This is a genomic window from Pseudomonas sp. GW821-FHT09C08, from assembly GCF_059418125.1.
On record NZ_JBWKPG010000002.1, the window covers coordinates 1 to 57,671 of the forward strand.

Annotated in this window: 50 protein-coding genes and 1 pseudogene (1 of these 51 running past the window's edge); 21 read left to right on the forward strand and 30 right to left on the reverse strand. The window is 60.9% G+C overall.

Annotation, left to right across the window (positions count from 1 at the left end; all coding sequences use genetic code 11):
* Positions 1-226: 226 nt before the first annotated feature.
* Both AC07OJ_RS06635 and AC07OJ_RS06640 read right to left on the reverse strand, forming a co-directional pair.
* Entirely contained in the window at positions 227-634 is a 408-nt protein-coding gene (locus AC07OJ_RS06635) for a DUF4440 domain-containing protein (protein ID WP_201143558.1), read from the reverse strand.
* Positions 627-1,814, reverse strand: a complete 1,188-nt coding sequence (locus AC07OJ_RS06640; protein WP_065907087.1) for an MFS transporter — start codon at positions 1,812-1,814, stop codon at positions 627-629. Before AC07OJ_RS06640 ends, AC07OJ_RS06635 begins: the two co-directional genes overlap by 8 nt.
* Before the next feature lie 112 nt (positions 1,815-1,926).
* Here AC07OJ_RS06640 and AC07OJ_RS06645 point away from each other — a divergent pair, with 112 nt between their 5' ends.
* Entirely contained in the window at positions 1,927-2,784 is an 858-nt protein-coding gene (locus AC07OJ_RS06645) for a LysR family transcriptional regulator (RefSeq protein ID WP_495094274.1), read from the forward strand.
* Here the strand turns inward: AC07OJ_RS06645 and AC07OJ_RS06650 are convergent.
* From AC07OJ_RS06650 to yaaA, 16 genes and pseudogenes are all read right to left on the reverse strand, one after another.
* Positions 2,781-3,593 carry an SDR family oxidoreductase gene (locus AC07OJ_RS06650; RefSeq protein WP_065907083.1) on the reverse strand — a complete coding sequence of 271 codons (813 nt, stop codon included), beginning with the start codon at positions 3,591-3,593 and terminating at the stop codon, positions 2,781-2,783. The genes AC07OJ_RS06645 and AC07OJ_RS06650 overlap by 4 nt on opposite strands.
* A gap of 14 nt (positions 3,594-3,607) precedes the next feature.
* Positions 3,608-4,072, reverse strand: a complete 465-nt coding sequence (locus AC07OJ_RS06655) for a multidrug transporter (RefSeq protein WP_065907081.1) — start codon at positions 4,070-4,072, stop codon at positions 3,608-3,610.
* Positions 4,073-4,314: 242 nt separating this feature from the next.
* Positions 4,315-5,766 carry a mannose-1-phosphate guanylyltransferase/mannose-6-phosphate isomerase gene (locus AC07OJ_RS06660; RefSeq protein ID WP_065907077.1) on the reverse strand — a complete coding sequence of 484 codons (1,452 nt, stop codon included), beginning with the start codon at positions 5,764-5,766 and terminating at the stop codon, positions 4,315-4,317.
* Positions 5,767-5,890: 124 nt separating this feature from the next.
* Positions 5,891-6,547, reverse strand: a complete 657-nt coding sequence (locus AC07OJ_RS06665; protein ID WP_065907075.1) for an alginate O-acetyltransferase AlgF — start codon at positions 6,545-6,547, stop codon at positions 5,891-5,893.
* A gap of 16 nt (positions 6,548-6,563) precedes the next feature.
* On the reverse strand, positions 6,564-7,748 hold the full coding sequence (locus AC07OJ_RS06670; RefSeq protein ID WP_106805104.1) for an alginate O-acetyltransferase: 1,185 nt from the start codon (positions 7,746-7,748) through the stop codon (positions 6,564-6,566).
* A gap of 11 nt (positions 7,749-7,759) precedes the next feature.
* Entirely contained in the window at positions 7,760-9,292 is a 1,533-nt protein-coding gene (locus AC07OJ_RS06675) for an MBOAT family O-acyltransferase (protein WP_065907070.1), read from the reverse strand.
* 109 nt (positions 9,293-9,401) lie between these two features.
* Positions 9,402-9,512: pseudogene (locus AC07OJ_RS06680) on the reverse strand (metal ABC transporter ATP-binding protein); the annotation flags it as partial.
* Positions 9,509-10,618 (reverse strand): mannuronate-specific alginate lyase, encoded by a 1,110-nt coding sequence (locus AC07OJ_RS06685; protein ID WP_083221459.1) that lies wholly within the window; start codon positions 10,616-10,618, stop codon positions 9,509-9,511. The pseudogene AC07OJ_RS06680 and the gene AC07OJ_RS06685, both read right to left, overlap by 4 nt.
* 8 nt (positions 10,619-10,626) lie before the next feature.
* Positions 10,627-12,075 (reverse strand): alginate O-acetyltransferase, encoded by a 1,449-nt coding sequence (locus AC07OJ_RS06690; protein ID WP_065907096.1) that lies wholly within the window; start codon positions 12,073-12,075, stop codon positions 10,627-10,629.
* 11 nt (positions 12,076-12,086) lie between these two features.
* Positions 12,087-13,661 (reverse strand): mannuronan 5-epimerase AlgG, encoded by a 1,575-nt coding sequence (gene algG / locus AC07OJ_RS06695; RefSeq protein ID WP_106805103.1) that lies wholly within the window; start codon positions 13,659-13,661, stop codon positions 12,087-12,089.
* Positions 13,661-15,148, reverse strand: coding sequence for an alginate export family protein (locus AC07OJ_RS06700; RefSeq protein ID WP_065907050.1), 1,488 nt, complete (start codon positions 15,146-15,148; stop codon positions 13,661-13,663). The genes algG and AC07OJ_RS06700 overlap by 1 nt, the downstream gene beginning before the upstream one ends.
* Complete coding sequence (gene algK, locus AC07OJ_RS06705; RefSeq protein WP_495094275.1) at positions 15,145-16,524, reverse strand: alginate biosynthesis TPR repeat lipoprotein AlgK; 1,380 nt, start codon at positions 16,522-16,524, stop codon at positions 15,145-15,147. Before algK ends, AC07OJ_RS06700 begins: the two co-directional genes overlap by 4 nt.
* A gap of 135 nt (positions 16,525-16,659) precedes the next feature.
* Positions 16,660-17,826 carry an alginate biosynthesis protein Alg44 gene (locus tag AC07OJ_RS06710; protein WP_065907047.1) on the reverse strand — a complete coding sequence of 389 codons (1,167 nt, stop codon included), beginning with the start codon at positions 17,824-17,826 and terminating at the stop codon, positions 16,660-16,662.
* Positions 17,827-17,864: 38 nt separating this feature from the next.
* Positions 17,865-19,346 carry a mannuronan synthase gene (gene alg8, locus AC07OJ_RS06715; RefSeq protein WP_162946061.1) on the reverse strand — a complete coding sequence of 494 codons (1,482 nt, stop codon included), beginning with the start codon at positions 19,344-19,346 and terminating at the stop codon, positions 17,865-17,867.
* 105 nt (positions 19,347-19,451) lie between these two features.
* Positions 19,452-20,768, reverse strand: a complete 1,317-nt coding sequence (locus AC07OJ_RS06720) for a nucleotide sugar dehydrogenase (RefSeq protein WP_065907093.1) — start codon at positions 20,766-20,768, stop codon at positions 19,452-19,454.
* A 900-nt stretch (positions 20,769-21,668) separates the two neighbouring features.
* Positions 21,669-22,448, reverse strand: coding sequence for a peroxide stress protein YaaA (gene yaaA, locus AC07OJ_RS06725; protein ID WP_495094276.1), 780 nt, complete (start codon positions 22,446-22,448; stop codon positions 21,669-21,671).
* A 152-nt stretch (positions 22,449-22,600) separates the two neighbouring features.
* Here yaaA and AC07OJ_RS06730 point away from each other — a divergent pair, with 152 nt between their 5' ends.
* The 8 genes from AC07OJ_RS06730 (at position 22,601) to AC07OJ_RS06765 (ending at position 34,891) form a co-directional block, all read left to right on the forward strand.
* A complete protein-coding gene (locus tag AC07OJ_RS06730; RefSeq protein ID WP_065907040.1) occupies positions 22,601-23,725 on the forward strand; it encodes a polysaccharide deacetylase family protein in 1,125 nt (374 codons plus the stop codon).
* A 348-nt stretch (positions 23,726-24,073) separates the two neighbouring features.
* Entirely contained in the window at positions 24,074-25,468 is a 1,395-nt protein-coding gene (locus tag AC07OJ_RS06735; RefSeq protein ID WP_017135209.1) for a PhoH family protein, read from the forward strand.
* 165 nt (positions 25,469-25,633) lie between these two features.
* The gene (moaC, locus tag AC07OJ_RS06740) at positions 25,634-26,107 is read left to right on the forward strand and encodes a cyclic pyranopterin monophosphate synthase MoaC (RefSeq protein WP_065907039.1); all 474 of its coding nucleotides are present in this window, start codon (positions 25,634-25,636) and stop codon (positions 26,105-26,107) included.
* On the forward strand, positions 26,104-26,346 hold the full coding sequence (gene moaD / locus AC07OJ_RS06745; RefSeq protein ID WP_495094277.1) for a molybdopterin converting factor subunit 1: 243 nt from the start codon (positions 26,104-26,106) through the stop codon (positions 26,344-26,346). Before moaC ends, moaD begins: the two co-directional genes overlap by 4 nt.
* 2 nt (positions 26,347-26,348) lie before the next feature.
* Positions 26,349-26,801, forward strand: coding sequence for a molybdopterin synthase catalytic subunit MoaE (moaE, locus tag AC07OJ_RS06750; protein WP_065907035.1), 453 nt, complete (start codon positions 26,349-26,351; stop codon positions 26,799-26,801).
* Between the two features lie 194 nt (positions 26,802-26,995).
* Complete coding sequence (locus AC07OJ_RS06755) at positions 26,996-28,945, forward strand: hypothetical protein (protein ID WP_495094278.1); 1,950 nt, start codon at positions 26,996-26,998, stop codon at positions 28,943-28,945.
* A gap of 44 nt (positions 28,946-28,989) precedes the next feature.
* A complete protein-coding gene (locus tag AC07OJ_RS06760) occupies positions 28,990-29,979 on the forward strand; it encodes a hypothetical protein (RefSeq protein WP_495094279.1) in 990 nt (329 codons plus the stop codon).
* Positions 29,980-30,022: 43 nt separating this feature from the next.
* Positions 30,023-34,891: an RHS repeat domain-containing protein gene (locus AC07OJ_RS06765; RefSeq protein ID WP_495094280.1), complete on the forward strand. Its 4,869-nt coding sequence runs from the start codon at positions 30,023-30,025 to the stop codon at positions 34,889-34,891.
* 57 nt (positions 34,892-34,948) lie between these two features.
* Here AC07OJ_RS06765 and rhlB read toward each other — a convergent pair whose 3' ends face one another.
* Complete coding sequence (rhlB, locus tag AC07OJ_RS06770; protein ID WP_083221457.1) at positions 34,949-36,418, reverse strand: ATP-dependent RNA helicase RhlB; 1,470 nt, start codon at positions 36,416-36,418, stop codon at positions 34,949-34,951.
* Between the two features lie 95 nt (positions 36,419-36,513).
* Complete coding sequence (locus AC07OJ_RS06775; protein WP_065907026.1) at positions 36,514-37,170, reverse strand: alpha/beta hydrolase; 657 nt, start codon at positions 37,168-37,170, stop codon at positions 36,514-36,516.
* Positions 37,171-37,515: 345 nt separating this feature from the next.
* Between AC07OJ_RS06775 and AC07OJ_RS06780 the strand changes: the two genes are divergently transcribed.
* The 4 genes from AC07OJ_RS06780 (at position 37,516) to AC07OJ_RS06795 (ending at position 41,685) form a co-directional block, all read left to right on the forward strand.
* On the forward strand, positions 37,516-38,547 hold the full coding sequence (locus AC07OJ_RS06780) for an amino acid ABC transporter substrate-binding protein (protein WP_016974565.1): 1,032 nt from the start codon (positions 37,516-37,518) through the stop codon (positions 38,545-38,547).
* Between the two features lie 72 nt (positions 38,548-38,619).
* Positions 38,620-39,801: an amino acid ABC transporter permease gene (locus AC07OJ_RS06785; RefSeq protein ID WP_065907020.1), complete on the forward strand. Its 1,182-nt coding sequence runs from the start codon at positions 38,620-38,622 to the stop codon at positions 39,799-39,801.
* Positions 39,802-39,811: 10 nt separating this feature from the next.
* Positions 39,812-40,909, forward strand: coding sequence for an amino acid ABC transporter permease (locus tag AC07OJ_RS06790; protein ID WP_065907019.1), 1,098 nt, complete (start codon positions 39,812-39,814; stop codon positions 40,907-40,909).
* An 11-nt stretch (positions 40,910-40,920) separates the two neighbouring features.
* A complete protein-coding gene (locus AC07OJ_RS06795; RefSeq protein WP_003171943.1) occupies positions 40,921-41,685 on the forward strand; it encodes an amino acid ABC transporter ATP-binding protein in 765 nt (254 codons plus the stop codon).
* 57 nt (positions 41,686-41,742) lie between these two features.
* Here AC07OJ_RS06795 and AC07OJ_RS06800 read toward each other — a convergent pair whose 3' ends face one another.
* Both AC07OJ_RS06800 and AC07OJ_RS06805 read right to left on the reverse strand, forming a co-directional pair.
* Positions 41,743-42,234 carry a type II toxin-antitoxin system MqsA family antitoxin gene (locus tag AC07OJ_RS06800; protein WP_495094281.1) on the reverse strand — a complete coding sequence of 164 codons (492 nt, stop codon included), beginning with the start codon at positions 42,232-42,234 and terminating at the stop codon, positions 41,743-41,745.
* A complete protein-coding gene (locus AC07OJ_RS06805; protein WP_201143569.1) occupies positions 42,231-42,542 on the reverse strand; it encodes a type II toxin-antitoxin system MqsR family toxin in 312 nt (103 codons plus the stop codon). Before AC07OJ_RS06805 ends, AC07OJ_RS06800 begins: the two co-directional genes overlap by 4 nt.
* A 159-nt stretch (positions 42,543-42,701) precedes the next feature.
* On the opposite strand from AC07OJ_RS06805, the gene AC07OJ_RS06810 reads away from it, so the two are divergent.
* Both AC07OJ_RS06810 and AC07OJ_RS06815 read left to right on the forward strand, forming a co-directional pair.
* On the forward strand, positions 42,702-43,361 hold the full coding sequence (locus AC07OJ_RS06810; protein ID WP_106805095.1) for a FadR/GntR family transcriptional regulator: 660 nt from the start codon (positions 42,702-42,704) through the stop codon (positions 43,359-43,361).
* Positions 43,351-44,616, forward strand: coding sequence for a CynX/NimT family MFS transporter (locus AC07OJ_RS06815; RefSeq protein WP_495004945.1), 1,266 nt, complete (start codon positions 43,351-43,353; stop codon positions 44,614-44,616). The genes AC07OJ_RS06810 and AC07OJ_RS06815 overlap by 11 nt, the downstream gene beginning before the upstream one ends.
* On the opposite strand, the gene AC07OJ_RS06820 is transcribed toward AC07OJ_RS06815, so the two are convergent.
* From AC07OJ_RS06820 to AC07OJ_RS06855, 8 genes are all read right to left on the reverse strand, one after another.
* Positions 44,613-45,263, reverse strand: coding sequence for a DUF1120 domain-containing protein (locus tag AC07OJ_RS06820; RefSeq protein ID WP_106805093.1), 651 nt, complete (start codon positions 45,261-45,263; stop codon positions 44,613-44,615). The genes AC07OJ_RS06815 and AC07OJ_RS06820 overlap by 4 nt on opposite strands.
* A 17-nt stretch (positions 45,264-45,280) precedes the next feature.
* Positions 45,281-46,423 (reverse strand): DUF1120 domain-containing protein, encoded by a 1,143-nt coding sequence (locus tag AC07OJ_RS06825; protein ID WP_120447674.1) that lies wholly within the window; start codon positions 46,421-46,423, stop codon positions 45,281-45,283.
* Between the two features lie 11 nt (positions 46,424-46,434).
* Positions 46,435-48,855 (reverse strand): fimbria/pilus outer membrane usher protein, encoded by a 2,421-nt coding sequence (locus AC07OJ_RS06830; RefSeq protein WP_495094527.1) that lies wholly within the window; start codon positions 48,853-48,855, stop codon positions 46,435-46,437.
* Between the two features lie 105 nt (positions 48,856-48,960).
* On the reverse strand, positions 48,961-49,662 hold the full coding sequence (locus tag AC07OJ_RS06835) for a fimbria/pilus chaperone family protein (protein ID WP_065907006.1): 702 nt from the start codon (positions 49,660-49,662) through the stop codon (positions 48,961-48,963).
* Positions 49,663-49,695: 33 nt separating this feature from the next.
* Positions 49,696-50,322, reverse strand: a complete 627-nt coding sequence (locus AC07OJ_RS06840) for a DUF1120 domain-containing protein (RefSeq protein ID WP_120447676.1) — start codon at positions 50,320-50,322, stop codon at positions 49,696-49,698.
* Between the two features lie 89 nt (positions 50,323-50,411).
* Positions 50,412-51,032 (reverse strand): DUF1120 domain-containing protein, encoded by a 621-nt coding sequence (locus AC07OJ_RS06845; RefSeq protein ID WP_213550497.1) that lies wholly within the window; start codon positions 51,030-51,032, stop codon positions 50,412-50,414.
* A 38-nt stretch (positions 51,033-51,070) separates the two neighbouring features.
* A complete protein-coding gene (locus AC07OJ_RS06850) occupies positions 51,071-51,691 on the reverse strand; it encodes a DUF1120 domain-containing protein (protein ID WP_201143575.1) in 621 nt (206 codons plus the stop codon).
* A 32-nt stretch (positions 51,692-51,723) separates the two neighbouring features.
* Positions 51,724-52,344, reverse strand: a complete 621-nt coding sequence (locus AC07OJ_RS06855) for a DUF1120 domain-containing protein (protein WP_065906998.1) — start codon at positions 52,342-52,344, stop codon at positions 51,724-51,726.
* Positions 52,345-52,744: 400 nt separating this feature from the next.
* Between AC07OJ_RS06855 and AC07OJ_RS06860 the strand changes: the two genes are divergently transcribed.
* The 6 genes from AC07OJ_RS06860 to AC07OJ_RS06885 form a co-directional block, all read left to right on the forward strand.
* A complete protein-coding gene (locus AC07OJ_RS06860) occupies positions 52,745-53,167 on the forward strand; it encodes a hypothetical protein (protein WP_495094282.1) in 423 nt (140 codons plus the stop codon).
* 206 nt (positions 53,168-53,373) lie between these two features.
* Positions 53,374-54,009 (forward strand): response regulator, encoded by a 636-nt coding sequence (locus AC07OJ_RS06865; protein WP_495094283.1) that lies wholly within the window; start codon positions 53,374-53,376, stop codon positions 54,007-54,009.
* A gap of 96 nt (positions 54,010-54,105) precedes the next feature.
* Positions 54,106-54,576 (forward strand): nuclear transport factor 2 family protein, encoded by a 471-nt coding sequence (locus AC07OJ_RS06870; RefSeq protein ID WP_065906989.1) that lies wholly within the window; start codon positions 54,106-54,108, stop codon positions 54,574-54,576.
* Between the two features lie 36 nt (positions 54,577-54,612).
* Entirely contained in the window at positions 54,613-54,888 is a 276-nt protein-coding gene (locus AC07OJ_RS06875; RefSeq protein WP_065906988.1) for a GIY-YIG nuclease family protein, read from the forward strand.
* Between the two features lie 75 nt (positions 54,889-54,963).
* Positions 54,964-55,899, forward strand: a complete 936-nt coding sequence (locus AC07OJ_RS06880) for a glutathione S-transferase family protein (protein WP_065906986.1) — start codon at positions 54,964-54,966, stop codon at positions 55,897-55,899.
* 139 nt (positions 55,900-56,038) lie between these two features.
* Positions 56,039-57,671: the 5' portion of a TonB-dependent siderophore receptor gene (locus tag AC07OJ_RS06885; protein ID WP_065906984.1), read on the forward strand. The gene runs 794 nt beyond the window's last position; 1,633 of the gene's 2,427 nt are visible here — the first part of the coding sequence; its start codon is at positions 56,039-56,041; its stop codon lies beyond the right edge, outside the window.

The following is a 57,671-nucleotide window of genomic DNA, read 5'->3' on the forward strand; positions in this document are numbered from 1 at the left end:
TGCACCGCAGGCGTGGACAACGCCTCTCTCCCTGTGGGAGCGGGCTTGCTCGCGAATACGGTGTGTCAGTCAACGAATATGCTGGCTGATCCAGCGCCTTCGCGGGCAAGCCCGCTCCCACCTATCATGCGCTTGGGCCTGATATCGCAACGGCACACACTCACGCAGCACCGTCACCAGTCAGGCTGTTCGCTGTTTTTTTGCAGGATCCGCCCGATCAGTTATTTCATTGCGCTAGCGCTACATAGGTTTCATGCAAATGGCGCCACAACAGCGCGCCACTCGCCTGTTTCTCGAACACCACGGTGGCACGGCGGTCGGTCTGCGTGCCGCTGGCGTCGATCTGATGTTCGCGATACGTCACGGTGGCGCCGCGTGCGTGGCGGTCGATGCCGGTCATTTCACTCAAGGTGATTTTCAACCCCGGGCGCATGCCGCCCAGGCGGGTGAACAGCGCGTTGACCCCGGCTGCATTGACCCGTGCGCCCGTGGCGGGGGCGATCATGCTGAACTCGGGGGAGAAGCGCGCGAGCAGACTCTGCAGGGTGCCTTCGGGTGCGACGCCGGCAAACCATTGCTCGATCTCGACGTGGGTCTGGATCACTTCCTCAAAAAAGTCGCTGTAATCAATCATGACGGGGCTCGCTGGCAGGGTGAAGCAGTGTCCGTACTGTGGAGGCATCCAGGCGCAGCACTGCAAAGAGAGGCAACAGGGTTAATGCGGCTGCCATCGTGAAGGTTATGGCGAAGGAATCCAAGGCCGACAACAGTGCACTGAGGGCCGCCGCACCCAGGCAGAAGCTTATTTGCCGATTGATATTCCACAACGCGCTGGCATGGCCCATGCGCTCGGCGGGGATATCCAGGAATGCCAGGGTCTGTGCGGTGCTGCTGCACAGGCTGCCGCCCAGGCCCATCAAGGCGTAGGCGAGAACGATCAGGCCTGGCTCGTTGAGCAGCAGGATGCCGGCGCATTGCAGCAGCATGCCCACCAGCAGCAAGGGTTTGGGGCCGCAGCGATTGAACAGTTTTTTGCTCAGCCAAATGGCCAGCGCCGAGGCCAGTGCCCACGGCAACATCAGGGCGCCGGTGTGTGTGGCGTCGTAACCCAGGCCGCGCAGGTAGAGAATGGCGATCAGGCTGGTGCCGATAAAGACGCCGGGAATGCACAGGTAGACCAACATCGCGGTGCGCAGCATCGGGCTGGCGATCTGTTTGAAAATGCTGCCCACCTCCAAGGTAGGACGCACGCTGGCCGGCACGTCGGGTTTTATCCACAGCCTCGCCAGCAGCAAAGTTATCAACGCCAGCGGCAGGTTGGCGTAGAAGATCCAGCGCCAGGACACGTTGTCGACGATCAGCCCGCCCAACGCCGGGGACAGGGCGGGCACCAGCAGGGCCACCGACATCACGCGGGCGGTCAGTTGGCTGCGCTCTGCCGCGCGGTAGTGACGGTACGCCATGGCCTGGCCCACAGGGATCAGCAAGCCGCCGCCGAGCCCTTGCAGGGCACGCCAGCCAATCAGCGTTTCAATCGAGTCCGCCTGGCCCACCAGCACCGAGGCACCGGCAAATATCAGCAGGCTCACCACGATCAGGCCGCGCTCGCCCATGAGCGCCGCGAGCCACACACTCAAGGGAATGATCAGGGTCAGCCCGAGTAGGTAGGCGTTGCTGACCCAGGCCAGTTGCGTCACCGACGCCTGCAGCTCGTGGCCGATATCCGGGTAGGCGACGGTGGCGACAAACATGTTCACCAGGTCAAGGGCGAAACCCAGTAGAAAGATCCAGGCGATTTTCGAGCGGTAGGTCATTGAGCGTGATCCGGCGAGTGAAGCGCGCAGGGTAGGCCGCACGCAACGTTTGGGATACGCCGGTTTGGCTGCTAGTTTGTCAAAAATATTTTGACAAACGAGGGGGCAATTGATGGTCAGCCTGGACCGATTCGACACGTTCAAGGCCGTGGTCGAGGCCGGGTCGCTCACCGCAGCGGCCGACCTGCTGGGCCAGACCCGCGCCGTAGTGAGCTTCAATCTCAAGCGCCTGGAAGCGGAACTGGGGGTCACCCTGCTGACGCGCAGCACCCGCCAACTGGCGCTGACCGATGCCGGCGAGCGTTTTTACCTGCGCTGCACACGCGTGCTCGAAGAGGCGCAGTTGGCCGTGGAAGAGGCGCGCTCCGAACAGGCCCAACTCAAGGGCACCCTGCGCATCACCACCACCGTGGAATATGCGCTGGCCGTGGTCGCCCCTGCGGTGGAGCGTTTTCGCCGCCTGCACCCGGACCTCAACCTGCACTTATCCACATCCTCCACCCACGCGGATCTGATCTCCGAGCGCTTTGACGTGGCGATTCGGTTGGGACGTCTACTCGATTCCAATCATCGCGCGGTGCAGTTGTCCACGTTCGACGTGTTCGCGGTGGCGGCGCCCGAGTTTGCCGGCGTGCAAACCCTGGATCAGTTGGCACTTGCGCCCAAACTGGGCCACGGCCGCTTGACGGAACTGAGCGTCACCGACCCTGCCGGCGGCGAGCATCAATACCGTGCCGGGCCCGCAGCCCTGGTGGCCGACAGCGCGGCCGTACTGCTGGCCTTTGCCGTGCGTGGCCTTGGCGTGGCAGTACTGCCGCAATGGCTGGTGCAGGATGACCTTGAGTCGGGACGCCTGGTGCGGCTATTGGCGGACCATCGCTTCGCCCCACAAGGCGTGTTTGCGCTGTACCCGGACACCCGTCACCTGCCGCTGAAAGTGCGGGCGTTTATTGATTTCATGAAGGGTTAAAGCGTCCCGCTCAAGCCAAAGCGCTTTTTCAAGACCTTCTCGAGCAGCCCCTTGGGCAACAACGCCGCCATCAACGGCAGCGCTCGGCTGCCATTGCCCGCGCGCAGCAAGCGTGGCGGTGTTGCTTGTTGCACCGCGTTCAGCACCTGGCTGGCGAAGTGGCTGGCGGGTGTCGGCTTGTCCTGGGAGGCCTGGCTGCGAGCACGAATGCCCTCGCGCAACGGCCACCACGGTGACTGCTCATTGATCAACAGCTCGGCCTGGGCCCCGGCGTTCTTCGCAAAGCGGGTATCGATGGCGCCGGGCTGCACTTCCATTACGCGGATACCAAACGGCGCCAGCTCCATGCGCAGTGCATCGCTCAAGGCATGCACTGCCGCCTTGGAGGCGCAGTAGGCACCGGCAAACGGTGTGACCAGTACGCCGGAAACGCTGCCGATATTCACCACCAGGCCTTTGCGCTTGCGCAGGGCCGGGAACAGCGCCTGGGTCACGCCGACGATGGAAAATACATTGGTCTCGAACTGGCGCTGCATTGCTTCGGTGCCGCCATCGAGCAATGGCCCCATGGCGCCGTAGCCAGCGTTGTTGATCAGCACATCCAGTTCGCCCAGATGCGTGGCCAGGGTTTGCAGGGCTCCCGCGTCGTTCACGTCCAGCAGCACGGCATGGAAGCCGGCGTCGTTGAGGGCAATCACGTCGTCTTCGCGGCGGGCGCTGGTCAATACGTCGAATCCCGCCGCCTTGAAGGCCTCGGCCAGGGCGCGGCCGATGCCGCTGGAGCAGCCGGTGATGAGTACGTTGGGCATGGATCAGTCCTTTGTCAGTCCGAGAAACTGCCTTGCAGGTGCTCGGCACGAAATTCCAGGGTTTGCGCGCGGTAGCCAGGGCGCAGCGGCGGGGTGGGCAGGCAGTCTTCCCAGGTGGCGCCCGCCTGCAATTCGCCGGGGCCGCGATAGCGAGGGGCAGCATAGACGTTGTCGGCCAGGTTGACCGAGTCGCCCGGCGCATAGGCCGCGACGCGCCAGCGCAGTTCGGTAAGAGGCACGTCGTTGCCGTTGTTCAGGGTCAGTTTCAATGGGCGGTCCGCCGGGCATTCCTGCGGGGCATAGCTGATGCGCAGTTCCAGGCGCGCCAGTTGCGAGGCTTCGCGGTTGTCCAGCCAGACCACCCAGACGGCCACGCAACCCAGGCCTGCCAAGGCAGCAAGGGAAACCGGAAGGGCCTTGGCCGGGTAGCGCAGTAGGAGGATCAGCCAGGTGATGATCAGGAGAACGCCGAAGAACATGGAGACCACCTCGAATAGGGAACGAGCATCCTAACTTAAGCGTAGGTGGGATTGGCTACCTTGAGTGCTGTGGTGGGAGTGCCAGCCTCATCGGGGCAAGCTATTCGCAGATCAAAGGTGGGAGGGGGCTTGCCCCCGATGGGGCCCTAACAGCCAGTGCAGATCTCAAAAAAAAGCCCCCACCCAACCCACTGCGGATAGGGGACGCAATGGGCTGGGCGAGGGCTTCTTGTACGACTGTTTTACTGCGCGATAGTTTTCACCGACACGCCACGTTCAACCGGGGTCGAGCGACCGTAGATATCTTCGAACCGCTCGATATCGTCTTCGCCCAGGTAGCTGCCCGATTGCACTTCGATGATCTCCAACGGGATCTTGCCCGGGTTGCGCAGGCGGTGCACCGAGGCGATCGGGATGTAGGTGGACTGGTTTTCGCAGAGCAGGAACACGTTCTCGTCACAGGTGACTTCGGCGGTGCCGCTGACCACGATCCAGTGTTCGGCGCGGTGGTGGTGCATCTGCAGCGACAGGCACGCGCCCGGCTTGACCGAGATGTGCTTGACCTGGAAGCGCCCGCCCATGTCCACCGAGTCGTAGGAGCCCCACGGGCGATAGACTTCGCAGTGGTTCTGGGTTTCGCTGCGGCCCTGGTCGTTGAGGGTCGAGACCATCTGCTTGACGCCCTGGACCTTGTCCTTGTGGGCAATCATCATCGCGTCCTTGGTTTCCACCACCACGATGTTGTCCAGGCCGATCACCGATACCAGCTTGCCGTTGCCGTGGATCATGCAGTTGCGGCTGTCCTGGATCACCACGTCGCCCTTGCTGACGTTGCCGTTGACGTCTTTATCGTTGACCGCCCACAGCGACGCCCAGCAACCGACGTCGCTCCAACCGGCGCTCAGCGGCACCACGCAGGCGCGCTGGGTTTTTTCCATCACGGCGTAGTCGATGGAATTGTCCGGGCAGCAGGCGAAGGTGGCTTCGTCGAAGGTCACGGTGTCAGCGGTCTGCTCACTGCGTTCCAGGGTCAGCAGGCAGGTGTCGTAGATGTCCGGATCGTGCTTTTTCAGCTCTTCGAGGAAGCGGCTGGCGCGGAACAGGAACATGCCGCTGTTCCAGAAGTACCCGCCGCTCTTGACGAACTCGACGGCGCGTTTTTCATTGGGTTTTTCCACGAACTGCTCGACGCGGCTCACGCCTTCGGGCAGCAGCGAATCGTTGGTCGACTTGATGTAGCCGTAGCCGGTTTCCGGGCGGGTTGCCGGCACGCCGAACAGCACCATCTCGCCGCGCTCGGCCGCCACGGTGGCCAGGGCCAGGGCGCGTTGCAGGGCTTTCTGGTCGTCGATCACGTGGTCGGCCGGCAGCACCAGCATCAATTCGTCGCGACCTTCATTCACCAGCATCATCGCGGTGAGGGCCACGGCCGGCGCCGTGTTGCGACCGAACGGCTCCATCAGGATGCGCTGGCATTCGAGCTTGCGAGTGCTCAGTTGCTCGTTGACGATGAAACGGTGGTCCTTGTTGCAGACCACGATCGGGCTGTCCATGCCTTCGAACACCAGGCGTTCCAGGGTTTGCTGGAACAGCGTGTGCTCGCCGGTCAGGGCCAGGAATTGTTTCGGGAACTGTTTACGGGAAAGCGGCCAAAGACGTGAGCCGCTACCACCGGAAAGGATTACTGGGATCATGCTGTTTCTCCTTGAATCGATTTGGGTCAGAGCTACGAAGGTTTGTCGTTTCACTCTTGTTTTTGTCTCGGTCCGACTGGGCTCCTCGGCCCCTGTGGGAGCCGGGGCCCGGTCGAAAATCTGATCAGCGGGTCGACACTGGGCGTTTCACCCAGACTGGCGACAGGCTCGAACCGGAACCGGTGACGTACAGCACCGCTGCCTCACCACGTTCCAGGGCCACTGGCTTCACGTCGCCGACTTTCTTGTCGCCGTCATACAGCGCCAGGCTCACCTTCACCGGGTTGATTTCGCGCTCGCCACGGCCTTTGGCGGCCACCGACTTGACCACGTCGGTCTTGCCGTCGGCGGTCTTCAGGGTCAGGGCCTTGTCGCTGAGGTTCTGCACGCGCACCAGGGATTTCTGCTTGTTCTTGAACGGCGGTTCCTCGATCAACTGCGGCTGGCCGCTGCTGTTGTTGACCAGGGTGTAGTAGTGGTCCGGGGCGAGCTTGACCGGCACGGTCTGGCTGCCGACCTTGGCGCTGTAGTCACCGCCGGGCATGAAGCTGAAGTCACTGCTGGCCAAGGGCGCAACGTCGCTCAGGTTGGTCGCGCCGACGGTGGCGCTGACTTCCTGGTTGCTGGCGTTGTAGACCCGCACGAAGCTCGAGCCTTTTGGCGCGGTTGGGCCGTACAGGGCGGCGTCGCCACCGGCGAAGGCAGACATCGATACAACGCTCATGCCGGCAACCAGGGCCAGGGTCTTGGCGAGACGACGCGGAGTAGTAGTGAAAGTCATGTGAGTTACCTCTCTTTCAGTTTTGCGCCCGGTCGGGCGTCTCGGATTTTGAGTGTTTAACTGGGGTGTTCAGTGCCATGTTCTGTTGGCGCGAACCGGCTTGTTTAAGCTGCGCAACCCACTGCGGGTCGGCATCACCGATTTCGTTGTTGACGGGCAGATATCGTTCAGGGAACTCCCAGATCAGCACCTGCGGCGGGCTGTTCTTGAAGTCGTCGCTCTTGAGGTAGCTGAGCATCGGCAGGATCGGGCCGTGACCGTCTTCGGAGTAGTTGATGACGTCGCTGCCCAGGGCTTGCTTGAGCGCGCCGACGAAGTTCCAGTTGGGGTTGGCGCTGTAGCTGGTGCCGACCAGTGCAACCGGGGTTTCGCTGTCGGTGAACAGCGCGTCGTCGCCTTTGGTTTCAGCCAGGTGGGTGACGCGTTTTTCCAGCGGCTCTTTAGGCGGCATCAGGTTTTCAAACAGCGGGTCCAGCGGCAGGAACAGACGCAGGTCGCCTTTGTGCGGCTCGGTCTTCTCGGCTTCGGTGACAAAACGCTGCGGCTCGCCGTTCAGGGGCGCCTTGTCGGCAATCACCTTGGCCAGTTGCTTGGCAGCGATTTCGGCACCGTCCGGGGTCCAGTGGGTGTCGGTGCGCAGGAACACCTGCTTGCCGCCCAGCTTGGCCTGTTGCAGCGGGCCGAGCAGGTCGGGGGCGATAATCTTGTCGGCGGCGACACGGGCGTGGAAGTCCTGGTACAGGTTGGCGTGGATGCTCGCAGGCTTCACCTCACCCAGGTGTTCCGGGTACAGGCGCACTTTGGCCGGTACGATCGCCATCACCAGTTGAATGCCTTGGGCCTTGAGTTTCTGGCGCACGCCTTCGACCAGCGCGTAATTGCCCTCGAGGTTCTGGTCTTCATTGACGGCCGGGTTGAACTCCTCGTCGCTGTACAACCAGTGATCGCGGCCCAGCACGACGCCAGGGCGGCCTTCATTGAACAGCTTGTAGTCCAGCGCGGCCCAGAGGTTGGTGCCCAGGCGCTTGATCGGGAACTGGTCGTCGTAATGGGTCTCGACGGCCTTGGTCCAGCGACCGTTGAGCACGGTCGCATCGGCATTGGTGCTGAAGCCGAAGAAGCTGCGCATCGACCAGGCGCCCAAGGCAAGCAACACCACCAGGAACAGGCCGATATAGAGGACGCGGAATGAACGGGTCATGGTCGGCTCCCTCAGAATTGGAAGTAAAGGAACGGCGAGAAACTCTGCGCCGACAGTTTGAGAATCGACGCCACGAACAGCAGCAGCACTGCCGCGCGCATTGCGTAGCGTGGCCAGTCAGCGGTCCAGTAGGCCGGTTGCACGGCGGCGTCCTGGCCGACGGTGAAGCCTGGCTCGTGGATGCTGCCCGGGTTATCGCCCGGCACGGCCTTGATCAGGCTCGGGTCGGCCGGCTTGGTTTTTTCGGCGGGGCGGTTGGTGTAGAAATCGCGCAGGCCGAAGAACGCCAGGGTCACGTACGCCACCACCAGGGTTGCCACTTGCAGGCCGGTGAGGTTGGCGCGGTTGAGTTCCGACAGCGACCATTCGCCAAAGCTGAACATCGCGCCGTACATACGGCCGGCGACGTGCAGGTTTTCGGCGCGGAAGATCACCCAGCCCATCACCACCAGCAGGAAGGTGAAGGCCCAGCGCACCGGGTTGAAGCTGCGCGGCGAGGTGTTGAGGCCGATGGCTTTTTCGATCGCCAGCCACATGCCGTGCCAGGCGCCCCACACGATGTAGGTGATGTTCGCACCGTGCCACAGGCCACCGAGCAGCATGGTCAGGAACAGGTTGCGGTAGGTGGTCAGCGTACCTTTGCGGTTGCCGCCCAGGGTGATGTACAGGTAGTCACGCAGCCAGGTGGAGAGGCTGATGTGCCAGCGGCGCCAGAACTCGGTGATCGACTGGCTGATGTACGGCTGCTTGAAGTTTTCCATGAAGCGGAAACCCATCATCAAGCCCAGGCCGATGGCCATGTCGCTGTAGCCGGAGAAGTCGAAGTACAGCTGCGCGGTATAGGCCAGCGCGCCGAGCCACGCGTCGCCGGTGGTGGGGTTTTGCAGGGCGAAGCAATGGTCGGCGACCACCGCCAGGGTGTCGGCGATGAAGACCTTCTTGATGAAACCCTGCATGAACCGCGTGCAGCCCTCGGAGAACTTGTCGAGGGTGTGGGTGCGGTTGTTGAACTGGTCGGCCAGGTCGCGAAAACGCAACACGGGGCCGGCAATCAAGTGCGGGAAGATCGCCACGAACGCTGCAAAGTCGATGAGGTTGCGGGTCGCCGGGGTATCACCGCGGTACACGTCGATGATGTAGCTGATGGACTCGAAGATATAGAACGAGATACCGATCGGCAGCAGCACATGGGTGAGGATGAAGGGCTCAAGTCCTGCAGACTTCATCATCAGGTTGATGCTGTCGACGCCGAAGTTGGCGTACTTGAAGTAGCCGAGGATGCACAGGTCGACCGCCACGCCCAGCAGCAGCCAGCGTTGGGCCGGCTTGGTGCGCACGCCGGCAGCACCGACCTTGAGGCCGATCCAGTAATTCCACAGCGTGACGGCGGCGAACAGCGCCAGGAAGTCCACTCGCCACCAGGCGTAGAACACGTAGCTGGCAATCAGCAGCAGCAGGTTGCGATAGCGTTGCCCGCTCAAGTAGTACAAGCCGAGAAAGATCGGCAAGAACAGAAACAGGAACACATTGGACGAGAAAACCATCCCGATCTCTCCATGTTTAACCAACAGTCAAGGGCCAGAGCCCCCCCAAACCCCCCACCGAAAACGGAGAGGGGCGGTATTACATTTCCACTGACGAAACCGGCTCAAACTGTGGGAGCGGGCTTGCTCGCGAATGCGGTGTGTCATTCAACACAGATGGCGACTGATACACCGCCTTCGCGAGCAAGCCCGCTCCCACATTTGAAGTGCGTTTCGTCAGGAACCTTTGTTGCCTTTTTCATGCGTCGGGTCGTAGACCTTGGTCAGGTCGCCGCCGAGGCGGAAGGTCTTGAACGGCTGCATGCCATGCTTGCGTTCGAGCACATCCGGGGCGCAGGTGTAGAGGGTGCAGAAGGGCTCAAGCCAGGCAAATTTCATGTCCTCCTTGAGGTCCTTCATGTCCTGTTCCTTGCCGTTCTTCTGTTCGAAGATTTCCGGGTCTTTCACGCCGGCCAGCACCTTGTCGCCCAGGCGTTTCAGCGCGCCGTTGTTTTCCTGGCGCAGATCGACACCGTTGACCAGGGCAAAACTGGCGATCATCGACAGCGGCGGCAGCGCGTAGTTGTGGTACGACAGGGCACGTTGCTGACGCTTCAACTCGTTGGGCAGGAAGCCCTGGTCGTCGACCTGATTGGCGCCGACCTTGTATTCCTTCACCGCCCAATCAAACAGGTCGCGACGGTTCACGGCGACGGAAGTCGCCATCACCGACCAGGCGGCCCAGTAGGAATGGTTGTTGGTTTTTTCCAGCGGCAGGTTGTCCCAGTCGCTCACCACCTGGTCGGCCAGTTTGTTGAACCAGGCTTCGATCAGTTGCGACTCCTGCTGGTGGTTGGCCAGCGGGTGCGAGTCGGAGAACTTCAGACGCACATAGGCCGAGGCCATGCTGCCCAGCGCCCATTTGCGCATCGACTTGCCGGTGTGGTTGAAATCCTTGGACATCAACGCATCGGCCTTGGCCCAGCTGGTCAGCCAGTTGAGTGTGCATTCCAGCTGCTCCGGACGCCCGTCGCGCATGAATTGCATCACGCGCTTGCTGGTGTCTTTTTCCAGCTTGGTGATGTCGGCCGTGCTGTCGCGAAAGGCTTTTTCGGATTGCACATTCAGTGTGGAACGGGCCTTGTCCGAACCTTCGTACTTGCTGCGAAATTGCAGCGAGCCGGTGTACGGCGCCGGCATGGCGTCGCAGTCATTCTTGAAATCGCCGGTCTTGAACGCTTCCACCGGAGCGAAATAGCCCTGGGGCGGACGCAGTGGCGCGGCGGCGTTGACTGAGCCGGCGAACATTGCCAGGCCCAGCAGCGTTGGAATCAATAACTTCTGCATAAGTAACCTCATTGCCCAGTTGAGGCGGTCTGCTGACCACCGGCTGGGAATACGTTGCGTGTGCAAATTTTCGCTTCGACTTTCTGCGCGGCAGCGCCCGCTTCGGGGCCCTGCACTTCCACGGCCAGCAAGTTCTGCGAGGCCCAGTCTTCATCGGTGCGCAGTTCAAAGGCGAAACGCCCGTCTGTATCGGATGTTTCGGGTTTCTCGATCTTGATGTCCTCGTGGCGCCCGTTCATGTACCAGAGGGTGGCTTGCAGGGTTTTCACCGACGGGTCGGCGAAGCGGATATCAACCTGATGGTTGGCGTTGCGCAGGTCTTTGTTCGAACTGTTAACCAGCAATTCGTTCTTGCCGGGCTTCAGGGTAGTGCTCGCGGTCATCTGTGCGGTCTTGCCTTCGCAACCGTTGTCGAGCAGCGACATCATCTGGCGGTAGATGGTCTCCTGGTCGAGGCGGTACAGCGGCGAGAATTCCCAGATGAGGATTTTCGGCGGCGTCTTCTGGAATTCATCGCTGCCCAGGTACTGGATCATCGAGCCTTCCAGGCCACCGCCGGGGAAGGCGACGTTGAGGATGTCGGCGCCGATTTCCTGTTCGAGGAAGCCGGCGAAGTTGTAGTTCTTGCCGCTGTGGCTGGTGCCCACCAGGGTGATCTGCGGGTTGCCGGAGTCGCTGAACAGGTCGCCGTCACCGGCCTCGCCCTTGGGTTCGGTGGTGAACTGGTCCATGTACTGGATCGCGTAGCTGGTGCCACACAGTTGCCCGGCCATGTTGTGCAGGGTGCCGGTCTTGCCCATGCGCCCGGAGCGCTTGGTCTCGAACTCACGCTTGGGAATATCCGCGAACTCAGGCATCGCACGGACTTTGGCGCCGACGATTTTCGCCGTGCGCTGGGCGCCGTAAGGGGTCCAGTGCTGGTCGCCACGGAAGTAGAAATCGTGCGCCGGCAATTCATCCGGCAGTTGCTCGTTGGTCAACGGCGACAGGTCCGGCACCACATAGCCCATCTTGGCGAAGCGGCCGAGCATGGTCTTGTAGTTGCTGAGGGCCTTGTCGAAATCGAACTTGGCTTTCTCTTCGGGGTTGAGCTTGTTGCGGTTCACCAGGCCACGGGTCGGCTGGTAGACCACCACCAGTTCCACGCCCTTGGCCTTGAACGCATCGTGCAGTTGCTGCATGCGCTTGTAGCCGGCGGGGCTGGTGTCGAATTCGGTGCGCAGGTCTTCCTGGGTGCGGAACAGCCAGTCGCCCTGGGCCTGTACCAGGGTGGTGAAGTTCTGCTGGTAGCGCGTGGTGTAGTTCTTCGCGTCGTGGGCGGCCGGGCACAGGCTGCAGCACGGCTCGGCGGTGAAGGTCGGCGCCTTGATTTCGTCGGCGCGTACGCCCTGGCTGGCCGCGAGCAGGCCGAGGGTCAGACCCGAGAGGCTCAGCAGTTTGATCATGTGTGGGTGCATAAGGGTCATCCTCAGTCCTGCAATTCGGTCTGGCGTTCGACAGGGTCGATCAGCACGGCTTTCTGCTGGCGCACCAGCAGGTCGAGAATCTCTTCCTGGCGATCGCCCAGCACGCCGGAGAAGCTGATGCCGCTGGATTTGGTCGGCGCCAGCATCGACACGCGATACAACTCGACACTGAGCGGCGAGTCGATCGACAGCGGTCCGCTGCCGTTACCTGCCAGCTCACCGCCGACCACGATCAGCGAGACCTTGGCGTCGAACGGGTCGAGGGCGATGTCGCGGTCGGTGTCGGTCAAGTCCTTGATGTGGCCGTAGAGGCCGGTCAGGCCGTTGGCCATCGAGGTGTTTTCGTACAGCCGGATGTTCACGCTGTTACGCACGCGGATGCCGTGGCGACGGTTGCTGATCACCTTGTTGCCCCACAACAGGTTGTCGCCGCTCTCATAGAGGGTGATGCCGTCGGTGTGGTTGCGGTAGATCTCGTTGTCGGCGATCAGGTTGTTGACGCTGTTACGGTCGATTACCAGGCCCGAGAGCTTGTTGTCGTAGCTGCGGTTGTTGAAGATGAAGCTGTCGTTCACTTCACGGGAAATGATGATGCCGTGCTTCTTCTTGGTGCCGTACACGGTGTTGTCCGCGATGATCAGGCCGTGGGAACGGTCGTGCGGGTCAATGCCGTAGACGATGTTGTCTTTGTAGGTGTTGCCCTTGATCACGAAGCCCGTGGTCTCGTAGCAGTAGAAGCCGTACCACATGTCCGAGAACTCGGAATCGATGATCCAGCCGGTCGGCTCGGGACGCTTGAGCACCTTGGCCATGTTCGGCGTGTACTGGGAAATACTGACCCCGTACGACTTACTGTTGGCGTAGCCGAAACTGGCCATCTTGGTGTTGGCGACGTAAGTCTCGGTACCGCCCCAGGCCAGCAGGAACGGGCGGAATTCCTTGGGCGACTGGAACAGCGCCGGGCCGTTGGCCTTTTCTTTCCAGCCGGTGATCCTGGTGTCGCGCACAAACAGCTGGCCGTCGTTGATCAGGAACGAACCGGCTTCCTGGGACAGGCGCAGTTCTTTGGTCTGCTTGTCGATTTCGAGGATGCCCTTGCGCCCGACCACGATCGGCAGCTTGGCCAGGAACACACCCGGCGAGGTTTCGCTGAGGTACTGCTTGGGCACTTTGCCGAGCAGGTCCTTGAGGTTCATGTAGCCGTCGTCGACAAAGATCGCCTGGGGAATGCCGTGCTGGCGCACCACCCATTCGGCCATCTTGTTGTCGCCGCCGATAAAGTCCTTGAGGGCGTCTTCCTGCATCATCCGGCGGATGCTGATCTTGCCCGGCTTGGTCCTGACGATTTTCTTTTCCATCGCTGCGGCGGTGTAGCCCGACAGGTCCGGCAGGGCAGGCTTGGCCAGTTCCAGCGGCGCGGTCGGCGGGCTGGAAATGGTGTAGGTCTTGGCCTGTTGCAGTTCTTTGGCGATGGTCGGCGCCTTGACCTGCTGCGCGGTATCGGCGAAGGCTGTGGCACTGGCCATCAGCATCGCGGCAACCAGCAAGCGTTGAGGTTTCATTGCGCAGGCTCCCATCAGAACTTCCAGATCACGTCGACAAAGGCGCGATGCATGTACGAGTCAACCTGGCTGCCGTAGGCGTCGCCCGGCTTGAACACGCCCGCACGAAAGCGCACCAGGGCCGACGGTTCGTCGATCGACTGGCTGAGCGCGGCCGGCAGCAGGCCTTTCTTGAAGTACTTGGTGACGACCAGGTCCATCTCCTGGCCCAGGTCCTTCTTGCCGTCTTCAAGCGGCAGGGACGTGCTGGACAGGATCGCGCCGGTGACGTCATCGGTATTGTTCTGCACGGCATCGATGCCGTTGCTGCCGACCGGCTTGTTGCCGTCGACGCGCCAGAACTTGTGGTACACCAGGCTGGCGTCGTAGTCCTCGCGCAGCTGCCAGGAACCGAACAGGCTCATGGACTGCATGTTGTTCATCTCGCCGCGAAACGCTTCGCCGAAGCGGTGCACGCGGGACTGGGTGCCGGTCCAGTTCGAACGGTTGCTCTGCAGGCCGTTCTGCTCGTATTCGGCGCTGGCGCGGGAGTAGGCCGCACCCACTTGCCACTGCGGGTCCAGACGCAGGCGGATACCCAGGTCGGTGGCCCAGCCATTCACGTCGTCGCTGCGCTTGGCGTTGGTGGGGCGGGTGCCGTCGGCGTTCAAGGCGTTGACCGTGTCGCGGTCGCCCTGCATGCCGGTGATGCTCGCCCAGTAGTTGACGGTGTTGGTGTTGCGCCAGTTGTAGGCGTCGCTGTTGGCCTCGATGCCGAGCCAGGTCAGGTCGCCGTTCTCGCGCTTGTCCAGCGAGTCGGTGGCCACGCCCGGTTCCGGGTAGTCGAGCTTGCCGTCGTCATGGGTGTGGTGGGCGCGCAGGCCGATCCACTGGCCGGGCGTCCACTGGTAGGCGGCGTCGGCGTAGAGGTGCTGGCGATCCTTGTCCTTGGGCGACAGCTCCTTGAGGTCGGTGCGGTATTCGCTGAAACGTTCAGCGACGCCGACGTTGGCCTTGAGCAGGGTAGTGTCGAAGGTCCAGTTCAGCGCTTCGATGTTGGTGTCGCGCCATTGGCCGTCGTCATTGCGCAGGCGTTGGCGACCGAACTTGAGGATCTCGCCAGGGTAGGGCGTGAAGCCGCTGTAGCCGACCCAGAATTCGCGCATGGCCAGGTAGTTTTTCTTGGCCTTGCGGTCGTTGTTGGTGGTTTGCTGGTTCTCGTCATCCGCCGACTGTTGCAGGGTGTCGGTCTCGATAATGTCGCTGGACACCACGGCCTGGCCCATCGCGTAGGCGCTCCACGCGCCGCTTTCACCGTAGATCCACGGGCGCAGGTCGAGGCCGATGCCGTTGACGTCGCCGCCTTTCTGGGTGCCGAGGTCGCGGTCATCTTCGGACTGGGCGGTGGCTTTGACTTCCAGGCCGAAGTTCTTGGCTTCGGTCAGCGCGGCCAGGGTCGGGCACGACCACAGCAGGGCGAAGGTCAGGCCGATGCCGGCCTTGACGAATGGGTTGAGCTTCATAGGGATTCCTCGCCGTCTTCTTCTTGCAGGGCGTGCAGTTGCAGCGTGCTCTGGGCCAGGGTGCCGCGCGCGGCCAGTTCCTGTTGCACCAGGCGTTGGCCTTCGGCGCGTTGCTCAGGCGTGAGCGGCGCTTCGAGCTGCGTGGCCAGGTCAGTGGCCTCTGGCGTGTCCTGGGCTTTAGCCAACTGGCTGAAGACATAGGCGTTCAATGGGTCGGGCTTGGTGCCCTTGCCTTGGGAAAACAATTGGGCGATGGCGAAGTCGGCGCTGTTCTGGCCGTTGCGCGCAGCGGTCAGCAAGTGGTCGAGGGCTTTTTGCGGGTAGACCTTGCCCAGGTAGCCACGGCGATAGATCTGGCCGAGGTAGTAATCGGCGGCCACTTCCTTGCCCACGGCTTTTTCGAAGTGGGCTTCAGCGGCCTTGGCGTCGGCCGGCACCCATTTGCCTTCGTAGTAGAGCTTGCCCAGCAACAGCTCGGCGCGCGGCTGGTCGGCGGCGCGGCCGTTGTCCAGGTACTTCATCATCTGGTCGACGTCGCCCAGTTCAGGGAAGTCGTAGAGCAACTGCGCCAGGCTGACCCAGGAAGCCGGGTAGCCAGGGGCGATTTTTTCCAGCAGGGCCTGGGCGGTCTTTTCGTCGGTCTTGCCCAGCGAGGCATCGCCCAATACGCGGGCCACGCTGTCGACGCGTTGTGCGGTGACGGTGCCACGGCTGTAGCCGGCTTCCATCTGCTTGAGCAATTGGGCCTGTTTTTCCGGCTCGGCTTTCTTCTGGTAGACGGTGGCCAGTTCGACGTAGCAGATGTCGGTGGTGTTCAGCGCGGCCTTGCAGATGCGCTCGACGTCATCCAGGTGCTGGTCGTAGGTGTCCTGGGTGCGATACAGCAGCACTTGGGCCAGCCCGGCTTCCGGGTAACCGGCGGCCTGCCACTTGCTGATCTGCTGCTGGGCGTTCACGTTGGGGAAGCTGTGCGGGTATTGCAGGTACAGCATCGCCAGTGGGATCAGGGTGTTGCCTTCGCCATTGGCAAAAGCTTTTTTCAGCAGGCCTTCGGCTTCGTGCTGCTCGGCTTCGGTGACACCTGGCTTGGCGACCAGCAGGCGACCCAGGCGCGCCTGGGCACGTGGCGACGTATCGGCAGCTGCGCGATAAGTGGCTTCGGCCTGACGGATCTGCTCGGGGTCACGGGTGGTCACCTGGATATCGGCCAGGCCCACCTGGGCCTCGCTGTAGCCCAGGTCCGCGAGCTGCTGGTAGTTCTGCTGGGCAGTGACGGTGTCGCCACGTTTGAGTGCTTCGTTGGCCAGGCGCTGGTCGGGCAGGCCGGCGCAACCGGCGAGGCTGACCGCAACAGCCAGCAACGCCACAGTTCCCATGTGGGAGCGGGCTTGCTCGCGAAGGGGCCCTGTCAGTTGATGCATGTGTTGGCTGACACACTGCTTTCGCGAGCAAGCCCGCTCCCACAGGGACTGCGGTGTTTTTGAGAGAGTCATCACAGGCATGTCCTCTGCTTACAGACCGTTGGCCATGGCTTTGTCGATCAGCCAGTTCAGCGATGGGCCACGGTCGCTGGTCACTTCCACCGGGCGACCGGCGTAGGTGCTGTCCAGCGGCGCATCAGGCTTGATCTGCACGCGGATGTCGGAAGACAGGTCGGCGCTGTTCAGGCTGGTGCTGCTGACGATGGTGCCGGTGCGGACCTGTTCTTCGTCGGCGACCTGGAAGCTCACTGGGGTGCCGGGGCGCACGTCGGCGAACTGGCGATAGGTGAAGCGCGCTTCGACATTGGCCAGGCTGCCGCGTGGTACCAGTTGGAAGATCACGTCGCCTTTGCTGGCGTACTGACCGTCGGCGACCAGTTGCTGCGCCACTACGCAGTCGCATGGGGAGGTCAGGGTGCCGGTCATTTGCTTGCCGAACAGCTCTTCGACTTTGGCCGGTTGCAGCTGGTCTTCGTCCAGGTGGCCCTTGAGCACGTCGAGCATGCTGGTGCTGAAGGTCGCCAGTGGCGCGCCTTTGGCAGCGACCGCATCACCCTTGAGCAGGCTTTGCACGGTGCCGTCGCGCGGCATGGTCACGTTCATGCCCGGTACGCTGACGATGCCCGCCTGGGCGTGGCTGACGAAGTACATGCCGTACACCGATTTGAAGACAAAACCGAACGCGGCGAGGCCGACCAGGAAGATCGCCAGGCTGAAGGTCACGGCACGCAGGCGGCCGAAGGCGCTCATGTTGCTGCCGCCGTCCTTGACCTTGCGCGCCTTGGTGAAGTTGTCGCGCTGCAGGGTTGCCAGCACGTCGCCCATGGTCACGATGTCACCGGACAAGTGCGAGGTGATCAAGTGGCGCAGGGTCGAGATGTCCTGAGCGTCGAGGTTCTGGAACTGGCAACCGGTGCGACCCGTCTGGCGGTCGTAGGAGCGAATTTGCAGTTCCACGTCCATGGCCAGGCCAAGGTTATCGATGACGAACTGCAGGCGGCCCTTGTGCACTTCACCCACGGTCAGCGGCTGGGTGGCGGTGAACGCCAGGCCGCCGGCGGAAAGGTCGATCACCCGTGCTTCGGTCTGGGTGCGGTCGGTGTTGAAGAAGCGCAGCTTGGCCGGGATTTTGACCCGGGCATGTTGGCGCTGGGCTTCGGACTCGTGGACAACGTTGGCGTTTACTTGGCTGTTCATGACGGTGTAATTCCTTGGTTAATTCAGGCTTGGCAGGGTCAGACCATCATCAGCAACACGGCGACGAAAATGCTGCCGGCGGAGAAGGTCATGGTCCGAGACGACCAGGTGTTGAACCAACGTTGAAAGCTGGCCAAATCGCGGGTCAGTTTGGTGTCCTGGCGGGTCCAGGACTGTTGATCAAGGCGGAAGAACACGTAGATCTTCACCAGCGCGCCCATGATCTGGTTGTAATAGAGAATCACGGGGTAGGCCGGGCCGATCTTGTGGCCGGAGCACGACAGCAGCAGGGTCAGGATCAGGCGGGTGATGCCGATCCACAGCAGGTAGGCGAGGATGAACGCGCCGCCGTACTTGAAGGTGGCGATGATTGCCACGGTCAGGCCGAGCAGGGAGGTCCACATCGACACGCGCTGGTCGAACAACACGATGCTGGTGAACAGGCCCAGCCGGCGTACACCCAGGCCCAGGGCACGGGAGTTCTGGCGCAGGTTGTTGCCGTACCAGCGGAACATCAGCTTGCGGCTGGCCTTGATAAAACTCTTTTCCGGCGGGTGTTCCACGGTGTTGATCGCGGCATCCGGCACGTAGAAGGTGTCGTAGCCAAGGCGCATCAGGCTGAACCAGCTGGACTTGTCATCGCCGGTCAGGAACTTGAAGCGGCCCAGGCGCCAGTGTTGCAGCGAGTCGCTTTCCACGTCGGCGATAAAGCCCGGGTCGGTGACCACGCTGGCACGGAACACCGACATGCGCCCGGTCATGGTCAGCACGCGCTTGGACAGGGCCATCGAGCACATGTTGATGTGGCGCTGGGCGAAGCGCAGCTTGTGCCACTCGCTCATGATGTAGCCGCCGCGTACTTCGCAGAACTCGTTGGTGGTCAGCCCGCCGACATTGCCGAACAGCTGGAACCACGGGACGGTCTTGCGGACCACGCCTTCGGCCAGCACGGTGTCGCCATCGATCACGGCGACCACGGCGCGATCATCCGGCAGGTGGCGGGAGATGGCGCGAAAACCGAAGGCCAGGCCGTCACGCTTGCCGGTACCGGCGATGCGCACGAAGTCGAGCTTCACGTGGTCTGGCGGGTTCATGCGTTCCCACAGGCTCTTGACCAGCAGCTCATCGGACATTTCCACCAGCGAGCAGACCACGGTGGTCGGGAAGCCACATTCGATGGCCTCGCGAATCACCGAGCTGTAGACCTGCGCGGTGGTCAGCGCATCGATCCGGAAGCTGGTGACCATCAGGAACACATGGGACGGGTCGGCGGCCTTGCCCAACTTGCGCACTTTGCGGCGCAGGTGCGGGTAGACCACGTACAAAAACAGCATGCCGCGAAAGAAATGCGTAGCACCCATCGAGTAGCGCCAGATACCGACGGCGCCAATCAGGAAAATAAAATTCTTCGACTCGGAGTCGAACGTACTCGCCGGCAAAAGCAGGGCGAGTCCCATCAGCAGGCTCAGAAAGAACAGCCAGCCGGCGGATTGGAGCAGTACGTGTTTTAACTTGGACATAAGCGTCATCCGAAGGTGGTGAAAGCGGCTGGTTGCAAGCCGCAAGCTGCAAGGGCGGTGCTTTTACTTGCAGCTTGCGGCTCGCAACTAGCCGCTGCTCTTCCGTTACCAGCAAATGCCTTCGGTGCGGCCGCTGACGCTGGTGGCTGCGGACATGAAGCCCACCAGGTCGACTACTTGCTTGCCGTGCGGGGCGTTATGCGCCAGGGCACGGAACTTCTCATCGCGGTTGCCCAGGATGATCACGTCGGAGTTGTTGATCACGTCGTCGAAGTCCGAGTTGAGCAGGGACGACACGTGCGGGATCTTGCCTTCGATGTAGTCTTTGTTCGCGCCGTGGACACGGGCGTACTCGACGTTGCTGTCGTAGATGCTCAGGTCGAAGCCTTTGCCGATCAGCATCTCGGCCAGCTCGACCAGCGGACTTTCGCGCAGGTCATCGGTGCCGGCCTTGAAGCTCAGGCCCAGCAGCGCGACTTTGCGTTTGTCGTGGCCGGCGACGATGTCGAAGGCGTTCTGCACCTGGGACTCGTTGCTGCGCATCAGCGAGTTGAGCAGCGGTGCTTCCACGTCCAGGGAACCTGCGCGGTAGGTCAGGGCACGCACGTCCTTGGGCAGGCACGAGCCGCCGAACGCGAAGCCTGGGCGCATGTAGTACTGGGACAGGTTGAGGGTCTTGTCCTGGCAGACCACTTCCATCACTTCGCGACCGTCGACGCCGACCGCCTTGGCGATGTTGCCGATCTCGTTGGCGAAGGTGACCTTGGTGGCGTGCCATACGTTGCAGGTGTACTTGATCATCTCGGCAACGGCGATGTCCTTGCGGATGATCGGGGCGTCGAGTTCTTCGTACAGCGACTGCAGGACATCGCCGGAGGCTTTGTCGAACTCACCGATAACGGTCATCGGCGGCAGGTCGTAGTCGGCGATGGCGGTGGATTCACGCAGGAATTCCGGGTTGACCGCGACGCCGAAGTCGACGCCGGCTTTCTTGCCGGAGCAGTCTTCGAGGATCGGGATCACCACATTGGCGACAGTGCCTGGCAACACGGTGCTGCGCACTACGATGGTGTGGCGGGTGGTCTTGTCACGCAGGACAAAACCGATCTCGCGGCATACCGATTCGATGTAGTTGAGTTCCAGGTCGCCGTTCTTCTTGCTCGGCGTGCCGACACAAATCATCGACAGGTCGGTATCGCGGATGGCTTCGGCGAAGTTGGTCGTGCCACGCAGTCGACCGTTTGCGATGCCTTGGCTCAACAGTTCGCCCAGACCCGGCTCAACGATGGGCGATTTGCCTGCGTTGATCAGGTCGATCTTTTCCTTGGAGATGTCTACGCCGACCACTTCGTGGCCACGTGCAGACAGGCAACCGGCACAGACTGCGCCAACGTAACCTAGACCAAATATGCTGATGCGCATCGCATTTACCTCTTTGTCATTGAAGACGGTGTTAATCATGCCAATAGATGGCCGGAGTTCATGTTTGCAAACGTCACTGTTCACACGGAAGTTGGGCGAATAGACGCCGACTTACCGCGTACAGGCAGGTTAAATAGTGAGTGACTAACTATTGCACTCAAGGTGTGCGCAACTTGGCCTTGTTATTGGGGCTTGCCCTAAAATGCAGCCAGGCTTCCGGGTGGAAGGGCCTGACGCCGGCGCCGTAGAGCCTTGATAGAGGCAGTTAGCCCTTTAATATCAATGGCTTGAGCGTTGGCACCGACACATTTGGGTAAGCGCTGCCTTGGCCTATAGGGGTTAGCAATTCATCCTTATCGCTGCCCTCAACTCATATCAGTTGATGATGTGACCCGTGAGTCAAAGTTGATGGGGCAACTTTGCTACTTCCGTGGATCGTTATGTAAGTCATCTCTTACAGAAACAGAGAATTTCGTTACCGGTGGTATGAGCGGCGCTTTAAGGTGAAGTTCCGGGCCGCTCATCCTGTTTCCCGAAATTTCTTGAAATATTAGAAAAGATGGCACTGGTAGTACAGTGATAGCACTTGCTATTTGGGCCAGTAGTTGTAGGGAGTTGGCGCGCAGAGATAGTTTTGTGCCACCACGGTTTGAAAAAAGTGGTGCCACTACGAAAAAAAATTGGAAATGTCGAGTGAAAGAATTGTTAGAGATGCGTCAAGATATTTTTTGACGCCAAAATAATGACTATTTGCGCACTGGAATGCGCACAAAAAATGTGGGAGCGGGCTTGCTCGCGAAAGCGGTCTGTCAGGCAAAGATATGCTGACTGATAGGTCGTTTCGCGAGCAAGCCCGCTCCCACCTTTGATCTTTAGCGTCAGTGAGGGCGGAGCTGGGCCTTATTCCGGTGCGTGATCGCGCAAAAACACCAGGTTATCCGGCTTGGACTGCTCTGCATTGAAGCGATAACCCTGCACGTCGAATTGCTTGAGCTTGGCCGGGTCGTTGATGCGCTCCTCGATGACGAAGCGGCTCATCATGCCCCGGGCCTTCTTGGCGTAGAAGCTGATGATCTTGTACTGGCCGTTCTTCAGGTCCTTGAACTCGGTATTGATGATGCGCGCGTTCAGGGCCGTGCGCTTGACCGCCGAGAAGTACTCATTGGAGGCCAGGTTGAGCAGCACGTCGTCACCTTGTTCGGCCAGGGCCTCGTTGAGCCATTCGCTGATGCGGGTGCCCCAGAAGGCATACAGGTCCTTGCCACGGGCGTTGGCCAGTTTGGTGCCCATCTCCAGGCGGTACGGCATCATCAGGTCCAGCGGGCGCAGCAGGCCGTAGAGGCCCGAGAGCATGCGCAGGTGGTCCTGGGCGTAGGAGAAATCGGCATCGCTGAAGGTCTCGGCGTTCAGGCCGGTGTAGACATCGCCCTTGAACGCCAGCAGCGCCTGCTTGGCATTGTCCGGCGTGAAAGCGGGAGTCCAACTGCCAAAACGCGCGGCGTTGAGGCCGCCGATCTTGTCGGATACGTGCATCAACTCGCTGATTTGCGCCGGGCTCAGGCCGCGCAATTGCTCGATCAACTCCTGGGAGTGGTCAAGGTATTGCGGCTGGGTGAAGCGCGGGTTTACCGGCTTTGACTCGAAATCGAGGGTTTTGGCGGGGGAAATCACCATCAGCATGAAGTTGGCTCCTGTAATCGTGGAGGGGATTCTAGGGGCTGGGGCGTTTTGACTCCACCTATCAAGGCAATAGACACCAAAACTGCGGGAGCCAGCGTGGGATGGGGTGTATCGGCTATAGTGGCCGACGACTCTGGAGAGGGAGACCCTAGGTGCGAATCGCGCTTTTATTATCAGCTTGCCTGCTCTGCCTGACCGCCCAGGCGGCGCCGGTGGATGTCGCCAGCCTGGACCGTGGCACCTGGCCCGAAAAGCTCGGCAGCCCGGCGCTGTTCGACGTGGCCTCGCGCGCGGAAATCCTGATGTTCGCCCACAGCCTGCTCGCCAGCGAGAATCAGGATGAAGCCGCGCTCAAGCAACGCCTGGGCTTGAAGATCATCAACATGGCGTCCATCGACGACTTGCGTCGCCAGCTCTGGCAGCGCCTGCTGGAGAACTACACGTTCGCCCAGCAAAGCTGCGAGGAAGATGCTTCGTTCTGCTACCTGGTGGAAAACATGGATGACCTGCGCGAGCAGGCCGGCAAGTTCGAGGTCAGCGAAAACTCCTTCTATATAGGCTGGGCCGGCCCCAGCCACGCGTTCCACGAACGTTACCTGGACGAGCTGCTGCGCAAGGCCGCGCTGTTTCCGCAGATCAGCAGCGAAATCGCGCGCTTTGGCGATCACGAGCGCAATGGAGACGAGTTCAATGACCGGCTGTTCCTGCTGACCTTCGATGGCGGCCCGGCACCGGTGAGCGGCAATACCGACTGGCTCACCGATTACCTGCGCAAGCAGAAGATGAACGCGACCTTCTTCGTCCTCGGCAGCAGCCTGCAGACGCGCGTCGAGCGCAGCTCGGTGGCCGATGTGCAGGCGCTGTACCAGGGCCAGTGCGTCGGCACCCAGGGCTGGCAGTATCGCTCCCATAGCCATTGGGTCGACTGGCAGGGCTCCATTACCCGCAGTGCCTCGCTCGCGCAGAACCTGATGCCGGAAAACTACCTGCCGCTGTTTCGGCCGCCCTACGGTCAGCGTCGCGCGGACAGCCAGGGGTTCTTCCAGGCCCAGGGCCTGCAAGTGGCGTTGTGGGATATCGATTCCCAGGACGAACCGGGCAAGCTCAAGGCCGATGAGTCGGCGCAACGGGTGCTGACGTTGATGTTGCTGTGGCGCAAAGGGGTGATTGTGTTTCACGACACCCAGGATAAGGCGCGGGTGGCGTTGCCGATATTATTGCAGGCGACGGGGCAAAGCGGATTGGGTTGGCAGGACTGCCGGGAGGCGTTTCGCTGAAAAGACCGAAGTGCCCGGCCCTGTTGGGGATGCGGCATTTTCGGGGTGATTTCGTGCGACATTTCGATGCAGGCGGACTTCCGACTTTAACGGGGTCCATGGCACTCGGCTAGTGCTATTCGTCATCCTGAAAAATAAACTTCAAAAATGCGTCAAAGTGCTTTTTCCTGTCATGGGTTTTGCGGTATTACGAAGTCAGATCGCCGAAACCTGCAACACAGGTGGCGTCTTCCAAGACTCCTCATGTGGGCACTGCACTTGACGTCACTCAGGTGCAGTCGGTGGTCGAATCGAGGCGCAGCACTGTTGCGGTATTGCGTCGACTGGCTCCCACAAAGGTGACCGAGTATGGATGATCATGGACGTAACCCTTCTTCCGACCAGCCAATCCTTTATGTGCTTGATACCAACGTACTGATCCACGATCCGAACGCACTGCTTAACTTCGAAGAACACCACGTCGCCATCCCGATGATCGTGCTTGAGGAGCTCGACAAACTCAAAAGCGGGCACCACAGCGTGGCTGCCGAATGCCGCCAGGCCATCCGCCTGATCGACAAGACCCTGGGCGAAGCGTCACCTGACGACGTTGAAGTCGGTGTGCCGATCCAGCGCGGCAAAAGCGGGCCCAAGGGCTTGCTGTCGATTCTGATGAGCAAGCGCAGCGAGCCCAACAGCCTGCTGCCGGAAAATCTGAACGACAACAAAATCATCAACCAATTGATCGACCTGCACGCACGCGACAAGGACCTGCGCCTGGTGCTGGTGACCAAAGACATCAATATGCGCCTCAAGGCACGAGCGTGTGGGATCGCTGCCGAGGACTACAGCACCGACCAACTGGTCGACGACGTGTCGATGCTCTCCCGTGGGTATCACACTGTGACGGGTTCCTTCTGGGACCTGGTCAGCAAAGTTGAAACCCGTCAGGACCATGGCCGCACCTGGCACCAGGTACAGTTGATCGACAACCTGCCGGCCGTGCACATCAACGAGTTCATCATCGACGAACAGGGCTTCGTGGGCTGGATCAAAGAAATCCAGGTCGACAAGCTGCTGATCCTCGACCTGCATCAGGAACCCCTGTTGCACCAGGAAGCCTGGGGCCTGAAACCGCGTGATATCTACCAGAGCCTGGCGCTGTATGCGCTGCTCGACCCGGACATCCACCTGGTCAACCTGACCGGCGCCGCGGGTTCGGGGAAAACCATCCTCGCCCTGGCTGCCGCCATCGAGCAGACCATGGTGACCAAGCGCTATCGCCGCATCATCGCCACCCGCAGCGTGCAGGGCCTGGACCAGGAAATCGGTTTCCTGCCCGGCACCGAGGCGGAAAAAATGGAGCCGTGGCTGGGGGCGATCACCGACAACCTCGAAGCCTTGCACATGGATGACGAAAACACCCATGGCAGCGTCGACTACATCCTCAGCAAAGTGCCGTTGCAGTTCAAATCCCTCAACTACATCCGAGGTCGCAGCTTCCAGCAAAGCCTGATTTTGATCGATGAATGCCAGAACCTCACCCCGCACCAGATGAAAACCATCATCACCCGTGCCGGCGCCGGTTCCAAAGTGGTGTGCCTGGGCAACCTGGCACAGATCGACACCCCTTACCTGTCCGCGACCAGCTCCGGGCTGACTTACCTGACGGAACGCTTCAAGGACTTCCCGAACGGCGTGCACATCGCCCTGCAGGGTGTCCCACGTTCGATTCTGGCCGAATACGCCGAATCCCACCTGTAACCACGGTCAATGTGGGAGCTGGCTTGCCTGCGATAGCATCACCTCGGTGTAACTGACATACCGAGGTGCCTGCATCGCGGGCAAGCCCGACTCCCACAAAAGCCAGCTCCCACCTTTTGATCTGCGTTGGGTTTACAATCGACGCTCCTGATCAGGAGTACCGCTGTGCTGACTCATCTCGATTCCCAAGGTCGCGCCCATATGGTCGACGTCACCGACAAAGCCGTGACGTTCCGTGAGGCGGTGGCTGAAGCGCGGGTGCGCATGCTGCCCGAGACCCTGAAAATGATTGTCGACGGCGCCCATCCCAAGGGCGACGTGTTTGCCGTGGCCCGCATCGCCGGGATCCAGGCGGCGAAAAAAACCAGTGACCTGATCCCCCTGTGCCACCCGCTGATGCTCACCGGCGTCAAGGTCGAGCTCAGCGCCGAGGGCGTGGACGTGGTGCATATCCTCGCGCGCTGCAAACTCTCCGGCCAGACCGGCGTGGAGATGGAAGCCCTCACCGCCGCCAGCGTCGCGGCACTGACGATCTACGACATGTGCAAGGCGGTGGACCGCGGCATGACCATCGAAAGCATCCGCCTGCTGGAAAAGCTCGGCGGTAAAAGCGGGCATTTCAAGGCGGACCAGGCATGAGCATCAACGTACTGTTTTTTGCGCGCTACAGCGAAGTGATCGGTTTGGACTCCCTGGAGATGGAAGGCGATTTTGCCACCGTCGAGGCTGTGCGCCAGGCATTGGCGGGCGATCCCGAATTCGCGGTGTTGAACGAAACCAGCCTGATGTGCGCGCGCAACCAGGAACTGTGCACCCTCGACGAGTCGTTGCAGGCCGGCGACGAAGTGGCGTTCTTCCCGCCCGTGACCGGAGGCTGAGCATGGCCATTCGTGTGCAGGCCCAGCCCTTTGACCCCGGCGCCGAAGTCAACGCCATGCACGCCGCCAATGTCGGCGTCGGCGCAGTGGTGAGCTTTGTCGGCTATGTGCGCGATTTCAACGATGGCCTCGATGTGGCGGGGATGTTCCTCGAGCACTATCCCGGCATGACCGAAAAAGCCCTGGCCAAGATCGCCGTCGAGGCTGAGCAGCGCTGGCCGCTGCTCAAGCTGGAAGTGCTGCACCGCATCGGCGCCCTGGAGCCTGGCGAGCCCATCGTGTTCGTCGCGGCTGCCAGTGCCCATCGCCAGGCGGCGTTTGATGCCTGTGCGTTTGTGATGGACTACCTCAAGACCCGCGCACCGTTCTGGAAGAAGGAAAATACCAGCGAAGGGCCGCGGTGGGTGGAAGGGCGGGACAGTGATCATAAGGCGGCGAATCGCTGGAAGGTGTAAGTGCATGAGTGCACTTTACTGAATTTAAAACCCTGAGGTTATTTCGTTTTGATTGGGGCAACTGTCAACTTTGACAGTTGTTACCCTTCTCTATTGCGTTCCTAATGCGTGTAAGGCACAGGCCAACAACCCATCGTTGGAATGCACCTGTGGCTTCTCTAGTTGATTAATTTCAATCTCCGCAGGAGAGCATTATGGCCCGGAAGACTGGCAGTTGCCGACTCGCGCTTTTTAAAGTCGCACTTCCCAACGGCGCGTCAACAACCGACGCGTTATATGCCAATGGCCGCCATCAATGCGAGGTTCTTATTCAGGTGGTCAAGGAAGTGGTGACGGCGACGGGTGAGTGGGAGCGTACAGCCCTGACCGACGAAGAGTTCGCCAGTATCACGCTGTGCGCCTATTCAACACAGACTGACCAACTGCTGCCGAAAGATTGGCATTGTGACCAACAAAAGAATATATACAGCGCAGGACTCTATCAACCAGAGGGAGAGCCTCAAGCGTCATTCAGTTATCTTGATCCTCAGGTGGACACTATCGTTCGCTACTTGCGCGTAGAAGAGGGGGGCGCGCAGGAAACCGTAGCGTTCATGGCCGTTATAGACCTGGAGGGAGCGACTTATACAACCGCCTTGGTGAGTGGTCAATCAAGTGATGGGGCGACGGTCACCGTCAAACCAGTGGCTTCTTATGGCCTGCCTATCGATAGTCTTGTGGCTCATGTTGATACGAAGGCTTATGAATACGGATTGACGATGTTGGCTGTTTATTATTGGGTGCTGCCGACAGGCCTGGGGATTGTTGAAAACAAGGGGATTGATGGGCCGGTTGCCTTGCCCAATGAGGGTGATAATTTTCAAACTCTCGAAGTCCGTAACTACGGGGCCGGGTCTCTAAGCGTCAAGATAGGTGTTGTGGTTAACAAAGATTTGCCCGAGGCGTTATTGCGCATGGATGATGTTCATAAAAACCTTCCAATATCGTTCCCCAATCCATTTGTGAAATTTCATGAGCGACCTACGGTCATGCGCGCGGTGAGGCTTATCTCCACGGTCTTTCCAGAGTCAAGACTGGGTAATGGTTTATGGCGGTTGATCGATAACTTTGGCCGCGAGCATACTTATTTTTTAAGTCTGGCAAGTAATGGCGATATCAAGCTCGAGACGAGAGGCGCAGTGGAGTCCGAGTTGCGGGTTACTGAATTTTTTGTAACGCTGCCTGGCGGTGGGCAGTCGACCAACGCCCTTTACGCCAATGGTCATCACCAATGCCAAGTCAATATTGAAGTCACCCTTGAACAAAGACTCCCTGGTGGCCGCTGGGAGCGAGTGCCATTGACTGCTGGTCAGCGAAACAGCATTACCTTGGCTGAATTTTCCGCCGATCCCCACCAGGGACTTCCCGAGGGGTGGGGGTGTGATCAGGAAAAAAACAAATATAACCTGGGGCTCTGGAAGCCTGGCTCCACAGAGGATCTCCCAGAGGCGAGTGCAGCGGCCAGCCAGCAAGATGTTGTGGCGCGTTTTTTACGTGTGGCACCCGAGCATATTCAAACGCAGCGCTTTATGGCGAGCATTACCATCAATGGCAAAACAATCACGACCAATTCAGCGGATGTTGCCGGTTCTGCTGTGTCCTGGGTGATTGTTTCACCTGTTCGCCCCTATCTATTGGGGGTTGATGAGCTGACACCGTATGTGGATGAAACCGCGTATCAGGGCAGTAACCCTACCGTTCTTGTCTCTGTTTATTATTGGACGCCTCCTGCCGGTCTTTCATTTTTTGATAATTTGGGCGTGAGTCATCCAGTGCCTGTGAGTCATGAGGGATACGCCTTCACTACAGCAGTATTTTCTCGTGAGTTCGGTCCGGCAAAAGTGGGAGTGGTGGTAGGGCGAGATGGCATGGGCCAGTCTATTTATATGAATAATGTTCAGCGCAATGTATACCCTGACAAAAATCCGCGGATCGAATTTAATAAGCGCGAGACTATTATGCGGGCGATTCGGTTTACAGGTCCCATTCCGGGAGACGCACCGTCGGTGTTTAATGATTGGACAGTGAGGGATAATTACGGCTGTGAGCATCGTTATCGATTGGGTTATAAGGCCTCCGGGGGCGCATTGACGTTGTCAGGATGAAACGCACGGGTCGCAGAGTTGTTATTCTTTTAGGGAGAATCTAAATGAAAGCGGGTAGCGTACGACTAGGGCATTTCGAGATCCAGACGGAAACGGCAGAAGATAAGACCAGGGCGCTATATACCAATGGTCGCCATCAATGCAAGCTCGTGGTGCTGATTGCCAAGAACATCGCGGATGAGTCAGGTAACTGGCAGTTTGCGGCGTTGACTGCGGCTGAGCGTAATAGTCTGACGGTGACTCAGTATGCAACGAACCCAGATGCACCCCTTCCCACCGGATGGCACTGTGATACGGATAAAAATAAATATGATCCGGGGCTTTGGCCCCCGCGCGGCAGCGAGACAAACAGCACCACGCTCTCGTCGTCCCCTGCGAAACCTTCTATAGCAAGCGGCCCGCTGGAGATGGTGGAACGGTATATGCGTGTTAATGCGGGGCAGCCTATTCAATCCTATCGATTTATGGCGCGTATCCAGATAGCCGGTAAAGTCTATACGACAAATTACACTGATGACGACGCTTCGTTTAATTCCTGGGTGGAGATTCAGCCAGAGCGTCCTTATGTGTTGAGAGTGGCTCAGTTGGTTCGCTATATTGATAATAGGGCGTTTGAGGATAAAGCGCGTAACATTTATATCGATGTTCATTACTGGACGCCGCCACGAGGTCTGGAATTTATCCAGAATATAGGGATCGCTAACCCGTTGAATATAAAAGATGAAGGACGGTTTTTTAATACGTCGGATTTCATCAGCGTTCCTAATGACAAAAGCGGGATCCTTGTCGAAAGGGATTCATTGGAGGAGCGGGTGTTCATGGCCGATGTACAACAAGGCATTTACTCAGGTAATGGGCCTGACATTGAATATCGACGGTGCTTCAAAGTAATGCGCGCATTAAAGCTTCACGGCGGAGTGCCCTCGACGCCGCACAGGGACACCGGACATTGGAGCCTGCTGGATAACTTTGGATGCGAACACAAGTTTCGTTTGAAGTTGGGTGGAACGCCCAGTTTGGAATTGACTGACTAGTTCGGTATTTATTGACTGGGTGTCCGCGCTAGGAGATGTCCTCATGAACGTCTACTCCAACGCTTTCAATTTCAGCTCTTACCTCAGTGGCTCTGTCGATGTGCGTACAGGCCAATACTCCAGCCAGATTCGCCTGGTAACCCTGTATCCACAAGGTGCCCTTGAGGCGAGCAGGGACATTACTCTGATGTTCTCGATGATGAACACCTCATCATTGGGCTACGGGTTGGGCTGGCGGCTCAGCAACACGGAGTTTGATATCAGCACCCAGCGCCTGACGCTGCTCAGCGGAGAGCAGTTCAAAACCCAGGCTTTACCTCCCGTAAACGGAACTCTGGTTATCCAGGATCGGAAGCTGAAGGACCTGGTCGTCAAGCGGCCGACGTCCTCTACGCTGCAGGTGATTTACAAGGACGGCACCATAGAACTGCTGGAGCGCACTGGCAGTAACGTGCCCTACCGCATCGTTGCGATGCTGTTCGAAAACGGTGAGCGCCTGATCTTTGACTATGAGAAAACAGGTTTTCTCGACCGTATCCTCAATCACAAGCAAGAAGAACTGCTGGTATTGACCTATTCGGGTCAGCGGTTGGTGACAGCGGATGCGCGGGTCGACGGCGGGCGCTATGCCCGTGTTCGGTTTACTTACACCAATGATCGCCTGACCGGGGTGACAGCCCCCTATGATCGTAGTGAAGCGCAGGGTACTGCGGCTTATGTGTTCAAGTACCGGACGGCCTTTCGCAATGGGCTGGTTGCGCTTGAACAAGTGCAGTCGCCGATGGGCGGGCAGGAGCTGATTACTTATGATGAGAATGGGCACCAGTACGCTAACAACCAGTACATTCCACGGGTCATTAGATGGGTGCAGTCACCCGGGGCCAGCCAGCCGGACATGATCCGAACCTATGTCTACAGTACGGGCAGGAATTTCACCGGCTTCCCGTTTTCCGGCGGTTTTCGCGAAGGCGAAGACAACCTGTATTTGATCGGTAGCGATTACAACTACTCCACCGAGGAGACCAGCCGCGACGCCAATGATCAGGTGCTGAGCGTCACCGAGACCACCCACAACAAGTTTCACCTGTTGACCGAAGAGCTGGTCCGGCGCGAGGGGACGCTGACTAAAACCAGCATTACCTACAACACCAATGATGGCTTGTTTCCCGCCCAGCCGGCCAACCTCCACCTGCCTAAAACCATCACCAAGCGCTATGGACTGGTGGCTGGCGGCGCAGCGAGGGAAGAAATCCAGCATATCGAGACGGATGAATTCGGCAATCCGCTCAGCCGCACCGAGACTTCCGGGATTCGCACCGAATACAGCTATTACCCGATTGCCGGCGAGGGCAGCCGATGCCCGGCGGATCCCCATAAGCTGTTCCAACGCTACGTCAAGCACGAGCGCCTGGTACCCGTGGGCGGCTCACCTGCTGCCCGGCTCACGGAATATACCTATACCCGCGTGCCACAGACGGGCAGCAGCTATTTTGTGCTGCAGCAATCGAGCAGCCAGGCGGGTGGGCTGGCCATGCAGCAGACTTACTACGAAACCCCCGATGCGCTGGCCGGCCGCTTGAAAAGCACCACCAGTACGGTCGACGGGCAGGCGTTGACCAGTGATTTCAGTTACGTGATTCAAGGTGACAACCTGATTGAAACCCGACGCTTGAATGGGAGCGAAGTGCAAGGAAGGCAATGGCTTGAGGCCAAGCGCACGCTTTCGCTGGTCAATCGTCGCCTGCTGTCGATGACGCGAGACGGTGACAGCACTCTGGACCTGGCATTTGATGTCAGTGGCCGGCTGGTGGCGGAAACGGTTTCTCCCGGCACTCTGCGCAAAGCCACGCGGCAATACGCCTACCATTTTGCGCAGGAGGACAAGCACGCTCATCTGATCACCACGGATGCTAAAGGGGTCACTGCCGTTACCTATTACGATGGCGCTGGGCGCCAAGTGTCCGAAGCGCAGCGCCTGGGACTGAATCAGGAACGTGTCATCAGGACATGGCGGTATGACACGCTTGGGCAAACCGTGGAAGTGGTCAGCTACGATTACCTGGACAACGGCCAGCGCGTCCTGGAAAGCCCCCAGACCTACACTTACAGCCCTTGGGGCAACGCCAGCACCGTCACTCGACCTGATGGGAGTGTGGCAATCAATGAGTACGACCCGCGCCTCAATCTGACCGAGGAAGGCGTTGTTGGCAGTGAACGGCGCATAACGTATTTCAATGCGCATAACCAGCCGATCAAGGTTGAGCGACTGGATGCCAACGGCAACAAGGTCGAAGTGGAGTCACGCACTTACGATGGCTTGGGCCGTTGCCTGACGTCACGGGACATCAATGCGACCCTCACCGAGTTCAGCTATGACGGGTTCGATCGGCTGTTGACTACCTTGCAAAAGCCCACCGACGGCACCCCGCAACGCGAACGCAAAACCGAGTACGCCCCAGGTACCAGCAGTGGCGACAGGGTTCGCGCGTTCACGGTAGCCGGCAAGCTGCTGGCGACCCGTACCTATGACAGCCTGGGTCGCATGACTCGCCAGGCGCGTGGGACCGGGCAGGCGACGACGTGGGAATACGAGGCCGGATGGCTGGCGCCGGTGGCCATGGTTTCCCCGCGTGGTGCTCGTCAGCGCCTCACGTATGACAAAGAACTCGATGTGCCCACCCAGATTGAGATGACGGGGCTTCCCGAGAGTGGCTACCAGCATGACCCCGTCTCTGGTGCACTGACACGCTCGGAGAGCAACCGACTGGTCCGTGAGCTGTTTTACGACACATACGGCCAGGTCGAGAAAGAGGTGCAGAGCGCCAATGGTGCGGCATTGACCACCCTGAATCAGTATTCTCCCGGCGGGCGACTGCTTGAACAAACCGGCGCCGATGGTCAGAAAAGCCAGCTTGAGTACGATGCCCTGGGACGTTTTTCGAAGATCACCACCGGCGCCCTGGTGATTGAGCAGAGCTACGATACGCTGGGCCGGCCTCAGAGCCTGACCACCACCCATGACCGCACGAAGATTCTCACCCGGTTGACGTACGACGCGCTGGGCCGAGAAACCGATCGCACGTTTGAGCAAAACGGCGTGCTGCTGCAGGTGATGACCAGTACCTATCGGGTCAACAGCCTGCTGGCGACGCGGGTACTGACGGATGCGAGTTCAAGGGTGTTGATCGGCGAGACGTTTACCTATGACGCCTACCTGCGGCTCAAGGCCTACCGCTGTACCGGGCTTGAACACCCCAAGGATCATCTGGGCCGGGGCATTGTCGGCGAGGATTTCACCTTCGACAGCCTCAACAACATTACCCAGGTCATCACCTTCTTTGCCGATGGTACCCAGGATACCTGCGAACGCTATTTTACCGGCACCGACCCTACCCAGTTGACCCGACTGACCCACACCCGTCCGGTGCAGGAAGTCACTCTCACCTATGATGCGGCGGGCAACCTGCTAGCGAGCCCAGAGGGCCACATCTATACGTTCAATAGCTTTGAGCAGCTCACTACGGTGCAGGTCGGCACGCTCAAGTACAGCTACCAGTACGACGCCGAGTCGCGCCAGGTCCAGGCATCCCGGGGCGATGAGCCGCCGGTGATGCTCGCCTACAACGGCGAACGCCTGGAGACCCTGGTGGAAGGCAACAAGAAAATCCGCTATGCCGACGGCGGCGACCAAGTGATGGCGCGTACCGGTGGCGTCGACGGGCCGCAAGTGTATGCCAACGATGCTGCCGGCAGTGTGCGCGGCATCTCCGCTGCGGGCCAGGCCCACGTGCGACGGCACTACACGCCCTATGGCGACACCCATATCCGCCTGGATGACGGCAAGGTCCGCAGCATGGCCGACCTGCAACTGCCGGCGTTCAATGGGCAGCGGCTGGATGCGGCGACCAACCTGTACTTCCTCGGTAACGGTCTGCGGACCTACTGCCCTTCTCTATACATGTACGTGCAGGCTGACCCGACGAGCCCGATCGATGAGGGAGGGATCAACAGCTATGCCTACTGTGCCGGCAACCCGGTCAACCTGATGGACCCCAATGGGCTGTGGCCCAACTGGTTGAAGTGGGTGTTGACCGGGGCCGCGTTGGCATTGGCCGTCGTGTCGCTGGGGTCCGGATCCTTAGCGCTTGCGGCAGCTGTGGCGGCGTATTCGGCGAAAGCCGCTGCAGCTGCAGCAGTCGGGACGACAGCAGCGGTGGCTGCAAAAGCAACAGCAGCGGCAGCGATCATCAAGGCGGGGCTGGGTGTGTCCATTTCGGGGCTGGGGAGCGTAGGAGGCGTTCTGAGTGTTACGAGCTTGAGTATTGAGGCTGTCGATCACCAAATGGGTTGGGATCGTTCGAACCACCTCAAGGGGCTTGGATGGGCGTCGTTCGGCTTCTCTATTGCTTCATGGACGGTCAGTTTTGCGGCGGCTGCCAGAGGGGCTGTCAGCACCTATACCGGCTTGGCGGCGACGTCCAGGTCCGGTGCCGCCTCTAAGGGAGCGAGTGAGTTCGTGAAGAGTTTTTCGGGCTATGGTTTTCGGTTTTACAAAAAAGCCAAGGATCTGGATTCCTTGATTAAGAGTGAGGTTACGAGTGGCGGCAATAACTTTTCCAAGGTTTTCGGTGTTACGCGCTTTACCGTCAGGACGACCAACCTGGGCCGGGCGATAGAGGGCAGGGTCAACGCCTTGCGCGCGACATCCTCGTCCGGCGACGGCCAATCCTCGTCCGATGCGGGCACGCCCGCGTTCAATGCGGGGGCTGGTGAGTCGACCCAAAGCCAGTCGTACGATACGAGCAGCAGCGTGCTGGATATGCCGGCCAGCAGTTTCGACTATTACCAGTCATTCAGAGACGAGGCCTCGAGAATTCGGCAACCCATTCTGGGGGAATTGTATCGAGGCTAGTCTTGGGTACGCGGCGTGTGCAGGCGCTGGCAAGCCAGCGCCTGCAGGGGGGCAGGTTTAAGGGCGTTTGCGCTCAACGGCGCGCAGCAAGTGCGTCGGCGGCGTCTCGCAGCTGATCTTGCGGCCCAGCAAGGCCTCGATCGACGGCAGCTGATACGAGTCGTCCTCGCCGGCAAAGCTGATCGACACCCCCGCAGCGCCTGCGCGACCGGTGCGGCCGATACGGTGCACGTAGTCATCCGGCACTTCCGGCAGAGTGAAGTTGATCACGTGACTGATGCCGTCGATGTGGATACCGCGCCCGGCCACGTCGGTGGCCACCAGCACGCGGATCTTGCCTTCGCGAAAGCCTTCCAGGGTCTTGATGCGCTTGTGTTGCGGCACATCGCCGGACAGTTGCGCGGCGTTGACGCCATCGCGCACCAGGCGCTCTTCGATGCGGCGCACTTCGTCCTTGCGGTTGGCAAACACCATCACGCGCTCCCAACCGTTGTCGTTGACCAGGTTGTAGAGCAGCTTGTACTTGTCGGCGCCGGCCACGGCATAGATGTGCTGTTCGACGTTCTCGCTGGCCACGTTTTCCGCTTCGATCTCGACGATGGACGGGTCGGTGGTCCATTGCTTGGCGAGGTTCATCACGTCTTCGGTGAAGGTGGCGGAGAACAGCAGGGTCTGGCGTTCGCTTTTCGGCGGAGTCTGGCGAATGATCTGACGCACTTGTGGGATGAAACCCATGTCGAGCATGCGATCGGCTTCGTCCAGCACCATCACTTCGACCATGTCCAGGTGCACGTCGCCGCGCTGGTTGAAGTCCAGCAGGCGGCCAGGCGTGGCCACCAGAATGTCGCAATGCCGTGCTTCGAGGTGCTTGAGCTGCTTGTCGAAATCCATGCCGCCGACAAACGTCATGACGTTGAGGCCGGTGTACTTGGTCAGGTCGGCAGCGTCCTTGGCGATCTGCACCACCAGCTCGCGGGTCGGCGCGATGATCAGCGCGCGCGGCTCACCCATGTAGCGTTCCTTGGGCGGCGGCGTCTGCAGCAACTGGGTGATGATCGAGATCAGGAACGCGGCGGTCTTGCCGGTGCCGGTCTGGGCGCGGCCGATGGCGTCCTTGCCCGCGAGGGTAAAGCCCAGCACCTGCGCCTGGATCGGCGTGCAGTACGGGAAACCCAGGTCCTGGATGGCGTGCATCAGTTCCGGGGCCAGCTTGAAGTCGTGGAAGCGGGTCTTGCCTTCCTGTGGCTCGACCACGAAGTCTTCGAGTTTCCAGGGGATGACCGCCGGTTTGGGTGCGCGTTCGCGCCGCGGCTTTGGCGCGACTGGCGCAATAGCGGCCTCGACCGGTGCTGCCGGTTCAGGTGGCGTCACCGTCGGCTTCTTCGGCTGGGCGACAGGTGCGGTCCGGCCGGGCTGTTTACCGTCATTGCGGCTGCCGGCAGTCGGGACAGGAGCACTGGGAACAGGCGCGAGCGGCTCAGCCTCGCTTTTGCCGAACATCTTCTTGAGTGCTTTGAGCACGGTGATCTCATTAATTGGTTAAGGAATATACGCCGGCCAGTGTAATGCAAGAATCGGGCGCGGCGTAGTGCGTCTGTCATACGGCTACATAAACGCTGGTTTCAGCCCAGGCGAGCGGCCAGCCAGGCACCGATGTCGTGTATCTCTTGAGGTAACACTTCGTGGCCCATTGGGTATTCCTGCCATGTCACGGTGACACCACGGCTCTTCAAATGCTCGAAGGCGCTGCGGCCCATGGCGTTCTGCACCACGTCGTCGTACTGGCCATGCAGGCACAGGGCGGGAATGCGTTGCTGGCTGGCAGACAATTCCAGCTCGTCGCCGAAAGTCGGCGCGTAGGTGGAGAGGGCAATGACGCCGCCCAAGGGCCCTTGCCAATTTATAAACGCCGTGTGGAAAACCACGGCGCCACCCTGGGAAAAACCGGCGAGGAAAATCCGAGAGGCGTCTATTCCGGTTCTCTTCTGCGCTTCGATCAGATCCGTGACCATTTTGGCCGACACTTCCAGCTCCTCCAGGCTGATCGAACGGGCCGGGCTCATGGCCTTGATGTCGTACCAGCTCGGCATCTCGTAGCCGCCGTTGATGGTCACCGGGCGTGTCGGCGCCTGGGGCAAGACGAAGCGCGTGGTCAGCAGGCTTTCCTGCAGGGCTTCGGCTACCGGCATAAAGTCGTAGCGATCGGCACCCAGGCCATGCAACCAGATTACGCAGGCGTCTGCGGGCTTGGCGGGCTGAAGAATCAAGGGTTCGGTCATGTCTGCTCCATTAATGTGCGTGCGCTCCGATTGGGTGCGTCGGAACGGTGCGCAGTGAGTTGATCTGTTAAGAGAATGTCGCAAGGTTGAATCTTTTCCTATTGACCATGGGCTGAAACGACTCAGCCATCACTCTGGTACGCGCCTTGCTATGTGTAGGTCGATGTCAGAACTATCTCAGGACGGTAACACTATCAGTGACTGCCGCTCGTGGGATAGCAACTGGAATTACTGCGACAGTCTCATGCTGCTTGACCCCAAAAAAAGCCAACACGGGTCAATATCGCCTCATAAGGGTGCGCTGAGGTTCGAGCTCCGACACAACAAGAGCAACTGGAGGTTTGAATGAAGGTATTGAAATCCACCCTGGCCATCGTTTGCGCGGCGGCTGTACTGGGTGTCAGCGGTTTCGCCCAAGCAGGCGCCACCCTGGACGCCGTGCAGAAGAAAGGCTTTGTGCAATGTGGCGTGAGTGACGGTCTGCCGGGTTTCTCGGTACCGGATGCCAGCGGCAAGATCCTGGGGATCGATGCTGACGTTTGCCGCGCTGTGGCCGCTGCCGTGTTCGGCGACGCGACCAAGGTCAAGTTCAGCCAGTTGAATGCCAAGGAGCGTTTCACCGCGCTGCAGTCTGGCGAAGTCGACATCCTCTCGCGTAACACCACCATGACCAGCTCTCGCGATGCGGGCATGGGCTTGAAATTCCCAGGCTTCATCACTTACTACGATGGCATCGGCTTCCTGGTAAACAACAAGCTGGGCGTGAAAAGTGCCAAGGAACTGGACGGTGCAACCATCTGCATCCAGGCCGGTACCACCACTGAGCTGAACGTTTCCGACTACTTCCGCGCCAACAACCTCAAGTACACCCCGATCACCTTCGACACCTCCGATGAAAGCGCCAAGTCGCTGGAATCCGGTCGTTGCGACGTGCTGACCTCCGACAAGTCCCAGCTGTTCGCACAGCGCAGCAAGCTGGCTTCGCCGAAGGACTACGTGGTTCTGCCGGAAACCATTTCCAAGGAGCCATTGGGCCCGGTCGTGCGTAACGGCGACGACGAGTGGCTGGCCATCGTGCGCTGGGTGGGCTACGCCATGCTCAACGCTGAAGAAGCCGGCATCACTTCCAAAAACGTCGAGGCTGAAGCCAAGTCCACCAAGAACCCGGACGTCGCCCGTCTGCTGGGTGCTGATGGCGAGTACGGCAAAGACCTGAAAGTGAAGAAAGACTGGGTCGTGCAGATCGTCAAGCAAGTCGGTAACTACGGTGAAATGTTCGAGCGCAACCTGGGCAAGAGCACCCCGCTGGAAATCGACCGTGGCCTGAACGCGCTGTGGAACAACGGTGGCATTCAATACGCACCCCCTGTGCGCTGATCGCTGATGGTTCTGTCACCCGGTGGGCCAACCGCCGGGTGATGTTCTGTTCCATTATTTCCGGGGCACTTCATGCAAAATCAAATCGGCGCACCAAAGCAGAAGCTCAGCTTCAGCGATCCCAAAGTGCGTGCGTGGCTCTTCCAGATCATCACGATTGTGGCGGTGGTCTCGCTGGGCTGGTACCTCTTCAACAACACCCAGACCAACCTTCAGCACCGGGGCATCACCTCGGGTTTCGACTTTCTTGAGCGCAGTGCCGGCTTCGGCATCGCGCAGCACCTGATCGACTACACCGAATCGGACAGCTATGCCCGGGTCTTTGTGATCGGCTTGCTCAACACCTTGCTGGTGACCTTCATCGGCGTGATCCTGGCGACGTTGCTCGGTTTCATCATCGGCGTGGCACGGCTGTCGCCGAACTGGATGATCAACAAGCTGGCGACCGTGTATGTGGAAGTGTTCCGCAACATTCCGCCGTTGCTGCAGATCCTGTTCTGGTATTTCGCGGTGTTCCTGACCATGCCGGGGCCGCGCAACAGTCATAACTTCGGCGACACCTTCTTTGTCAGCAGCCGTGGCCTGAACATGCCGGCAGCACTGGCCGCCGACGGCTTCTGGCCGTTTGTGGCGAGCATTGTCGTGGCCATCGTGGCGATCGTGCTGATGGCCCGTTGGGCCAACAAGCGCTTTGAGGCGACCGGCGTACCGTTCCATAAATTCTGGGCCGGCCTGGCGCTGTTCATCGTGATCCCGGCGTTGTGTGCCTTGATCTTCGGCGCGCCGCTGCACTGGGAAATGCCCAAGCTGCAAGGGTTCAACTTCGTCGGTGGCTGGGTCCTGATTCCTGAGCTGCTGGCCCTGACCCTGGCGCTTACCGTGTACACGGCAGCGTTTATCGCCGAGATCGTGCGCTCGGGCATCAAGTCCGTCAGCCACGGCCAGACGGAAGCCGCGCGCTCCCTGGGCCTGCGCCCCGGGCCGACGCTGCGCAAGGTCATCATCCCGCAGGCCCTGCGGGTGATTATTCCGCCGTTGACCAGCCAATACCTGAACCTGGCGAAAAACTCGTCGTTGGCCGCCGGTATCGGCTACCCGGAAATGGTTTCGCTGTTTGCCGGCACGGTGCTCAACCAGACCGGCCAGGCCATCGAAGTCATTGCCATCACCATGAGCGTGTACCTGGCGATCAGCATCAGCATTTCCCTGCTGATGAACTGGTACAACAAGCGCATTGCGCTGATCGAGCGGTGAGGAAACGCCCATGAGTACGCATACTTTCAAACCGGATATGCCGCCGCCGAGCAAAGTCTTCGGCCCGGTGGCATGGATGCGCGCCAACCTGTTCTCCAGTTGGCTCAACACCCTGCTGACATTGCTGGCGTTCTACCTGGTCTACCTGGTGGTGCCGCCGATCCTGCACTGGGCGATTCTCGACGCCAACTGGGTCGGCACGACCCGCGCCGATTGCACCAAGGAGGGCGCCTGCTGGGTGTTCATCCAACAGCGCTTCGGGCAGTTCATGTACGGCTACTACCCCGGCGACCTGCGCTGGCGCGTGGACCTGACCGTGTGGCTGGCCATCGTCGGCGTGGCGCCGTTGTTCATCTCGCGTTTCCAGCGCAAGGCGATCTACGGCCTGAGCTTCCTGGTGCTGTACCCGATCATCGCCTACTTCCTGCTGCACGGCGGGATCTTCGGCCTGACCAACGTGGCCACCAGCCAATGGGGCGGCCTGATGCTGACCCTGGTCATCGCCACCGTCGGTATTGCTGGCGCCTTGCCGCTGGGCATCCTGCTGGCGCTGGGGCGGCGTTCGAACATGCCGGCGATTCGAGTGGTCTGCGTGACCTTCATCGAGTTCTGGCGGGGCGTGCCGTTGATCACCGTGCTGTTCATGTCGTCGGTGATGCTGCCGTTGTTCCTGCCGGAAGGCATGGGCATCGACAAGCTGCTGCGCGCGTTGATCGGCGTGATCCTGTTCCAGTCGGCCTACGTCGCCGAGGTGGTGCGCGGGGGCTTGCAGGCGATTCCCAAGGGGCAATACGAAGCGGCCGCGGCGATGGGCCTGGGCTACTGGCGCAGCATGGGCCTGGTGATTTTGCCGCAAGCCCTGAAGCTGGTGATCCCGGGCATCGTCAACACGTTTATTGCGCTGTTCAAGGACACGAGCCTGGTGATCATCATCGGCCTGTTCGACCTGCTCAACAGCGTCAAGCAAGCCGCTGCCGACCCGAAATGGCTGGGCATGGCCACTGAAGGCTATGTGTTTGCCGCCCTGGTGTTCTGGATTTTCTGTTTTGGTATGTCGCGCTATTCCATTCATTTGGAACACAAGCTCGACACAGGCCACAAGCGTTAGGAGTTGTTGTTATGAGCGAAGCGATCAAACAGCCTGTGAGCCCTGAAGGCATTATCCAGATGCAGGGCGTCAACAAGTGGTACGGCCAATTCCACGTGTTGAAAGACATCAACCTCAACGTCAAGCAGGGCGAGCGTATCGTGCTGTGTGGCCCGTCGGGTTCGGGCAAGTCCACCACCATCCGTTGCCTCAACCGCCTGGAAGAACACCAGCAGGGCCGCATCGTGGTCGATGGCGTGGAGCTGACCAACGACCTCAAGCAGATCGAAGCGATCCGCCGCGAAGTCGGCATGGTGTTCCAGCACTTCAACCTGTTCCCGCACCTGACCATCCTGCAGAACTGCACGCTGGCACCGATGTGGGTGCGCAAGATGCCCAAGCGCAAGGCCGAGGAAATTGCCATGCACTACCTGGAGCGCGTGCGTATTCCGGAGCAGGCGCACAAGTTCCCGGGGCAACTGTCCGGCGGCCAGCAACAGCGCGTAGCCATCGCTCGTGCCTTGTGCATGAAGCCGAAAATCATGCTGTTCGACGAACCGACCTCGGCCCTCGATCCGGAAATGGTCAAAGAGGTGCTGGACACCATGATCGGCCTGGCCGAAGACGGCATGACCATGTTGTGCGTGACCCACGAGATGGGCTTTGCGCGCACCGTGGCCAACCGTGTGATCTTCATGGACAAGGGCGAAATCGTCGAGCAGGCAGCGCCGAACGACTTCTTCGACAACCCGCAGAATGACCGGACCAAGTTGTTCTTGAGCCAGATTCTGCATTGATCGAAGTGTGAAAGGATAAACCCGGCCTGGTGCCGGGTTTGTTTTTGCCTGCTGTTTTTACGCAGACGCTTGAGTGGCCAGTTGTTGCTCATCTTTGGCAATAAGCAGGCGGTTGAGGTCTTCTGCGCCATTGAGCGCCTGAATCTCGGCCACCAGGTGCGGGTGCTTATCGAGTAGACGCATAAGAATAAGCAACGGCTCGGGTGGGAAAATTTCAGCTTTCTCATAACGGGAAAATGCGTTGTGCCCGCGGACGGTCAAGAGCCTCACCGCGTCCTTCTGTGTCAGGTGCAATTTGCGGCGGATTCGCTTCATTTCGGCAGCGATGATTTTTCTGGCATCCATCAACAGCTGGTCACTGGCGTCGGAATAACGCTGTGCGCTGTCGTCGTTGTCATCGAATTCGATTTCCTTGCACACCTGGCATTCCCAGCCCGCGATATCGGGGATATTCCGGATCATGCCGCGTGTGTTGAGCGTGAAGGTGCGGCCTTTGAAGTGCTGCATTGCGTCATGCGTTCCGCAGCTCACGCAGTGTTGGGTGTTCATAGGATTTTCTCCTTGAAGGAGATTACGGGAGCCCCACCGCCAGGGCGGTAAGTCACTTTGATATAAATCTGCGTAGCATGAGCCTTGATCAGATAGACGTCCTGCCACACTCGATGGTCTGCATAGGTCGTCATTGATTTGTATAACATTCGCTGCTCAAGGGCACAGACTGCGTGCTGCATCTGGCTGAGGTTTAATTCCATTTGCCTGGCGCTCTCCCGTGCACTGGCGGTGAAGGCTCGACAACCCAACCTGATGACTTCAGCTTTTATCAAGGCCAGATCGTAATGAGGTGTGTACTTTTCCATAAGACACCTGAGTCCCATAATTACCCTCTGAGGGTAATTTTACTAATCGGAAATACTGCTCCTTTACCTGCCTCAGAACCCTAGTGCGTTGCCTTTGTAGGCAAGTCCGAATAGGCTGTGGGAAAATTCATCCTATGATTGGACGAAAGTGCAAAACCCATGACAGACATCGCTCCGCTGATCAAACGCTCGCTGGTCGACCAGGCCCTGGAACAGTTGCGCCAGCGCATCACCCAAGGCACCTGGGCCATTGGCGAGCGCCTGCCTACCGAGCCGGAGTTGTCGGCCGAGCTGGGGATCAGCCGCAATACCGTGCGCGAGGCCATGCGCGTGCTGGCGTTTTCAGGATTGATCGAGATCCGCCAGGGCGACGGCAGTTACCTGCGCTCGATGACCGACCCGCTGGGCGCGATGCGCGCGTTGTCGCATTGCACCCTGGAGCAGGCGCAGGAAACCCGGCAGATTCTCGAAGTGGAGGCGATCGGCCTGGCCGCGCTGCGCCGTACCGAGGACGATCTGCACGGTTTGCGTGAGGCCCTGCAACAAAGCGCTGTGCTGTACCACGGCGACCTGGAGGCCTACATCAGCGCCGACCTGGTGTTTCACAAGCGCCTGGTCGACGCCGCGCACAACCCGGCGTTGAGTGAGCTGTATCAGTACTTTTCCGCCATCGTCGGCGCGCAGTTGCGCCAGACCCTGAACATCTCGCCGCGTCGCCAGGCGGTGTTCGACCTGCACATCGCCCTGCTCGACGCCGTCGAACACCAGGACCCGGAACGCGCCAAATCCCTCTGCCGGCAGTTGATCAATGAACCTTGAAACCCGACCTACCCGTGAACTCGAAGAGCTGTTGATCGACGCCGAAGCCGACGACGAAGTGGTGCAAACCAGCCCGCCCGTGGTGAGCCGCCCGTGGCTGTTGCTGCTCGGCCTGATCCTGGTGGCCCTGAACCTGCGCCCGGCGCTGTCGAGCATGTCGCCGCTGCTCGCTGACGTGTCCAGCAGCCTCGGGTTGTCGGCGGCCAAGGCCGGTCTGCTGACCACATTGCCGGTACTGTGCCTGGGTCTGTTTGCGCCCACGGCGCCGATCCTGGCCCGCCGTTTCGGCGCCGAGCGAGTGGTGCTGGGGATTCTGCTGACCCTGGCTGCGGGCATCATCCTGCGCAGTTCATTCGGTGAAGTGGGGCTGTTCGCCGGCAGCCTGATTGCCGGCGCGAGCATCGGCATCATCGGCGTATTGCTGCCCGGCATCGTCAAGCGTGATTTCGCCAGGCAGGCCGGCGCCATGACCGGCGTGTACACCATGGCGCTGTGCCTGGGCGCGGCGCTGGCGGCGGGTTCCACGGTGCCCTTGAGTCATTACTTCGGCGACCGCTGGACCCTCGGCCTGGGGTTCTGGATTCTGCCGGCGCTGGTGGCCGCATTGTTCTGGCTGCCACAGGTCGGCCAGAAGCACGGCGCGCACCAGGTGGCTTATCGCGTGAGAGGGCTGCTGCGTGATCCGCTCGCCTGGCAGGTGACCTTGTACATGGGCCTGCAATCGTCCCTGGCGTACATCGTGTTCGGCTGGCTGCCGTCGATCCTGATCGGCCGTGGCCTGAGCGCGACCGAAGCCGGCCTGGCGCTGTCCGGCTCGATCATCGTGCAATTGGTCAGCTCCCTCGCCGCGCCCTGGCTCGCCACCCGTGGCAAAGACCAGCGCCTGGCGATCGTGGTGGTGATGCTGTTGACCCTCGGTGGCCTGTTCGGCTGCCTGTATGCGCCACTCGATGGTCTGTGGGGCTGGGCAATTCTGCTCGGGCTCGGCCAGGGCGGCACTTTCAGCCTGGCGCTGACCCTGATCGTGCTGCGCTCGCGCGACTCCCACGTGGCGGCCAACCTGTCGAGCATGGCCCAGGGCATCGGCTACACCCTGGCGTCCGTGGGCCCGTTCGCGGTGGGCCTGGTGCATGACTGGACGGGCGGCTGGTCGGCCATCGGCTGGATTTTTGCGGTGATTGGCCTGGGCGCGATCATCGCCGGGCTGGGTGCCGGGCGTGCGCTGTATGTGCAGGTCAGCAGCGAAAAAGTCTAGAGGTACACCACTTCGAGGGTGGCCGAGCCATCGAGCAAGGTGTCGCTGCTCAGGTCCAGGTTCTGCCTGGCATTGATCACCGCTTCGATCTTGACGGTGCTGGTCAACGCCTGGATCGCCGAGGGGCCGGCGGTGCTGCCTTGGGTATCGGTGAAGCCCAGGTAACTGTTGGCGCCGATGTCGATCGGGTTGAGGTTGGCGCTGCGCCAGGCCACGCCGCCGGTGGTGGATTCGGTGCCATAGGCGATTGCAGTGCTGTCCACCTGCGTCTGGCGAGGGTCGAAATTCATCGAATACAGGCCAATGCGATTGCCACTGTTGTCCAGCCCCAGCCCATAGTAAATCTCACTGTTGACGGTGGCCGTGCCGTCACGGTTGTCGCGCATGCGCAGGGCAAAACGGCTCGCCGCGTTGCAGCCGATGCTGACGTGCAACTGTTTGACCGGCAGGCGCGTGCCCTTGTCGACGTTGAGGTCCTGCTGGGAAATCTTGCCGTAGTCGATCACCCCGTTGCTCGACAGCAACGGCGTGCAGGCGGTGGGAGTGATCACGCCATTGACACTCAGGTCGACGCTGGAGGCCGCCAGCGTGTGTGGGGCGCCGCCCAGCAACACCAGCGCGCAAAGGGCAAGGGAACAGGTCTTCATGAGGCGAACTCCATAGGTCAGAGGTAGATGATTTCAAGGGTGCCCGAACCGTTGATGTAGACCACGCTGCGCAGGTCCAGTGACTGGGTCGGGGCCAGGTAGGCCTTGATGCGCACAGTGCCGGCCAGTTGCTGGATCGGCACCGGGCCACGGGTGCTGCCGACACTGTCGGTAAACCCCATCAGGCTGTTGGCGGCCATGGGGATCTGCCGCGCACTCGAACTGCTCCAGGCTGCGCCGCCACTGGTGGAGTCCGTGCGATACAGGGAGCCGAGTGCGTCGGCGGTGAATTCGGCCGGATCGATGTTGAGGTAGAAGCGCCCAATCTTGTTCTGGCTGTTGTCCAGGTCCAGGCCGTAGGCGGTTTCGTCGATCCCGCCGGTGGCCGAGCCGTTGCGGTTGTCATGCATCTTCAGCGCGAAGGGCGTGGCGGCGTCGCAACTCACCGAGAGCTGCAAGGTGCGGGTCGGCAGCGGGGTTTCATTGCTGGCATTCAAGTCCTTCGCCAGCAGCGTGCCGTAATCCACCAATCCGCCATTGGACAGTTGGGGTGTACACGCGGTGGGCGCGAAGTGTGCGCGCAGGGTCAGTGCCCGGGAGCGGCCGCTCTGCAAGGCATCGAACGTGCCGGACGCTTCCCAGGTGGTTGCCTCGCGCACACGGGTGGCGGCGATGTCGGCCCAGGCGCTGAGGCTCAGTTGCACGGCGAAGTGCTTGCCCTGCACCACGCTGGCGCCTTGCACCGGCGCCACCCCATGGCCGGGACGCCAGTTCAATGCCGTGCCGACGACCGCCGGCGGCTGCCCGGCAGCCGGCAGCAAGCCCAGTTCAACCGCCTGGCCGTCCAGCACGCCGTCGCTGACCTGCAGGGCGTAGGTGCCATGTTCGGTAAACTGCAGGCGATGTGCGTTCGCCGCCAGGGCGCGATAAAACACACTCATGTCCGCCGGTTGCGGGCAGGTGAGGTTCAAGCTCAGGCGACGCTCGCCAAGCAGGCGTTGAGGGTCGCTGTCGTTTTGCGCCAGGCGACTCATCAGGCCGAGATCCAGCACCGCTTCGCTGATGTTCAACTGGCAGTCGTCATTGGCCATGGCGTGGCCGGCGAAGCCGACGGTCAGTACGACCGCCGTCAGCCGGCGCAGGGCGCGAAAAAAAAGCATGGTGATCGTCCTCATGAAGGGTTGCAGCGCGCTGGCGCGTTTTCGAAATACACCTGGGGATCGCCCTTGGCCGGCAACTCGAACTGCAGCCGACAGCGCGTCATGCCTGGCCCGCTGACCCACAAACCGGTGTGCTCCAGCACATTGGGCAGGAACACCTGGCCGCCGTCCTGCACCAGGGTCACGAACTCGCCGCTCGCGGTGCTGACGGAGGCACCTCGGGGCAGCAGCGCGCCCTGTTCGGTGCGTGCGGTGAGCAGCACGCGACGGGTCAGGGTCACGCCGAAGTCGACCCGGTCCACCGCGCCGCGCCCGGCCGAGATCATTGCCAGGCCGTTGTTGATATCGGCATTGCGCGGCAGTGAACGGGTCTGCACCTCCACCGGGCTGCGGCCATAGGCGCTGACCTGGGGCACCACGGCCTGGCCTTGCCAGTCGGTCCATACCGGGCCGCTGGGGGTGCTCAGCTTGACCCCGGCCGTATCGCCCACCGAGACCACGGCGAAGGTGTCGCGTACCGGGTAGGGCGAGAAGGTCACGCCATCGCCGTGCACCACCACGCCACCGCGGGCACTGCCTTGATAACTCGAGCGCTCGGCATCGGAGCGGCTGTAGCTGACGTCGAGTTGGCTGTAGCGGGGCAGGGCCGAGACGCCGAGAGTGGTTTCCACCTGCTGGTCGCGGGTGTCGTGTTCGGCGCTGACGCGATAGCTCAATTGATCATCGATCTGTTCGTTCAGCCCCAGGCCGGTGCGGTGTTCGCCTCCCGAATTGCGCACCCAGGCGCGCACGCGGCGGCTTTCGCCCAGAGGCAGGCTGGCATTCAGGTACACCGCGTTGTCCTGTTGCTGGCGCCCGCCCATCTGCCATTCGGCGCTCGCCGACAACGACACGCCGCCGACACTGGTGCCCCACGACGCCAGGCCTCGACTGCTGCTGTCGCCATCGAAGCTGCTGGAGCGCGACACCCCGGCACTGAACGCCCCCAGCCACGGGTGCGACCAACCGACGTTGGCGCTTTGTTGATCGCGATAACGCGAGCGCCGTTGCTGGGTGGTTTCTGGTTCGTAGGTGGCTTCTTCCAGTTCGCGGTAGCCGGGCGTGCGCCACGAGTTGGCCACGCTGAATGACCATTGATCATTCAGGCGTTGGGACCATGCCAGGTCGGTCTGTACCCCACGCACGTTGTGCCGTGCCTGGGTATCGGCGACCTGGGTGGCCAGTTGCACCTGACTGTCCAGCCATGGCAGCCAGCCCAGGCTCACGCCCGCCGCCCGGTATTCGCTGGACGCCAGCACGCCGCTGCCCAGGGACAGTTGCGGGTGGACGGCGCCGGTCCAGCCAGCGCTGGCCACCCACGGATCGTCACCCTGGGCATCGCCGATATTGCGCACACGGCCCGCTGCCACCGAGTACCCCGGCGCTGGCAAACCCAGGCCGAGCATCGCGGCGGGTACGGTGAAGCGGCGCTCGCCGCCGCTGCTTTCCTTGACCGTGACTTCAACGTCCGAGCGAGCATTCAGGCGCCGCACATCGGTCAGGGAAAACGGCCCGGCCGGGACTACGGTGGAGTGAATCAACGCGCCGTTCTGCCGCACCTCGACCTGGGCCGGACTGTTGGCGATACCCTCGATGGTCGCGCCCTGGCCTTGTTCTTGAAGCGCCTGTTCGGTCAGGACCTGTACCCCGGTGATCTGCGCACCGGCCAACACCGGGTTATAGAGGTTGATCTGCCCGGCCTGCAGCACTGCCTGTTGGCTGGCAAAGGTACGCTGGGCATACGCCTCGAGATGGGTGCTGCGCGACCGACCGTCCTGCCAGGTCTGCACCTGGCGGCTGCGCACGATCCAGTCGCCGGCGTTGAAGCCAACCTCGGTATTGGCCGAGCCAAACCGGCTGTCGTTGTCGCCGAAGCGGTTATAGAACCCCGTCAGGTCGTAATTGAACAGGCCGGCAACGCCCCCCGTCTGATAGCCCGAGACGTCCTGTTGCAGTGGCCGCAAGGCTTCGGTCGGGACTACCAGCGACACGCTGAGGTTGGCCGGGTCCGGCTCCACCAGGCTTTGTGGGTACTGCGCGAGCAGGTCATGGCAGGGGCCATTGTCGCCGGGCACTATCAGGTTGGCGGCGTCCAGCACGGCCTGGTCAAAGCACAATCGGCCCTGTTGATCGAAACCCACCTCGACACGCCCACGGGGCTGGCCGTTGACGCGCAGGCTCACCGCATGCCGGCCAGCCGCAAAACGTGGAGCGTCCAGCAGCAGGCTGGCCAACTGCGGGTCGATGCCGCGTTGGTGCAGGGTGGTGGCATCGAAGCCGGCACGCGTTTCGGCCCAGGCTTCAGCGGGCAGCAGGGCACACGCCAGCAGCAGCGCTGGGAAGGCGCTGCGGGCGGGTATGTCGGGCACGGCATCGCCGTCACGGTAGCTCAATACTGTTTTCACGAAAGGCACTCAAATGATGGGCGTCTGCGCGCCCCGGTGACGGTCTTCGAGCCGCCACTTCGTTATGCAGGCGTCGGGCGCCTGAAGTGTTGGTCAGGTGAGGGGGGCTTCGTAGGCAGCCACGGCAAAGCCGTACACGGTGGCCGGTTGCAGCCGGACTTTGCTCGCCGGGCCGCCCGTGGCAGGCACGCTCAGGGTTTCTCCCGGCAACACGTAGGTGCGCGGCAGCATGGCCTTGCCGTCACCGGGCAGCAGCCGCAACTCCTGGGCCAGGCGCACCACGTACGGGCTGTCGTTGCGCACCTGCAAGGTGCTGCCGTGCTGTGACCAGGTCAGGTGGGTCCAGGGGGTGCGATTCAGCGCCAGGCCTTTGGGATGAATGATCACCGGCAGGTTCTGGCGCACCGTCACACCCACCCGGGCGTGCCCGGCTTCGGTCGCGGGGCGGCCCTGGGGCATGCCCTCGAAGATCGCGCGCTTGAGCCGTTGGGTCAGCAGCGGTTGCTGGCTTTGCAGGATGAACCGTACCAGTTGCGATTTGGAGGCTTCCACCCGCGACAACGGCGGGGTGACCACCAGCAGCGGCTCTTTGTCTTCGGGAATGTCTTCCAGGGTGACGTGCAGCAGGGCGAGTTGGCTGTCGGTGTTGGTGACCGACACGGCCGCCTCGCCTTCGGCTTCGTAGACGATGACCACCGAAGTGTCGGGGATCATCCCGTCGGCCTGCGCACCTGCGCCAAACAACAGGGTCAGGGCAAGCAGGCCGGTAGTGGGTTTGAATGATGTCGTCAGCATGACGGGGTTTTCCATTGGGGCAACATGAAGAGGTCAGAGGTAGCGCAGATCCAGCACGATGGCGCCGTCGAGCGGCACCTCCTGATTCAGGGTCAGGTACTGGGCGAAGTTGATGGAGGTGTCGATGCGCAACTGGGTGCTGAGCTGGCCGATGAAGTCGGGTTGGCGATCACCCGGCGGCGCAAATCCCACATAGGCTCTGGGATTGGCAGTGGCTTGCGGCGACCAGGTTTCGCCGTTGTCACTGGACGCCAGGGCCTGCATGGCCTGGGCGTCGCCCATTGGGTTGCGGTAAGACAAGGCCACCGACCCCAGGCGCTCGGCCGGCGCATGCAGGTTCCTGCCCAGGCCGTAGAAAGCCCCGGGATCGAGTGACGACTCGGCGCGGTTGTCGAGCCCCACCAGGGCAAACAGCATGGGCCTGCTGCACTGCACGCTCAGCTCCAGCAAACGAGTGGGCAGCACGGTGAATTCGCTCGGGTTCAAGGTGTGCGAGGGGATTTTCCCGTGGTCGACCGTACCATCGTCCGATAGCGTGACGTGGCAAGCGTCCGGCGTCACCCGGCCGGTCACGGTGAGGTCGACAAAGGAGGCGGCGAAGGCCGCAGGAGCGGTCGTCAACCAGAGCAATACAGCCAGGAAGCGAGAGTGCGTGTTCATCGGTGGGCGCCACGGGTCGAGTTGAATACGGGCGGTACAACAACAACGCCCATGCCTGCGAGGTGCTGCCAGGCATGGGCGCCCAGGGGTTACAGGTACTTCACTTCCAGGGTGGCCGAACCGTCGAGGGTCACCTCGTTGCTCAGGTCCAGGCCGTCGGTGCGTGCGATGGAGGTTTCAACCATCAACTCCAGCGACAAATCCTTGACCGGCACCGGTTGAGTGGCGTCATCCATGCTGGCCACCGACATGTACAGGCCTGGATCCCAGAATTTTTCGCGGTACCAATTATCCTGGCCGTTGAAGGATGCAATCGACTGCACCGCAGTACCGTCGGCCACCGGGTTGTCGAGTGTCAGATAAAACCAGCCGAGCTTCTGGGTGCCGTTGATCAGGCCCAGGCCGTAGTTGCTGGGAGTAATCGACGAGCCGGCCCGGTTGTCGACCGAATGCAGTGCAAAGAGGATTGCGCTGTCGCAGCTCACGGCCATGGTCAGGATGTGCGTCCCGATGTGCGTCGGGTTGTCCGTGCGCAGGTCCTTGGCGGAAATCTTGCCGTGGTCGATCACCCCACCGCTGGACAGGACGGGGGTGCAGGCACTCGGTACGATCAGGCCCTTGACGGTCAGGTCGACGGTGGACGCGGCGTAGGTGGCAGCGGAGCCGGCCAGCATCAGGCTGGTGGCGAGGGCGGTAAACAGGGGCTTCATGAGAGTCGAATTCCTTTCGATTGAGTCTGTGTGAGGCATTACAGGTAGTTGACCTGGACCGTCGCGTGCCCGTCGACGGGGACTTCGTCGGTCAGGGTCAGGCCGCTGGCCGGGGCGATCTGGGTGTACAGGCGGATTTCGGCATCGAAGTCCCGCACGGCGATGGGCACCAGTTGGCTGCCCATGGCCACGGCTGTCAGCACGCTGTGGTTGAGCATCGTGGTGGGCGCCCACGTCACGCCACCGTCCAGTGAGGTGATGGTGCGTGCGGCGACGCCATCAGCCACTGGGGTATAGAGGTGGAAGGAGGAGCCGCCGAGTTTCTCCCCTTGCGCCGTCATGCCCAGGCCATGCGAGTAGGGGTGGTTGGCAGAGGAGCCGGCGCGGTTGTCGATGGTATTCAGGGTGAAAAACGTGGGCGCTTCACAGCGCACGCTCAATTGCATGGATTGGTTCGGCAGCGGGGTGTGTTGCTCGGCGTTGAGGTCCTTGGCGGCCATTTTTCCGAAGTCGACCGTGCCACCGCCGGAGATCAGCGGCGCACAGGCACTGGGAGTAATGGTGCCTTTGACGGCGAGGTCGGTGGAGCTGGCGGCCAGTGCCCATGGCGAGGCCGCGAGCAACAACACTGCCAATGGGATTGCAGGGGGAACGTGCATGGTTGGAACCTTCCGTGTGGACGGGGTTGGGGTTACAGGTACATCACTTCCAGGGTTGCGGAGCCGTCGATGGGCGCCTCGTCACTGAAATCGAACTGGTCTGCACGGGCGATGCTGGCGCCGACTTCCAGGTCCAGCACCAGGCTCTTGATCGGCAGCAGTGTGGTTGCGTCGTCCACTGCCCCGGCGCCCCACAAGGTTTGCAGTTCCCAGTTGCGCTCGCTGTACCAGGTGCGACCGCCATCAACGGAGGCAATCGGCTGGGCACTCACACCGTCGGCGAGCATGTTCAAGGGGGTCAGGTAGAACCGGCCCAGTCGCTTGTTGCCATTGATCAGGCCGAGGCCGAAATCACTGCTGCCGGTCGAGGTGCCGCTGCGGTTATCGATGGGTTTGATGGCGAAGGGGATGCTTGCATCGCAAGTGATGCTCAACTGCAGGGTCACTCGGGGCAATGACGTCGGATTGTTCTGGACCAGGTCCTTGGAAGCTATTTTTCCGTGATCCACCATACCGCCGCCCGAGAGCGTCGGTGTGCAGGCATTCGGGGTGATCAGGCCTTTGACGGTCAGGTCGACGTTGCTGGCGGCAAAAGCGGGTGTAGTACAGGCGAGTAAAAGGGCGATGCTCGACAGCGTCAGGGACTTGCTCATTTCAATACGTTCCACTACAGGGCTGGCTGATATAAAGCGCGCGCAGCATCGACCGGCCTGTCTGGGCAGGCGGCGAGCAAGGCGGCAGGTTGTATTTGGATGGGATCGCCGATGACCGCGAGCCCGTTCCCTCTTTGCGGGGTGGCGGCAATTTAGCCGGGCTCTGGGGCCGGGGAAATACAACTATTACGACAATCGAAGTAACAAGTATTTGGGCATGAGAACGTGAGAACTTATGTGCTTGTTATGTAAGAAAGTTGAATTTTTCGTAGTTGTTGTATCGTCATTTTTATCTCCAAAAGGCTATTCATGGTCGCTTGTAAACAGTCGTGTGAGAGCCTTGGGGTGTTGATGAACTCATGGGCTGGACAATCACGGTAAGCACAATGAGGTGACCCTGGTGACAAGGGTATTTTCCGATCAAGTACCTGTCCTGAAGTTGGCACCTTCACCCTCGCCACCGTGGGTGGCAGAGCCGCCGGACAACTCGCAGGGCATCACGTGGCCAACCCGTGCCCGCCTGGTCGAGATTTTCGGCAGTGATGAAATGGTAAGCCGGGTGCTGGTCAGCCTGATGAATGAAGCACGCAAGGACGATGCCTTGCTGGATCAGGCGCGGATCAGCGCCAATGCCCCTTTGGTAGTGGAGCGCCTGCACCGGTTGGTGGGCAGCCTGGCGTTTGTCGGCGGGGTCGACCTGGAGCGTGGCAGCGAGCACCTGATCGCACGGGTACAGGCCCTTGGGGTGGCGGCGAATGCGCTGCAGTTGCAAGCGTTCCAGCGCAACCTGCGGGTCTATATCGCTTACTTGAGTCGACTATGAACCCTCGGAATAGAGAACTTTGTAGGAGGTTTTTCGGTTGTGCTGAAGGCCTTGTATGTAGGTAATTTCTTTTTATTTTGTAGGTATAAGGTCGTCGGCTATCAATTACTGGGCGCCGTTGAAAACACCGCGCGCCGAGTGGTTGTTGAGGCTCGCGCACAGAGGTATTTTGCCAAAATTCCAATTGCCATCATTCGTGGGTATTTATGCTTCGTGTAATTATTGCCGACGACCATCCGATTGTGCGTATCGGGCAACGGGTGGTGATTGAAGCGGGCGGCCGGTGCAAAGTGGTCGGCGAAGCCGATGGGCCCGATGAGTTGCTCAAGTTGTTGAGCAAGGTGGCCTGCGATGTGCTCGTGACGGACTTCGCCATGCCGGGCGGCCAGCAGGCCGACGGTTACGGATTACTCGGCCTGTTGCGGCGCCAGTATCCGACTTTGCCGGTGATCCTGGTGACCATGTTTGCCAACGTCGCAACGCTGCGGGCTTCGTTTGCCCACGGTGCGCGCGCGATCGTCGCCAAGAGCGCGTCGGCCAGGGAGTTGCCGATCGCGATCAGGACGGTGATCCAGGGCGAGACGTTTGCCAGTGAGTGCCTGAAGGCGCAACTGTTGGAGGCCGGCACCGGCGACCAACTGCAACAGCCGCAGTTGTCCAGCAAGGAACGTGAAGTGGTGAGGATGCTCGCCAGCGGCATGACCGTCACCCAGATTGCCGCGCGGGTCAATCGCAGCATTTCGACGATCAGCAAACAGAAAAGTACCGCCATGAGCCGGTTGTGCATTTCCACCGACGTCGACCTGTTCGCCTATGCGCGCAGTTGCGGCATGGTGCCGTAGCGGGGGGGCGGGCCATTCCCGGCGTAAATGCCGATAGAGTTTTGCCCAGGCGCAGACTATCTTGATCGGCTTACAACCCTGGTTTGGAACCTGCCCATGAGCGATGCACACAACGCCCTGATCACCGAGTTCTACAGCGCCTTCCAGCGGCTGGATGCCGAGGCCATGGCGGCCTGCTACACCGAGGACGTGCTGTTCAGCGACCCGGCCTTCGGTGAACTGCGCGGCCGTGATGCCGGCGACATGTGGCGCATGCTTACCACCCGGGCCAAGGATTTTTCCCTGACTTTCGACCATGTGCGCAGCGATGAGACCAGCGGCAGTGCGCATTGGGTGGCCACCTACCTGTTCAGCGCGACCGGCAACACGGTGGTCAACGATATCGGCGCACGCTTTGTGTTTCGCGAGGGCAAGATCTGCGAGCACCACGACCACTTCGACCTGTGGCGCTGGTCGCGCCAGGCCCTGGGCCTCAAGGGCCTGCTGCTGGGCTGGTCGCCGGCGCTGAAAAACGCCGTGCGCGCCCAGGCGCTCAAAGGCCTGAAGGCATTTCAGGCCAGTCGTTGATAAGCTTGGCGCACCTCTGGATTGCCGACTCGACCTGTGACTGATCTTCCTGCCCCCAAACCCTGGTTCGTCTACCTGGTGCGCGCCGCCAACGGCGCGCTGTACTGCGGCATCAGCAATGACCCGGTGCGCCGCTTTGCCTCGCACCAGAGCGGCAAGGGCGCGCGGTTCTTCCTGTCGAGCCCGGCAGTGGCGCTGGTGTACACCGAGCAATGTGCGAGCAAGGGCGAGGCTCTGCGCCAGGAACGCTTGATCAAAAAACTGAAAAAAAGCGCCAAGGAATGCCTGGCGGCGAGCGGCTCATTGATTTGACTGATGGGTTCCCATGATCCCCACGCGCGTGGTTGCAGGCTAAGCTAGCGGCTCACCTATCGAGCGGAGCCTGGCATGTCTGAGTTGATCCTTCATCACTACCCGCAATCTCCCTTTGCTGAAAAAGCCCGCCTTTTGCTGGGTTTCAAGGGCTTGTCCTGGCGCTCGGTGCATATCTCACCGGTGATGCCCAAGCCTGACCTGACGGCCCTCACCGGTGGCTATCGCAAGACGCCAGTGCTGCAAGTCGGCGCCGATATCTACTGCGACACTGCCCTGATCGCCCGTCGCCTGGAGCAGGAAAAAGCCGCGCCGGCGCTGTTCCCCCAAGGCCAGGAACTGGTCACCCAAGCCTTTGCCGCCTGGGCCGATTCGTTGGTGTTTTCGCACGCGGTGGCGCTGGTGTTCCAGCCAGAATCCCTCGCGGTCAAATTTGCCAAAGTGCCGCCGGAAATGATCCAGGTGCTGGTGGCCGACCGCAGCAAATTGTTCAGCGGCGGCACGGCCGCCCGTGTGCAGCTGGACCAGGCCAAGCACCAATGGCCGGTGATCGTCGCGCGCATTGATCAGCAATTGCAGCATCAGTCGGGGGATTTCCTGTTCGGCGAGCCGTCGATTGCCGACTTTGCGCTGGCGCATCCGTTGTGGTTCCTCAAGGGGTCTTCGGTGACCGCGCCTCTGGTGGACGCTTATCCCGCTGTCGCTGCGTGGCTGGACCGGGTGCTGAGCTTTGGCCATGGCACGGCGACCCAAATGAGCGCCGAGCAAGCCCTGGACGTGGCGCGCAACGCGACGCCTGCGGTGTTGCCTGACGAGATCTTCGAAGACCTGAACGGCTTCAAGCCTGGGCAGCAAGTGAGCATTTGCGCCACTGACTACGGCACTGACCCGGTCGCGGGTGAACTGCTGTTTGCGGGCCGCGAGGAACTGATCCTGCGCCGCATTGATGAACGCGCCGGCACCGTGCACGTGCATTTCCCACGCTTGGGGTTCCGTATTCAGGCGTTGTAGGCGGGTTCCTGCACAGGGCCAGCGGTTTTTTTTGAATTATTTTCAAAATCAGGTGAGGTAAATCGTCAGCCCATCCGTGTAGTGCTTGAAACTGCGATCTATTCGCATTAACAGCGTTTTCTACACGGGTTCTCACAGCATGAAGTCGACGGCGGGCGGTTTGGTTAAACAGTGGCTGGGAGCCTCGGTATTGGCGGTGTCGGGGCTGGCGTTGCTGCCCCTGTGCGTGGCGCAGGCCCAGGAACAGCAAAGCGCCCAGTTCAATTTTGCCCTGGCCGCCAAACCGCTGCCCCAGGCCCTGAGCGATTTCAGCCGGGTTACCGGGATCAGCGTGATCTACACCGATGAAGCGCCTTACGGCCTCAGCGCCCCGGCGGTCAGCGGGCAAATGAGCGCAACCCAGGCGCTGCAACGCCTGCTGGGCAACTCAGGCTTCACCTTCCGCCAGATCGACGCCCGCACGCTGGCCCTGGAACCGCTGCCCACCGACGGCGCGGTCAACCTCGGTGCCACCACCATCAGTGGCGTTGGCCAGAACCCGTCCCAGGACAGCACCAGCTACCAGCCGCCGCCCACCAGTTCGGTGATGCGCTCCCATGGCCTGCTGCTGGAAACCCCGCAAACCGTCAACGTGGTGCCGGCCCAGGTGCTGCGTGACCAGACCCCGCGCAACCTGGATGATGCCCTCGCCAATATCAGCGGCATCACCCAGGCCAACACGTTGGCCAGCACCCAGGACGCGGTGATGCTGCGCGGCTTTGGCGACAACCGTAACGGCTCGATCATGCAGGACGGCATGCCGGTGGTGCAGGGCCGGGCGCTGAACTCCACGGCCGAACGCGTCGAAGTGCTCAAGGGCCCGTCCTCGCTGCTGTACGGCATCCAGGACCCGGGCGGCGTGGTCAATATCGTCAGCAAGAAGCCGCAATTGACCCAGGCCACGTCGCTGACCGTACGCGGCTCGACCTTTGGCGACGGCAAGAACGGCAGCGGCGGCAACCTCGACACCACCGGGCCGATAGGCGATTCGGGCCTTGCCTACCGCCTGATCGTCGACCATGAAGACGAAGATTACTGGCGCAACTTCGGCACCCGCCGCGAATCGTTGGTGGCGCCGTCGCTGGCCTGGTATGGCGACACCACTCAGGTGGTATTCGCCTACGAGCATCGTGAGTTTCTCTCGCCATTTGACCGGGGCACCGCCATCGACCCCAAGACCAACCACCCGTTGGATATCCCGTCGACCCGTCGCCTGGACGAGCCGTTCAACGACATGGAAGGCCGTTCCGACCTGTACCGCTTTGAAGTCGATCACGAACTCAATGACGACTGGAAAGCCCACTTCGGCTACAGCTGGAACCGTGAAACCTACGACGCCAGCCAGGTGCGCACGGTGTCCGTCAACGCCAACGGCACCCTGACGCGCAGCATGGACGGCACCCGCGGCGCCCTGACCACCGACCGCTTCGCCACGGCGAGCCTGGAAGGCAAGGTCAACCTGGGCGGCATGCAGCACGACCTGGTGTTCGGCCTGGACGACGAGTACCGCAAGATCTATCGCGCCGACCTGATTCGCCAGGCGCAGCGCAGCGTCTTCAGCTACGTCAATCCGGTCTACGGCAGGGATGTGGAAGGCACCGCCGTCAGCGCCAAGGACAGTGCCCAGACCGACCTGCTGCGCAGCGACTCGCTGTTCTTCCAGGACTCCGTTCACCTGACCGACCAGTGGATCTTCGTCGCGGGTGCGCGCTACCAGATGTACGACCAGTACG

Coding starts and splice junctions, on each gene's coding strand:
- AC07OJ_RS06635 (WP_201143558.1), bottom strand. CDS start 634: ATGATTGATTACAGCGACTTTTTTGAGGAAGTGATCCAGACCCACGTC.
- AC07OJ_RS06640 (WP_065907087.1), bottom strand. CDS start 1,814: ATGACCTACCGCTCGAAAATCGCCTGGATCTTTCTACTGGGTTTCGCC.
- AC07OJ_RS06645 (WP_495094274.1), top strand. CDS start 1,927: ATGGTCAGCCTGGACCGATTCGACACGTTCAAGGCCGTGGTCGAGGCC.
- AC07OJ_RS06650 (WP_065907083.1), bottom strand. CDS start 3,593: ATGCCCAACGTACTCATCACCGGCTGCTCCAGCGGCATCGGCCGCGCC.
- AC07OJ_RS06655 (WP_065907081.1), bottom strand. CDS start 4,072: ATGTTCTTCGGCGTTCTCCTGATCATCACCTGGCTGATCCTCCTACTG.
- AC07OJ_RS06660 (WP_065907077.1), bottom strand. CDS start 5,766: ATGATCCCAGTAATCCTTTCCGGTGGTAGCGGCTCACGTCTTTGGCCG.
- AC07OJ_RS06665 (WP_065907075.1), bottom strand. CDS start 6,547: ATGACTTTCACTACTACTCCGCGTCGTCTCGCCAAGACCCTGGCCCTG.
- AC07OJ_RS06670 (WP_106805104.1), bottom strand. CDS start 7,748: ATGACCCGTTCATTCCGCGTCCTCTATATCGGCCTGTTCCTGGTGGTG.
- AC07OJ_RS06675 (WP_065907070.1), bottom strand. CDS start 9,292: ATGGTTTTCTCGTCCAATGTGTTCCTGTTTCTGTTCTTGCCGATCTTT.
- AC07OJ_RS06685 (WP_083221459.1), bottom strand. CDS start 10,618: ATGCAGAAGTTATTGATTCCAACGCTGCTGGGCCTGGCAATGTTCGCC.
- AC07OJ_RS06690 (WP_065907096.1), bottom strand. CDS start 12,075: ATGCACCCACACATGATCAAACTGCTGAGCCTCTCGGGTCTGACCCTC.
- algG (WP_106805103.1), bottom strand. CDS start 13,661: ATGGGAGCCTGCGCAATGAAACCTCAACGCTTGCTGGTTGCCGCGATG.
- AC07OJ_RS06700 (WP_065907050.1), bottom strand. CDS start 15,148: ATGAAGCTCAACCCATTCGTCAAGGCCGGCATCGGCCTGACCTTCGCC.
- algK (WP_495094275.1), bottom strand. CDS start 16,524: ATGGGAACTGTGGCGTTGCTGGCTGTTGCGGTCAGCCTCGCCGGTTGC.
- AC07OJ_RS06710 (WP_065907047.1), bottom strand. CDS start 17,826: ATGAACAGCCAAGTAAACGCCAACGTTGTCCACGAGTCCGAAGCCCAG.
- alg8 (WP_162946061.1), bottom strand. CDS start 19,346: ATGTCCAAGTTAAAACACGTACTGCTCCAATCCGCCGGCTGGCTGTTC.
- AC07OJ_RS06720 (WP_065907093.1), bottom strand. CDS start 20,768: ATGCGCATCAGCATATTTGGTCTAGGTTACGTTGGCGCAGTCTGTGCC.
- yaaA (WP_495094276.1), bottom strand. CDS start 22,448: ATGCTGATGGTGATTTCCCCCGCCAAAACCCTCGATTTCGAGTCAAAG.
- AC07OJ_RS06735 (WP_017135209.1), top strand. CDS start 24,074: ATGGATGATCATGGACGTAACCCTTCTTCCGACCAGCCAATCCTTTAT.
- moaD (WP_495094277.1), top strand. CDS start 26,104: ATGAGCATCAACGTACTGTTTTTTGCGCGCTACAGCGAAGTGATCGGT.
- moaE (WP_065907035.1), top strand. CDS start 26,349: ATGGCCATTCGTGTGCAGGCCCAGCCCTTTGACCCCGGCGCCGAAGTC.
- AC07OJ_RS06755 (WP_495094278.1), top strand. CDS start 26,996: ATGGCCCGGAAGACTGGCAGTTGCCGACTCGCGCTTTTTAAAGTCGCA.
- AC07OJ_RS06760 (WP_495094279.1), top strand. CDS start 28,990: ATGAAAGCGGGTAGCGTACGACTAGGGCATTTCGAGATCCAGACGGAA.
- AC07OJ_RS06765 (WP_495094280.1), top strand. CDS start 30,023: ATGAACGTCTACTCCAACGCTTTCAATTTCAGCTCTTACCTCAGTGGC.
- AC07OJ_RS06775 (WP_065907026.1), bottom strand. CDS start 37,170: ATGACCGAACCCTTGATTCTTCAGCCCGCCAAGCCCGCAGACGCCTGC.
- AC07OJ_RS06780 (WP_016974565.1), top strand. CDS start 37,516: ATGAAGGTATTGAAATCCACCCTGGCCATCGTTTGCGCGGCGGCTGTA.
- AC07OJ_RS06785 (WP_065907020.1), top strand. CDS start 38,620: ATGCAAAATCAAATCGGCGCACCAAAGCAGAAGCTCAGCTTCAGCGAT.
- AC07OJ_RS06790 (WP_065907019.1), top strand. CDS start 39,812: ATGAGTACGCATACTTTCAAACCGGATATGCCGCCGCCGAGCAAAGTC.
- AC07OJ_RS06795 (WP_003171943.1), top strand. CDS start 40,921: ATGAGCGAAGCGATCAAACAGCCTGTGAGCCCTGAAGGCATTATCCAG.
- AC07OJ_RS06800 (WP_495094281.1), bottom strand. CDS start 42,234: ATGAACACCCAACACTGCGTGAGCTGCGGAACGCATGACGCAATGCAG.
- AC07OJ_RS06805 (WP_201143569.1), bottom strand. CDS start 42,542: ATGGAAAAGTACACACCTCATTACGATCTGGCCTTGATAAAAGCTGAA.
- AC07OJ_RS06810 (WP_106805095.1), top strand. CDS start 42,702: ATGACAGACATCGCTCCGCTGATCAAACGCTCGCTGGTCGACCAGGCC.
- AC07OJ_RS06815 (WP_495004945.1), top strand. CDS start 43,351: ATGAACCTTGAAACCCGACCTACCCGTGAACTCGAAGAGCTGTTGATC.
- AC07OJ_RS06820 (WP_106805093.1), bottom strand. CDS start 45,263: ATGAAGACCTGTTCCCTTGCCCTTTGCGCGCTGGTGTTGCTGGGCGGC.
- AC07OJ_RS06825 (WP_120447674.1), bottom strand. CDS start 46,423: ATGCTTTTTTTTCGCGCCCTGCGCCGGCTGACGGCGGTCGTACTGACC.
- AC07OJ_RS06835 (WP_065907006.1), bottom strand. CDS start 49,662: ATGCTGACGACATCATTCAAACCCACTACCGGCCTGCTTGCCCTGACC.
- AC07OJ_RS06840 (WP_120447676.1), bottom strand. CDS start 50,322: ATGAACACGCACTCTCGCTTCCTGGCTGTATTGCTCTGGTTGACGACC.
- AC07OJ_RS06845 (WP_213550497.1), bottom strand. CDS start 51,032: ATGAAGCCCCTGTTTACCGCCCTCGCCACCAGCCTGATGCTGGCCGGC.
- AC07OJ_RS06850 (WP_201143575.1), bottom strand. CDS start 51,691: ATGCACGTTCCCCCTGCAATCCCATTGGCAGTGTTGTTGCTCGCGGCC.
- AC07OJ_RS06855 (WP_065906998.1), bottom strand. CDS start 52,344: ATGAGCAAGTCCCTGACGCTGTCGAGCATCGCCCTTTTACTCGCCTGT.
- AC07OJ_RS06865 (WP_495094283.1), top strand. CDS start 53,374: ATGCTTCGTGTAATTATTGCCGACGACCATCCGATTGTGCGTATCGGG.
- AC07OJ_RS06870 (WP_065906989.1), top strand. CDS start 54,106: ATGAGCGATGCACACAACGCCCTGATCACCGAGTTCTACAGCGCCTTC.
- AC07OJ_RS06880 (WP_065906986.1), top strand. CDS start 54,964: ATGTCTGAGTTGATCCTTCATCACTACCCGCAATCTCCCTTTGCTGAA.